Raw genomic sequence first — 57,234 nt, forward strand, 5'->3', positions numbered from 1 at the left:
AGTATTGGTTCTGTTGCTCAATAAAACCGGAGCTTGCGAAATGTTTAATTGCCTGATGTCAAGCAGTTCGTTACGGTCGTTTGCCCTGGAGTTAAAACCTCCTGATAAACTGATTACACTTTTTGGTGCCACATAATAATCAATACCGGCTTTGGCATTGTGACCTTTATCTAACGATTTTGAAACGGTATTTTGACTTGCAAAACGCGTTGTAGCCGCTTCTGATTTGTAGGTAATATCCTGAAATCCACCGCCGACACGGTTGCCATAACGGTAGCTGTAGTTACCATAAATGTTTACTTTACTGTTTTGGAAACTTAAATTGGTATTGGCATTGTAGTTATCGCGGTTACCGGCAGTTGCTGCAACCGAACCATTAAAGCCCAACCTGGTATTTTTCTTTAATACAATGTTAATAATGCCCGATTGACCCTCTGCATCGTATTTGGCCGATGGATTGGTAATTACCTCAACACTTTCAATTGAACTTGCCGGAATAGAAGCTAAAATTTGCGCCACATTTCCGCCGGCAATTAAAGAAGGCTTGCCATCAATTAAAACTTTAACACCAGTCGATCCGCGTAAGCTCACGTTGCCGTCCATATCGGTTGAAACTGAAGGTACGTTTTGCAATAAATCGCCGGCCGAACCACCCTCACTTACCAAACTCTGGTCTACTGAAAATATTTTCTTATCAATCCCCATTTGCATGGCAGCTTTTTGACCGGTTACGGTAATCTCGCTCAGCACATTGCCTTTGGCTGCGTTCATTTTAATTTCGCCGAAATTTAAGGCACCTGTAGTGGCTGTAATGGCTACGTTATCGCGAACCATGGTTTGGTAGCCTACATAGCTGATTTTAAAGGTGAAGTTTCCTTTCGGGATATCGGCCATTACAAATGCACCATTTACATCTGTTTGGGCTATTTTGGCATTTTTACCTGTCGATTTATCAATTAGAACTGCTGTAGCAAATGGAATGGTTTCTTGTGTTTTGGCATCTTTAAGCACACCCGTAATTTTTGATTTTCCACCGGTTTGGGCAAAAACATTAAAAGTTAGGGTTAAAAGTAATAGGGTAATTTGTATTGTTCTCGAATGTAAGAGTCTCATTAAAAGTTAGTGTTTGTCGTGTATTTTTATAAAGGGAGACAAAGTAACGGCAAGGAAGTTTAATTAAGGAGCCGTAACCATTTTATTACAGGCATTTTACGGTAATATTTTTGTTGGTTATAATTCGGTTTACAGTTAGCAATTGGCAGTTTTCAGTTTCGTTGAAAACAATGATGGAATATTACAATTGAACGATCTTCAAAATGTTACTTTTGTTTATCACATTGAGGATACAATAACAGATGAAAAAAATATTAATTGTTGATGATTTGCACCCTGCATTTAAAGAGCAGGCTATTGCTTTGGGATATGAGGTTGATGATGAACCACAGATTACACGTCAACAAACACTGGAGAAAATAAAGGATTATACAGGTATTGCGGTTAGAACGAAATTCAGGATCGATGCCGAAATTTTTGCTGCTGCACCCAATTTGAAATTTGTTGCCAGGGCAGGGGCCGGTTTGGATAATATCGATGATAAAATCGCTTTCGAAAGAAATATCGAACTGATTAATGCGCCTGAAGGCAATTGCGATGCAGTTGGCGAACACGCTACAGGTTTGCTGCTCTCGCTGATGAATAATTTCCGCAGGGCTGATATCGAAATCAGAAACGGTTTGTGGGACCGCGAAGGTAACCGTGGTTACGAACTGAAAGGCAAGAAGGTTGGCATTATTGGTTATGGCTTTATGGGGCAGAGCTTTGCTAAAAAACTTGCCGGTTTTGAGGTCGATGTAATGGCTTACGATAAATATAAAACAGGCTTTAGCGATGCCTTTGCCCGCGAGGTAAGCATGGAAGAAATTGTAAAACACAGTGATGTTTTGAGCTTGCATATCCCGTTAACTGCCGAAACTAAACTGATGGTGGATGATGAATATTTCTTCCACTTTAAAAAGCCGATATTCTTCATTAATACTGCCCGTGGCGAAATTGTAAAAATAGATGCTGTTTTAAATGCCATTAAAGCTGGTAAAATATTAGGCGCTGGACTGGATGTATTGCAAACAGAAAAATTTCCGGCACTGGGCGAACAGCCCTGGTATAATGAGTTAAAGCAGAATGATCAGGTGATTTTAACACCACATGTAGGCGGCTGGACATTCGATTCTTACCGTAAAATATCTGAAGTTCTGGCTGAGAAGTTAAGCGGACTTACTTTTTAAAAGCTGTAAGGTCTGTAACCCAATAACTGGAAGCATTATAAATTAACCATGTAGGAAAAAAACAGATGATATTTTTTGCCTCATTTCAATCATAATGTTTAAATTGAGTTACAAAATCTAACTAAATTTATCATGCCGAAAGATCACTTATATTCAACTACAGTAACCTGGACGGGCAATAAAGGCTCCGGTACAATGGATTATCGCTCATACGATCGCGATTATGTTATTTCAATAAAAGGTAAAGCTGATATTTCAGGTTCGTCAGACTCGGCCTTTTTAGGCGATAAATCTAAATACAATCCCGAAGACTTATTACTGGCTTCTATATCGAGCTGCCACATGTTGTGGTATTTGCACCTTTGCTCAAAGAACGAAATTGTGGTAATCGATTATAAGGATGAAGCGGTAGGTACAATGGAAGAATCAGCAGATGGAAGCGGCAGGTTTAGGGAAGTTACGTTGCACCCACAGGTTCTGATTGCCGATAAGGCACATTACGACCTGGCAGAAGCACTGCATAAAGAAGCCAATAAAATGTGTTTTATAGCCAATTCACTTAATTTTCCGGTGAAACACGAGGCTAGCTGTAAAGCAGAAAACGCTTAGAAGTTTTCAGTTGGCAGTTTACAGTTCGCTTTATGTTGAATAATCGTCCTCATTTGTAACGAGGATGGGATGAGGATTTTATCGCCTTTTATCAGACATAACACGCATTAAAAATACGAATCTCGACAATCCCCGTTACAAACGGGGATTATTTTTTGATAAGTTTTTCAGTTGGCAGTTATCAATAACCGCCAACTGAAAACTGTTAACTATTTCGCTGACCAGGTATTATCAGCTGGAGTAGCATCTACATAAATGCCATTATCCAATGTAATCGATTTTATCTTTTTGCTTGCATTAACCGTTACTGTAACTTCTTTCTGGTTGGCTTTCCAAACGGCAGGCGTTTTATGAATGGTATCTGTTTTGCCATCGGTGTACGTAACTACAACATCAAATGGAATGGCAAAACCACCTACATTTTTAACTGTTACCGTTGCTTTGCCGGCAGCCGGGCTAACTTTGGTAATTGCTAAATCAAGGTAGTTATTGGTGAAGAACCAGTTTTGGAAAAACCAGTTTAAGTTTTGCCTCGAGCCTGCATTCATCGAGTTGAAATAATCCCATGGAATAGGATGCTTGCCATTCCAGTTGCTCATATAAGTGTGCAACGCTTTTTTAAACAACTCATCGCCCAGCATATCTTTTAGCGCCAGATAAGATAAAGAGGCTTTACCGTAAGAGTTATTGCCATAACCTGCACCCGAAACCTGGTCAGACATCGAAATTACCGGCTGATCTTCTTCGGTTGATTTATCGTTAATGTATTTATCTACCCTGAAATTTTTGTAAAACTTATCGGCAGCTTCTTTGCCATGTTCTGCAATGCCAATCAGGTATTCGAAAGTGGTCGCCCAGCCCTCGTCCATATAGGCGTAACGGGTTTCGTTAATGCCCATGTAAAACGGAAAGTAGGTGTGTGCCACTTCATGATCTTGTACCAGTTGCGCAAAAACCGGATCGCCAAATTGAGAATCATTAACCATCATCGGGTATTCCATATCGGCAAAGCCTTGAAAAGCAATGGTTTTTACATAAGGATAAGGAATGCCCGGCCAGTTATTCGAAAACCAATCTAAAGCATTGAGGTTGTATTTAACTGAATTTACAAAATCGGTACCGGTAGTTGGGTTATACGCGGCTTGTGCACTTGCCCTGCGGTTGGTCTTTTTATCTACAATTACACTGGCGCCATCCCATACGTAATGGTTGCTTAGGGCAAAAGTAACATCGGTAATGTGTTTTACGGCAAATTTCCAGGTATTCCAATCCTTTTGTACGGTAACCTTACCGTCTTTCATTTCCTGTTCGTTTGCAATGTGGATCACTTCATCGCCATTGTACGATTTTTTTAAACGTGCCGAAATTTCAGGTTGTAGTACCTCATCAGGGTTTAAGAAATCGCCGGTGGCATAAACCACATAGTTTTTAGGAGCTTTGATCGAGAATTCGTAATCGTTAAAATCGTTGTAAAACTCGGCCCTGTCGGTATGCGGAATACGGTCCCAGCCGTTATAATCGTCGAAAACCGAAATGCGGGGATAACTATAGGCTACAAAAAAAGAATTGGGATCGATCTGACCTTCTCTGCCGCTTTCTTTCGAGAGTGGATAATCCCAGTTTATCTTAACCGTAATTTTCGATTTGGGAAGCAAAGGCTTGTTTAGTTTTACATTGCCAACCGTTCCCCAATCTTTACTATTCACTTTATAGGTTTCGCCATCAACCGAAAAAGCTGTAATATTTAAGCCCGAGCTTAAAAAATCAGGGCTTACTGCACCGCCTCTTGGCGAAGTTGGTTTATGCAGGTTATTAACAAAGCGGATAGCCAGGTTTCTTAAAGTATCAGTACTGTTGTTGCTGTACAAAATCTCTTCCTCGCCCCTAACCACTTTCGTTTCGGCATCTACCTTAATATCCATATTGTACTTGCCATGGTTTTGCCAGTAATTAGGTCCGGGTTTACCGCTGGCTGAGCGCGTACCTTTTGCATAGGCCGCTTTAATATTCCGTGGCATATAAAGCTCTTGTGCAGACGCTGCATAGCCGCCCAGGCCTATAAGCAGGGCTATAGAAAATAACTTTTTCATTTTTTACGAATAATTTTAAGCTAAAAATAAGACTAATGATTGAATTTTGAAGGAGTGTAGGATTGAATTTCGAATGAATGTTACGATTTGGCGAACTTCGCATATTAACAAAATGATTGAATTTGTTGAGTTTTGAATGATTGATATAAGGGGTTAATCTTAAAATAGAAGAATTTCATATTCTCGCTCAAACCTGGGTAAACTGAAAAATCATGGTAATTTATTTGCTTTTGTAATTTCCACATTTTATCTTCGTTATAATTGAAGCAAGACTATGTAGCAAACCAACTATGTAGTCTTGTTTGTTTTTTATAGCGTTTGAATAAAAATTAATAGAGCAATGACAGAGGTAACATATTATACCCAAGAGGGGTTGGATAAATTGAAAGAAGAAGTACATTATCTAACTACAACCGGTCGTCAGCTTATATCTAAAGCAATTGCAGAAGCAAGGGATAAAGGTGATTTATCGGAGAATGCAGAGTACGATGCGGCCAAAGAGGCGCAGGGATTGCATGAAGCAAAAATATCGAAATTAAAGAATACGCTGGCAAATGCACGCTTAATTGATGAGTCGAAACTGGATTTATCAAAAGTACTTGCATTGTCTATCGTTAAAATAAAAAATGTTAAAAACGGTGCAACCATGACTTATCAGTTGGTGGCCGAAAGCGAGGCAGATTTAAAAACTGGAAAAATTTCTGTTAAATCGCCTATTGCACAGGGTTTATTAGGTAAATCGGTTGGCGAATTTGCCGAAATTGAAGTACCTGCAGGTAAAATGCAGTTCGAAGTTCTAGAAATTTCGAGATAAGGTATAAGGCGGAGGGTATAAGGCTTAAGGGCTTTTCTCCGCTATAAAAACCCTAAACCTTTACACCTTAAACCCTTTACCTCAAATGACCATATTTTCAAAAATTGTTGCAGGCGAAATCAGCGCACATGTTGTGGCCGAAACTGCAGAGTATTTAGCCTTTTTAGATGTTTCGCCATTAACCGCAGGCCATGTACTGGTTATCCCGAAAATTGAAGTAGATTATATTTTCGATATGGAAGAAGACCACTATGTGGGGCTTTGGATGTTTGCTAAAATTGTAGCTAAAGGTGTAAAAACTGCCTTCCCATGCAAAAAGGTTGGTGTTTCGGTAATTGGATTAGAAGTGCCACACGCTCATATTCACTTAATTCCGATGAACAATGTTAGCGACATGAACTTTAGCAAAGAAAAACTGAAACCAACAACAGAAGAACTTGCCGAAGCTGCTGCAAAAATTAAACAAGCTTTGTTACAAGCATAAAAATAAAAAAGGTCGGCTGCGACAACGCCAGCCGACCATTCTACCCGTCTAACCCCCAAATATTTTAAGGTGCCGGAGCAACTGCAGTTGTAGTGTATACATATGGCCAAACAGAGCCGGGAGCAGCCGTACCAGGTACCGTAATGCCTTTATTGTCGCCTCTTTTTGCATCAGATGCAAAATAATACAATGGCCAGCCTTTATAGGTAAGTTGTTTTTTGCCGATTGCAGCCACTGTAATTACACCAAGATCGGTTTTTGCAATAACAGAAGGTGCAATAAGCACTTCAGATTGATAAACAGGCCATATTCCTTCCTGCGTAGTACCCTTGGTATAATTGTTAACGCCGTTTTTATCAGGAGCAAAGGCATAAAGTGTTCTGCCAAATGCATCTGTAAAATATTTAGTGTTACCTGTTCCTTCTACATAAGCACTGGTGTAGCTTTTAGTATTTGCGCCAATCAGTTGTGCATTGGCTATCATTAACGAATAGTCGGGCTTGGCTACAAACCAGATTCCGCCAACACCATCACCTTTTATTTCTCCTGCAGCTGCATCGCTGGCGTAGTAATACAACGGATATCCGCGGTAAGTGCTTTGCTTGCGGCCATCAGCACGGGTAACTTCGCCAACGTCGGCCTTATTTAAGTTTAGGTCGGTGCTTGCATCAGCCGAGTAGTACAAGGGCCATATTGCTTCGCAACCACCACTGCAGGTTGGGGTGCCCGCTACATCAGAAGCAAAGAAGTAGAGTGTTTTGCCGTCTTTATCCGTTAGTACCGTTCCGAATGTGGTACTGCTTGCCAGCTGAATACCTTTTTTCTGTGGAACAGGTTCGGGTTTCGGTTCTTCGGCGCTGTTCTTTTTGCAGGCCGTAAATACCAGGGCCATACAGGCCAGGGCCAAAAGGTTTCTTTTTAAGTAGATTAGCATAAGATTTCGTTTTTAGTTTTAACTTTAATAAAATAATATGCTGCTATTACGCCGTGCCTTTGTAAATAGTTGCTTCCAACAAGAAGATTTTTTGCTAAAACAGAAGAAATAAGAATAATTTCAAAAAAAAATATTTTTCAGGCAACCTTTTGTAAACTTATACCGTAATGTGTTTTGAAAGGAGAACATGTGACCGCTAGTAGCGATACCGAACATACTATACAAAAGCATATTCAGGGCTGTATTAGAAATGATAGAGATAGTCAGAAAGCACTATACAAACATTTCTATAGCTTTGCTATGGGCATTTGTTTGCGATACACAAACGACCGGCTGGATGCTGCAGGGATACTGAACGATGGCTTTTTTAAAGCATTTAAAAATATTTCAAAATACGAAACGTCGAAAGCGTTTATGCCTTGGCTTGGGCGGATTATAACTAATACCGCTATAGATTTTTACCGTGCCAATTTAAAATTTGCCGATCATGTAGATATTCAGGAACACGAAAATATTGTGCAGGTAAGCTCTGTGTACGATAAACTGGCTTACCACGATTTGCTGGCTTTGGTGCAGAATTTAAGTCCGGCTTACCGTACCGTTTTTAATCTTTTTGCTATAGATGGGTACAGCCACGAAGAAATTGCCGAAATGTTAAATATATCGGTAGGAACATCGAAGTCGAACCTGTTTAAGGCGCGGCAAAAATTACAGGAAATGTTAAAAGTTACTGAAACGAAAACTTACCAGGTAAGAAATTCGGAAGTAGATAGAAACCTTTTACAGGTTAGGTTAAATACAAATATGCAATGAAAGAGGGAAAAGACATAGATAAATTATTTAAAGATGGATTGGAAAACCCCGATCTGCCTTTTAATGATTTAGATTGGGATGATCTGGAGGAAAGATTGCATCCAAAACCAAAGCGGAGAATTGTGCCTGTGGTTTGGCTTGCTGCTGCGGCAGGAATTGCAGCCATGTTATTGATTGTATTTTTGCTGGTGAAACCATCAGGCAATCCAGTTGATACGGATAAAGTGGTAAAAAATGAAAAAGGGAATACAAAGAACGTAAAACCAGAAAATCCAGAAAATAATGCAGGTAAGGTTACCGAAACACCTTTAAAACAAAACGAGCCAAATGCCAATAAAGATGCAGGTCTGTTAACTTCGAATGAGCCTCATGATGGTATAGCGCAAAAACCGGTACAAAAAAATATATTGGTTGAGGGCAACACGTCAAAACAGAATTCGATTGAAGCAAATAATGTAAATCTGCTGGCTAATGTTGAATACAAACCAAAGCTAAGTGCTGAAGCTGATCCGGTAACTTTTAAAGATCAAAATCTGATTGCCAGTGTAGCAACCGGGAAACCTGAGCGGATGAAAGAGCTTGTTTTGAAGAAAAAATCAAGATTGGTGCTGAGTATTTTAGCGGCACCCGATTTAACCAGTGTGCAGAAATCGGGTATGAGCAGTTTAAGTGGCGGTTTTGGGGTAGAGGCTACTTATGTTTTAAGTAAAAAGCTCAGTATAACCACAGGGGCTACCTATGCCAAGAAAATTTACGATTCGGACTTTAGCTTGTATAAACCCAATACCAATTATGTTTTTAAGGTAACACCATCAAATATCCATGCCAATTGTGATGTAATTGATATTCCGTTAAATGTAAATTATAAGGTTTTTGGCAACAACCGCAATGCCATATCGGTAAGCACAGGACTTTCTAGTTACCTCATGTTAAAAGAGAAATACAGTTATAGCTACGATGGTGCTTATCAGGGGCCGCAACAATATGAAGTGAGGGGCAGTAATCAGCATTATTTAGGAATTGCCAACATTGGTGTAGAGTTTCAACACAAAATCAACAACAATTTAAGCATCAGTGCCAAACCGTTCATGAAAATCCCATTAACCGATATTGGTTACGGCAATTCTAGGTTATCGTCAACTGGCGTAGCCGTTTCGGTAAATATGAATCTATTCAGAAAAGGAAATTAGCACTTGCTATTGTTTTTGCTGCGGTAAGGGTACAAAACCAGTTTCTCCAGGTACAGGTTTAAAACTTTGCTCCAGCCATTTTTGCTTTGCCTTTTCAATCAGTTCCTTATCCGATGCCACGAAATTCCAGTAAATAAAACGTTCTTCGGGGAAGGGCTCGCCACCAAAAATGTAAACCGTTGTGTTCTCGTGCATGGTAAACGCGCAAAGTTTGGCATCGTTGGCAATTAGAATCTGTCTCGGCTCAAAAATATGGCCGTCGCTTTCTATGGCACCTTCCAAAATGTAAAGGGCACTTTCGCCAAAAAGGTAATCACCAATGTTTACTTGTGTACGCGTGGTACTTTTCAACTCTAAGAAATACAGCGGACTGTAAACCGGAACAGGCGATTTACGGCCAAAAGCCTCTCCTGCAATTAATTTAACCGAAACACCATCTTGTTCCCAGGCTGGGATATCGTTCTCTTCCACGTGGAAAAACTCCGGATCCATCTGTTCCAGATCCTTTGGCAATGCCACCCAAATTTGTAAGCCATGCAACATTTTATCGGTATGGCGTAAATATTCCGGTGTCCGTTCTGAGTGTACAATGCCACTTCCCGAAGTCATCCAGTTTACCTGACCAGGTTTAATTACCACATCAGAACCCAGACTATCTTTATGGGTAATTTCGCCTTCGAACAGAAATGTGAGAGTAGAAAGGCCGATATGTGGGTGCGGAGGAACATCCAGATTTTCATGATCGCTCATTGCCGCAGGGCCCATGTGGTCGATAAAAGAGAAGGGTCCAACCATTCTTTTCTCTCTGAAAGGCAATAACCTGCCAACCATAAAATTGCCAATATTGGCCGGGCGTTCTTCGATAATGAGTTTAATGTTCGACATGATATGCTGGTTTTTGAAGAGGTGAATTTACGGAAAAATATCGTCAATGGAGTCAAAGCCTCTCCGAGGTCGTCATTTCGAGCGGAGTGCAACGAAGTCGAGAACCATGCAGTGCTCAGCGAAGCTAAATCTGTCTTTATAGATTTCTCCGTTCCGCCACCGGTGAAAAACCGGCCGGCTCCAGTCGAAATGACGATTTTTCTATTGGCTCTGGCAATGGTAGGGGCAATTCAGATTTCATCAATAAGAGATAACAGCCGACACCGCAGCCTTTAAACAAAAAAAACACCCCTTTCGAGGTGCTTTTTAAACTTAAAAAGAAAAAATAAAGATTGTTATACCAATTGCATCAAGGCATCTTTGTTAAAGCCTTTCAGTTCTTCGGTGCGATTGTTTTTAATTTTTTCAACCCAATTTGGGTCGGCTAAAAGCGGACGGCCAACGGCTACCAGGTCAAAATCGCCACGGTCCATTCTGCGTACCAATTCATCTAAAGAGCTCGGTTGTGAGCTTTGGCCTGCAAACGCGCCAAAGAAATCGCCGTCTAAACCAACCGAACCAACTGAAATCGTTGCTTTACCGGTTAATTTTTTAGCCCAGCCCGCAAAGTTAAGGTCAGAACCTTCAAATTCTGGCTCCCAGAAACGGCGTTGTGAACAGTGAAAAATATCGATGCCGGCATCAGCCAATGGCGTTAACCATTGCTCCATTTCCTGTTCGTTTTTGGCCAGTTTAAAATCGTAGGCAGCAGGTTTAAATTGCGATAAACGAATAATTACAGCAAAATCTTCACCTACTCTTTTGCGCACCTCTTTAATTACCTCTACACCAAAACGGGTACGTTCTGCTAGGGTTTTACCGCCATAAATGTCGGTACGGTTGTTAGTGGCATCCCAAAAAAACTGGTCGATTAAATATTGGTGCGCACCATGTATTTCAACGGTATCAAAACCAAGGGCTTTCGCATCAGCAGCAGCTTGTCCGAAAGCAGCAATGGTATCGGCAATGGCAGCGTCTGTCATTGGAACTCCGTTTTCAAATCCCGGACTGTTAAATGATGAAGGGCCTTCAAATGGAGTACTTGGCACCCAACCCGAAGCATGATTTGCATGAATACCCTGGTGCCATATTTGTGGCCCCATTTGCCCGCCGGCACTGTGTACGCCTTTAATTACATTTTCCCAGCCTGCAAGTGCTTCGGTTCCATAAAAATGTGGAATATTCGGGTCTGCAGACGAAGATGGCCTGTTAATTACCGTTCCTTCTGATAGGATTAAACCTACCTCGCCAGCCGCTCTTTTGGTATAATAGCTGGCTACATCAGGTGTTGGTACTCCGTTCGGAGAAAATGAACGGGTCATAGGAGCCATTACGATCCTGTTTTTAGTATTTAATGTTTTAAGGCTAAATGGCCTGAATAAACTATCTGTGTTCATGTATTGTAGATTATAATTCTGAATTGATGATTTGACTTAACTTCTCGATGCCTTCTTTATTGCGTTTGTAATATGTCCATTGCCCAACGCGGGTGGCACATACCAAATCGGCACGTTGTAAAATAGATAGGTATTCGGAAATGGTACTTTGAGATAAGCCTGCCTTATATTGAATTTGCCCTACACAAACGCCAACGTTATCGAAATCAGCGTTAGGCTGTTCGGGGAAATTTTTCTCGGGCTCTTTTAGCCAGTTTAAAATTTGTAAACGGGTTTTATTAGAAAGTGCTTTAAATATCTCTACCTGATCCATGATGCAAATGTATATCGACTTTTCCCGATATGCCAATTAAAAGAATGAAATTTACAATTGTATGTTTGATTCAGGGTTTTTAACCGCAAAGGGCGCAAAGCTGTTACGCCGTCATTCTGGCGCTGGCCAGAATCTCTTTTTTTTAACCACTGAAAATACTAAAAACAGACTTTGTGTTCCTGGTGCATTTGTAGTAAAAAATAAACCACTAAGCCACGAAGGGCACAAAGAAATATTAAACCCTTTCCGTGGGCTCCGTGCATCCGTGGCAAAAAATAAACCACTAAGACATGAGGGACACCTGACCTCCGACTACACCAGTCGAAATTGCGGTAAAAAAAGAACGGGGATAAATCATACCGACCTATCCCCGTCATCTAAATTAACGCTCTCATATATATAAACAACCAAAAAGGCGATTTATTATATAACGCTTAAAATATTTTTATTTTTTTGCTGCTGGCTTTTTTGCTGCGGCTTTTGGTTTCTTTGTTTCTTCCTCGATTTCTTTTGCGGGAGCAGCTTTTTTCGCGGCTGGTGCTTTGGCTTTTTTAGGTGCTGCTTTTTCTGTTTCTGTAGCAGTTTCTTTCTTTTTAGCTGGGGCTTTAGCTTTTTTAACCTCAGCAACCGGCTCGGCAACAACTTCTTCCTTTACTTCAGCTGCCGCTGTGTTTTGTAAATAAATTGCCAGTAATTGTTTTAGATAAACATCTGGTTTAGGCATGTTAATTACGGTACCCGGCTCTTTATCCTGTGCTTGTTTGGTATAGGCCGATCTAATTTTGCCCCAATCTTTTGAATAAAGTTTGATGAACATCTCTAAAAACTGTTCTTCTGTATATTTTTTAGGCAACCTCCCCAGCACCGCCTGAATTTTTTCTTCTTTTCTATGTAATATCGCCATCGATTTTATTTTCTGCAAAGATAGCCGAATTTTATCATATTCAGGTTTTTGCTTTTTTAGACCCAAAATAGAATATCTGAATGATGAAGCTAGGCGCTTTTCTCCTCCACGCTTGTTTCTTTCCTTCGGTTTTTTACCAAACGTTCGCGATGCTGCATTCCCCATTCCCTCAGCTCATTAATTACACTGTCGAGGGTTCCGCTGTACTCGGTTAACTCGTAGGTTACCGTTACAGGTGTAGTGTGGAACACTTTCCTGATCACAAACTCATTCAATTCGAGTTCTTTTAATTCCTTGGAAAGGATTTTTGGAGTAATTTCTCCCAGCGATTTCTGAATTTCGTTAAAACGCAGCGGCCGGTCCTGTAAACTCAAAATCAAAGGGAGTTTCCATTTACCGTTCAACACATACAGTGCATCCTTAATGGCATTCATGCTGGCGGTGCAGGCAGATTTATCGTGGTGTTTATCTTTTGGTCCCATGAGGCAAAGTTACGTGCTTTCCTAAACGATACCACTATCCTTTGGGAAAGTAGTATCTTTTGGATAGTAAAAGTACCTAAGTTTGCCTCAAAAAAATTATGAATACAAAAGCAATTCAGATTACGTATTGGATATCAACAGCATTGGTTTCGTTGATGATGGTTTTTTCGGCCTATTCCTATTTTGCCAACCCGGAGGTTAAACAGGGTTTTCAGCATGTGGGTTTTCCCGATTATTTTAGGGTAGAATTGGGGATTGCCAAATTATTGGGTGCAATTGTTTTGCTGGTACCCATTAAAGGTTTGATCAAAGAGTGGGCTTATGCCGGTTTTACAATTGTATTCGTTTCGGCAAGTATTGCACACCTGGCCTCGGGCGATACCATTGGACATGCCAGTGCGCCCCTGATATTTCTGGCAGTTTTGACCTTATCGTACTTTGCTTACCATCAAAGTAAAAAAGCGGGTTAGTTGCATTTATGGAGCTTAAGCAGTTTCATTTGTACTTTACAGTGAAACGGCTTAAGTCCATTTATTAAAACGATTTAGATTGCATTGCAACAAATTAATGATGAAATATAAACTCTCGGGTTTTTATTTTATTTTGGGTTTGATATGAAAATCTATACCAAATATTCGGCCCTCGCTTTATTTGCCTCGATGGCTTTTTTTAACGCATTTAAGGATGGCGGTAAACCTCAAAAGAAGCCAGCTAAAGCTGACGAACGGCCTAACATCATTATAATTCTGGCCGATGATTTAGGATTCTCGGATATTGGCTGTTATGGTGGCGAAATTAAAACACCTAATATCGATTATCTGGCTGCTCAGGGCGTTCGTTTTAGAAATTTCTATAATACTTCGCGTTGTTGTCCTACACGGGCTGCCTTATTAACCGGGCTTTACAACCACAATGCAGGTATAGGCGAAATGACCCAGGACCGCAATATTGAAGGCTATCGCGGTGCCATAACCAAAAATGCCGTTACCCTGGCCGAGGTATTAAAAGATGCAGGTTACCGCACGGCTATGTCGGGCAAATGGCACGTTTCCAACACCGTTGAGCAACCCACGCCGCAAGCACAACAAGATTGGTTGAACCATAAAACAAGTTTTCCGCTGTTTTCGCCAATTGATCAATATCCCACCAACCGGGGTTTCGAAAAGTTTTTTGGTACACTTTGGGGGGTAGTCGATTTTTTTGACCCTTTTAGCCTGGTAAGTGGTACCACGCCGATAACAGAAGTACCAAAAGATTATTACCATACCGATGCCATTAACGATACCGCATCGACCTACATCCGCGAATTTAGTAAAGGAGATAAGCCGTTTTTCCTGTATGTAGCAGAAAATGCACCGCATTGGCCCTTACAGGCAAAACCCGAAGATATTGCCAAATATAAAGATACCTATAAAGCAGGTTGGGATGCAATCCGCGAAGCCCGTTATAAAAGAATGGTAACCATGGGACTAATTGATCCTAAAACGGCTCCGCTTTCCCCAAGAAAGGGGAGCGATAACTGGGAAAATAATCCCACAAAACAATTCGACGAAATGGCCATGGCCGTCCATGCAGCTATGATCGACCGCATGGATCAGGGGATTGGAAGGATTATTAAAGCCTTAAAGGAAACCAACCAGCTAGACAATACGCTGATTGTATTCTTAAGTGATAATGGGGCAAGTCCGGAAGATGCCATGCGTTATGGCCCCGGTTTCGATCGCCCCAGCCAAACCCGTACCGGCGAAAAAATTGCTTATCCCATTTATAAAAAAGTAATGCCGGGTCCGCAAATCAGTTATACCTCCATCGGGCCTATTTGGGCTAATGTGGCCAATACACCTTATCAGCTGGCGAAGGCACAATCTTACGAAGGCGGTGTACATACCCCGATGATTGCTTTCTGGCCAAAAGGCATTACGGCAAAGAAAGGTAGTTACAGTGATCAGGTTGGTCATGTAATGGATTTTATGCGCACTTTTGCAGAGCTTGGAAAGGCAAAATACCCAGTCAATTATAAAGGGAATATCATCAAACCTATGCAAGGCGAAAGTTTGATGCCGGCATTAAAAGGAAAGCAGGCGGTGGGGCACGATATGTTGTTTAATGAGCACTTTAACGCGCGTTATGTGCGCGCTGGCGATTGGAAACTGGTTAATCTTGCGGGCGATTCGACCTGGCGTTTATACAACATTAAAAATGATAAAACCGAATTAAAAGATCTGGCAGCGCAAAACCCCGGCCGCGTAAAAGCATTAAATGCCAAATGGCAGGCCTGGGCAAAAGCAAATCACGTGTTGCCAAAAAAATAGCTTTAAGCATTAATTGTAATGATTGCCAGGCTGGAAAGATTTACGGGGTTAATCTTTCCAGCCTTTTTGCATTTTCTTATAGGCTTTTTTACTGATTTTAGATTTCTTCTTTGATCTCGATTTCCCTTTCTTTTTCCGCGCATTAATGTTGTTTACCAGCGAATTTTTAACGCCGAGTTTGTTTTTCTTGCCCTTCTTTTTTCCCTTTTTCTTTGCTTTTACCATCACGTATTTCAATTGCTGTGCTTGTTTAACATCCAATCAGGGAGAAAAGTTCCGATAAAATGCATTGAGCTTTTTAACAAAGCAAGTTGAGCTGTACAGCAAAACGCTGCGGTTATAATCGCTATACCTTTGAGTTAAATAAAAACAGAAAGAATATGAAAATTTGGTTTATAACAGGTAGCGCCCGCGGTTTGGGCCGTAACCTAACAGAAACAGTTTTGGCCCATGGAGATAAAGTTGCTGCAACTGCGCGAAATACAGATGCTTTACAAGATCTGGCAGCTCAATATCCGGATCAGCTTTTTCCGATCCAGCTGGATGTAACAGATTATGATCAGGTGCATTTGGCAGTAGAATCGGCGGTGGCACATTTTGGCCGGATCGATGTACTGGTAAACAATGCTGGGTTCGGGATTGTAGGGGCCGCCGAAGCATTTACAGATGAGCAGGTGAGGAGCCAGTTGGAAACCAATCTGTACGCGCCTATTGAAATTACCAGGGCTGTTTTACCTTTTATGCGCAAGCAACGTTCCGGACGGATTTTACAAATCAGCTCGATAGGTGGTCGTGTGGGTAATGCCGGTATCGGTATTTATCAGGCTGCAAAATTTGGATTGAGTGGCTTTAGCGAAGTGTTGGCAAAAGAAGTGGTCGATTTCGGGATTTATGTAACCAGTGTAGAACCCGGAGGTTTCAGAACAGATTGGGCAGGCGATTCGATGACCTATGCGCCGCATATTGAAGGTTATGAAAAAGTAGAACAACGTGCCGAATATTTTAAAAACGGCGGGTTTGTACCCATGGGCGATCCGGCCAAGGCAGCCAAAGTAATGCTCGATTTGGTAGATAGTACTGAACCACCTGTGCATTTGGTTTTAGGCAGCGAAGCCATTGGTATGTTAAAAAATGCAGATGAAGCACGTACCGCCGAAATGGAGAAATGGATGGCTGTGAGTGTTTCAACAGATCATGATGAAGCCGATAATTTCCTAACTTCAGATTTGGGCAAAACCTTTTTGAAAAAGTAAATGCAGCTGTATTGAACATGGCTATGGTGCAATAGCTGTGTTCTTGCTGCTTTATAATAGCTGCTAAGCTGCAATTGCTTTTTTTATTTTATAAATTTGATTACATGCAAGAAAATAAAAAGCCCAATATTCTTTATTCCTGTTATTCGCAAAAAAACAGCGAAGGCGAGCAGTTTATTGCCCAGCATAACTTTGGTTACATGATTTCGGGTAGTTCGGAGCATTTTATTGGTGGCGAACAATTTGTTTTCAAACCGGGTGATTTCCGTTTTTTTAAAAGAAACCAGCTTACCCGGTGGACTAAATTTCCACCGCCGGGTGGAGAATACCGGTCTATTTCGATTTCGATAGATCAGGATACCCTGCATAGCATTAGCGAAGAGTATAACCTTAAAGCTACCGGTCCTGATAACGGGCGGGGAGCGATGCTTTTGGAGCCAAATAACCTGCTGAAGAACTATATCGATTCTTTAGGGCCATACCTGGATGGCAATAATGAATTTAATAAAGGTTTAACCAATTTGAAGGTTAAGGAAGCAGTAATGGTTCTGCTCGAAACCAATCCGGGCTTAAAAAATGTGCTGTTCGATTTTTCTGAACCCGGGAAACTTGACCTGGAGGCTTACATGAACGAACACTATAAATTTAACGTAGATATTAACCGGTTTGCTTATTTAACCGGCAGGAGTCTGGCTGCTTTCAAGCGCGATTTCCAGAAAATTTTTAATACCTCGCCAAACCGCTGGCTACAGCAAAAGCGCCTGGCCGATGCCCATTACCTGATCAGGGAAAAAGGTTGGAAGTCATCAGATGTATACCTGGAAGTTGGCTTTAAAGATTTGTCGCATTTTTCTTTTGCTTTTAAAAAGGCTTATGGTGTTGCACCATCGAGGATTGGAGCAATAGCTTGAAAATGATGACCTGATTTCAGATTTATGCTTTTTTACAGATTAGCAATAAAAAAAGCATCATTTTTATGATGCTTTAAAATAAGTTAAACTTTTTTAGGAGGAAGATCGAAGGCAATAGCCTCATGCTCAAAATGATCTTTGTGTGAGCCGTCGCAAAAAGGTTTATTTTTAGATAGGCCGCAACGACAGATCGATACTACTTCTCTGCCCTGTAAGCCATAAGTATTTCCGTTTCTATCTACAATTTCGAAATCGCCTTCTATTTTAACGGATCCATTATTGTTAATGGTAAGTTTTGTTTTAGACATGTGTTTTGTTAGTTTCCTGCAAAGCTAAAACATACTTACCGCAATCTCAGATCTGATTTTAATTTAGAAACATTCTCTGGTTCGCTGCTTTGTTCCTTTTTTATCACATAGGCAGTCATCTCTGTCCTGATTTTAAAACCGAGTTTTTGGTATAATTTGATGGCACCCAGATTGTCGTTTTTAACATGTAAAAAGGGTATTTCAGCACGGTTAAGAATTCTTTTAAGCTGCTCCTGTAAAATCTTAAACGCATAACCCTTTCCCAAATGATCGGGATGGGTACAAACAGCACTTACTTCCCGGTAAGGGCTGGGGAAGAACCGGTGACCTGCCATGGCAATCAATTGGTTTTCGGCAAATATGCCTGTGTAGTTACCCAGTTCTATTGTTTTGGCTAAGAACGGCCCCGGTTTAGTAAGCTCAACCAAAGCCGACATTTCGTTAACATGGCTTTGATCAAGGTCGGTCAGCCCTTCGTTTGTACTTTCGGGTACGTTTGGCCCCTCATAAACCAGCTGAAACATATCAATTTGCATGTGTAAAGTCCAAAAGGCTGGTATGTTTAACGGCACTTTGGAAAAGATTACAAACAAACTGTCGGGTTCGCTGATCTCGTGAAGTGTCTTCAGATTTTCTGCCGAATTATCTTTTAAGCCTGCAAACGCAGCAATATCTTTACGGTAGTATTTAACCTCATCCGCGCCTTTTGCAAAATGCCGATGCGCAGATGTTAAGGCATGGTAGATGGGGTTATCTAACAGGTGTTCCATGCCACAAAGATATTCAATAGCTGATTAATATCCGGCTTTGCAGCGGCAAGTTACGATGGCGCCGTGTATTATGAATGTAAAAATGATTCGATTAAACCCGCAGTAAATTCGAGTGTTTTAGGGTTGATATCAGGTGCACATATCTCCCCAATCATACTACCATGTATGCCCGGTAAAATTGTTAAACGCGAATTTTCAATCAATCTCGACATTTTAACCAGATGTTCCGGCGTAATTACGTCGCGGTCGGCCAGCATTAATAAAGTATCAGCTTTAATTCCCGCAATTTCATCATCACTCAGGTCAATGTAATTCAGCATGCGCTGCTTATCTTTCTCAAACATATTTTGCAGGCCTGCAGGATCGGGGTTCAATTCGAGATATGATTTTTTAAGTCCTTCGGGCATGTGTTCCAAAGTAAAGGCTCCAAAGCCATCATAAAAACCGTCTATTAGCCCTGTTTTCTGGTAATTGGCAGAAATAACAACAATTTTATTTACCACAATTGGGTAGCGTACAGCAATGTGAAGGGTAGTGGTACCACCATTGCTAAACCCCAGAAAATTGGCTTTAGCAATATTAAGCTGTTCGAGCAGTGTAACTACATCATTTGCATCCTGCTCAAAAGATTCAGGGGCATCGCGATCGCTGGTACGGCCATGGGCCTGCAGTTCAACAGCGATAAGTTTGTTGTTTTGGGCCAGATGGGGGATAAAATTGCCAAAGTTGGAGGGGATAGTAGAGCCGCCACCGTGGATCAATACCAGGGGAATTTCGCCCTTGCCATAAATCTCGTAATACATATTAATCCCGTTAACGGACATTGTTTCAGCTATTTTTTCAATTTCCATATCTTTATTATTTGTATTAGCCTTTTTTAGCCCTTGCCAGTGGCCATTTATTTTATAAATTTAGCATAAGTAAGCCATTAAATTATAGAACTGTTCTGGATATTTTTAAGTATATCGCACGTAATGTAGCTGTTTATCTACTGCTATCTCTTAGCACTTACCTGATGCTGATAGGAATTATCCGCTATTATCCGCTGCGCGATGATATTGGCTTTTTGCAGTTTAAAAAAGAATACCTGGATATTTTACCCTGGAAGATTGCTTTTTATACCCATGTGTTCACGATCATTTTTGCATTGCTGGCAGGCTTTACTCAGTTTTCTGCATCGATACTCGCTAAATATAAAGGGTTGCACCGTTTGGTTGGGAAGATTTATGTTTACGATATCTTTCTGAATTTCCCGGTAGCTTTTGTGATGGGCATTTATGCCAATGGCCTTTTACCTACTAAAATAGCTTTTATTCTGTTAGATTGTTTGTGGTTTTGGTTCACTTATAAAGCGGTAACCGAAATTAGAAAAGGGAATGTTTTAGCGCATAAAGAATTCATGATTCGCAGTTATGCGCTTACCTTATCGGCAGTTTCGTTACGGTTTTGGAAAATCATTATTTTAAGTTTTATGCATGTAGATCCTTTACCGCTTTATATGATCAATGCCTGGCTGGGTTTTGTACCTAATTTGTTGTTCGCTGAGTGGCTGATTAGAAAAAGGCGACCAAAACTAGCGTTCAAAGCGCACATTGTACAGAATTAAGGCTGCAATAGAACCGAAAATAATAATGCTGCTAAAGATAAAAACGGCAATAGAAATGGCTGTTACATGTTGATTATTTCGTGCTATCAGCTTTTTTCTGGTAAGTGCCGATATAAAGAAAGCTGCCAGTAAGGATATGAGTGCAGGAATGACAATAAAAATGAAGATAAATTCCATGAGCGTAATTTTTTACACTAAAGTAGCGATTAATTTGACAGGTGCTGATGGACTAAAAACAAAAAGCATTAACGGGTTAGATTAATGCTTTAAAAAATATTTAGATCACATGGAACAAATTATGTCGTAAACTGGATTTGCTGCACCAGGTAAGCTTTGCCGAATTTTTGCAGATCGTGGGTAACTGTAACTTTAATGGCTTTCCATTTGGGCTGTAAGGTATGGTTTGTTCGCATTTCCTTTACGTTTTGCCAAATTTCTTCAAGCTGGCCTGCAACAGTGTTATTTGCGGCTGTGAACTGGAGTTTATCGGGGATGAAGTAATAATCGTTTCCTGTTTTGCTTAACCTGATCGTTGGCCCGCCAACAGCGTAATACACCAACATTTGGATTTCGAAAGATTCGGTTCCTTTATATTTTTCCTGGTTAATAACCTTTACAAATTCGAAATAGTTGGAAGAAGCATCTTGAGGTGGATTATCGAGGTGGCGAAACCTTGCCTTTACCCGGTAATTCGTGCCCGCTTCCCTCTGGTCAAAACCTGATAAATAAGAACCTGCATCAAGATTTTCGGGCATCTTAATTAAAATATCCTTTTCGGCACCATAACGGTGATCAACAAGTAGCTCTACTTCTTGCCCGTTTTTTAAGTTGAGCTGGCCGTAGCGGGAGTCTTTTTTGCACGATAGAAAAGAAATGGTTAATAAAAACAGGACTAGTTTTCTCATAATGCTTTGATGTGGTTTTGGTTAATTTAGTTTTTTAGGAAACGATTGGATAGTTGAAAACGCTACAGTTTATTATTTTGAAATTAAGCCTTTTTCTTCTCCCCATTATATTTTTAAATATTACCTCAAAAAATGCACACAAAGAATAGTCTGATCTTTTTTTACCCGATTTAGACTATTTCTGATTAATTTGGGGTTTGATCCTTTAAGCAATAAATTATTTGAACAATGAAATTGAAAATCATACCCATACTCATGCTGATATTAATTGCAGGATGTAAAAAAACAAAGGTTTCCTATGATAAAAACACTGCAGCTTGTGGAATAAAAAATCCTTTGGAGAATCTGGCCTGGCTCAAAACCGAATTTCAGGATATAGCGGGGTTCCCTGAAATAAACGGGATCGTTCTTTATGAATTCAAAGGAAAGGAAGTGATTGATATTTACAAATCGTATTACAGCAGTTTAGATGGTCGTCAGTTTTATTGTGATGGCAAACGGGTGCAGTTTGATACTGAGCAAGATCTTAAGGATTACACTCAGAACAGAAAAAAAGTCTCCATATTATTCGGGCAGAAGTTTGCGCTATCAAAATAGAAAGCTGAATAAAGCACGTAAGCTAAGCAATATGGATACCTTTGTTTATCATTTTAGATCATTTGGCATGCGAAAATTTAATTCCTGACTTACGAAAGGACATAAAAAAAGCGCTGATTCAGTTTTATTAACTGTGTATCAGCGCTTTCGTAGCCCGTAGGGGAATCGAACCCCTGTTTCCAGAATGAAAATCTGGCGTCCTAACCCCTAGACGAACGGGCCATTAAATTAAAGAGTGTCTTTCAACTCCTTTGGTAGCGGGGACACGACTCGAACGTGCGACCTTCGGGTTATGAGCCCGACGAGCTACCAACTGCTCCACCCCGCACTCTATGTATTCGCTTCAAATATCGCGTTTGAAGGAGTGCAAAAGTAGGTTTTATTTTTTAATTTCCAAATCCTTTCCTGAAATATTTCCATCATAAAGTGTTTTTTTACCTCATTTAATTTTTGTTTGAGCTGTAAACAATTTAAAATGAAAGGCTTAATGCGTATTGCCTCCAGTAAATTATTTTTCATTTTTTTATGTCAATCTATTTTTTCTAAAAACATTTGGATAATTCGCTATTGCTTCGTTTATTTGTTTAAAATTAGTCTAAATAAGAATAATTATTTTCTCTCTTGTTCTTCGACTGTAAATTTTGCATTTCGATATAATTTTTGGTTAGTTATGTTGATTAAAAGTCCTGTTTACCCGCATCGTTATCGGATGCGGGTAAATCAGGCGCTATTTTTATTAAAGGTATGAATAAGAAGTTTTACCTCTAAAAAATCTTTATATCTTTAAGAGGTGTAGATAGTGTAATGTTTGGAAGTTCTCTCCCGTTTGAGGCCAACCTGAATGTTTCGGAAATTACATAGGACAGTCTGATAATTATAAGGCAACTTTCAGCTTTGATCTTAATAAGGTATTAACTGGAATCTAGATCAGGGTGCTGGAACTCGGTGCCAGAAGTTACATTGGTAAAGATGGTAAAAAGCTTTACGTAATTTGGAAAGGTGGTTCAGTTGATGAACATTTTATGATCGGGTTATTTAAAACTCGCAAACGGTGGCCGGTGTTGTTCTTGGCAAAGGATCAGAATAAATCATTTTAGGATAACGATCAATTAAAGCGCTTTTTAGTTAGTGAGATTTTAAAAGCCGTATAAACAACAAAAGCGATCATTTCTGATCGCTTTTTGTAGCCCGTAGGGGAATCGAACCCCTGTTTCCAGAATGAAAATCTGGCGTCCTCACCCCTAGACGAACGGGCCATTAAATTAAAGTGTCTTTCAACTTCTTTGGTAGCGGGGACACGACTCGAACGTGCGACCTTCGGGTTATGAGCCCGACGAGCTACCAACTGCTCCACCCCGCACTCTATACAATTCGTTTTTTCTTGTTGAATTAAATCCTTAACCCTGTTTCCGAATTGGAATGCAAAGATATAATTCGTTTCTTTGTACTGCAAATTTTTTTTAAAAAATATTTCAATGGCGCATAAAGCAGGTTTTGTTAGTATAATAGGTAAACCCAATGTAGGTAAATCTACCTTAATGAATGTGCTTGTAGGCGAACGACTTAGTATTATTACCCCTAAGGCTCAGACTACAAGGCACCGCATTTTAGGAATTGTAAATGAAGAAGAATATCAGATCGTTTTTTCTGATACCCCAGGTATAATTAAGCCAAAATACAGCTTGCAAGAGAGTATGATGAGCTTCGTTAATGGATCTTTAACAGATGCGGATGTACTTTTATTTGTAACCGATATTAACGAAGTGCATGATGAAGATGATGTGCTGGAGAAAATCCTGAACAAGGATATTCCAACCATTGTGTTGATTAATAAAATAGACCAGGCCACACAGGAACTGGTAGATGAAAAAATTGCTTACTGGAACGAAAAATTAAAACCAGTTGCCATTTATGCCATTTCTGCGCTGCACAAGCACAATGTGGATGGCTTACTGGATCGCGTTTTGGAAATGTTGCCTGAACACCCGGCCTATTACGATAAGGAAGATTTAACAGATCGTTCAGAGCGTTTCTTCGTTTCTGAAATTGTGCGCGAAAAGATCTTTTTAAATTATCAGAAAGAAATTCCTTACAGTACCGAAGTAATTGTAAAGAGCTTTAAAGAAGAACCACTTAAAAATGGCAAAGGTGAAATGATTAGGATTAGTGCCGAGATTGTGGTAGAACGCGATTCGCAAAAGAATATCCTGATTGGTACCGGCGGCAGCATGTTAAAGAAAGTTGGTACAGAAGCCCGTATTGAAATCGAGAAATTTTTAGATGCCAAGGTTTTTCTTGAGCTGTTTGTTAAGGTTATTCCTGATTGGAGGAGTAAAAAGAACTACCTGAAAAGTTTCGGTTACGAAAATTAATTTCGATTTTTAAGGATGAAGAAAAACATAACGATCTTGTTGTTGTTCGTAAGCGCGGTGGTTGCCGCCCAGGAATCGAACAATGGTAAAAAACTATGGGCCAAATCAATCCTGAACGAAAAAGCACCTGAGCTGGTTGTAGAAAAATGGATTTCGAAACAACCCGATACCAAAGGTAAATTTGTATTGATTGACTTTTGGGCAACCTGGTGTGGACCGTGCAGGGCATACATTCCTTCGTTAAACGATATTCAGAAAAAGTACGCAGATAAAGTAGTTATTATTGGCGTTTCTGATGAGCCAGCCGAAAAAGTAGAAGCTTTTAATAATCCGAAAATTAATTACTTCGAGGCGATCGATACCAAAGGTGCTGTGAAAAACCAGCTGGAGGTTAAGGGTATTCCGCATGCCATTTTAATCGATCCGAAAGGCATTGTGCGTTGGGAAGGTTTTCCTTTATTGAAGGATAATGAACTCACCGAGGAAGTGTTTAAAGGACTTTTGGAGAAGTATAAAAATTAATATTAACTGAGGTTACGAAAAATAACCGTACCTTTGCAGCCCGAAATAAATCGGTTAGTAGTTGATAGTCAATGGCTGATAGCCAAATAGTTTAAGCAGCTTGCCTAAACACCACGACCATTAACTATAAGCCATTAACTATCAAAAGAACACCCATGAGTAATATTATAGCCATCGTAGGCAGGCCAAACGTAGGCAAGAGCACCCTTTTTAACCGATTAACCGAAAGCCGTAAAGCCATTGTTGATGATATGAGCGGTGTAACCCGCGACAGACATTATGGAGTGGGAGAGTGGACCGATAAGCAATTTACCGTAATCGATACTGGTGGTTATGTAGCCAATTCAGAAGATGTTTATGAAGCTGCAATCCGCGAGCAGGTATTAATCGCCATTGAAGAGGCCAGCGTGTTAATTTTCATGGTAGATGTAACTACCGGAATTACTGATTTGGACGATGACATCGCCCAGGTTTTGCGCAGAAGCGATAAGCCTGTTTTTGTTGCAGCAAATAAAGTAGATAACACTGCGCTTTATAACGAAATTCATACTTTTTATGGTTTTGGCTTAGGTGAGGTTTATCCGCTATCTTCTATGACGGGTTCAGGAACCGGAGAATTACTGGATGAAATTGTCAAAAAATTCGATGATATCCCTGAGGAAGAAAACCAATTGCCAAAAATTACCATTGCTGGTCGCCCGAATGTGGGTAAATCTTCATTGGTTAATGCTTTAATTGGTAAAGAAAGAAATATTGTTACGGCTAATGCAGGTACTACCCGCGATTCGATTAAAATTCACTACAACCAGTTTGGACATGAGTTTATGTTAATTGATACTGCCGGACTGCGTAAAAAAACAAAGGTTAAAGAAAACCTTGAATTTTATTCGGTAATGCGTACCATCAAAGCTTTGGAAGAAGCTGACGTGGTGGTATTGATGATCGATGCACAGGAAGGAATCGAAAGCCAGGATATCAATATCTTCCATTTGGCTGAGAAGAACAAAAAAGGTATCGTAATTTTGGTAAACAAATGGGATTTGATTGAAAAGAATACCCAAACGATGAAAGCTTTCGAAGATCAGATTAAAGAACGCATTCGTCCGTTTACCGATGTGCCGATTATTTTTACTTCGGTATTAAACAAACAACGTATTTTTAAGGCTATCGAAGCTGCTTTGGATGTATATAAAAACCGTGGAAAGAAAATCCCTACATCAAAGCTAAACGACGTAATGTTGCCTTTGATTGAGAGCTTCCCGCCACCGGCATTAAAAGGTAAGCACATCAAAATCAAATACATTACGCAGATTAACGGAACATCACCAATGTTTGCTTTCTTCTGTAATTTACCGCAATACATTAAAGATCCTTATAAACGTTTTATCGAGAATAAACTGAGAGAGAATTTTGATTTCGCAGGTTCGCCGATCCAGATTTTCTTTAGACAGAAATAAGCTTAAAGGCTAAAGCTGAAAGCAAAAAGCAGTGCAGGTATTCCGCAAGGAAAGCAGCACTGCTTTTTTTATGGGTTATGTTTAATACAATGAAACAGTTGTTTTCACCAATATCATTCATAACAGAGCATTAAGCTTATGGCCTTACATTTTTGATATGGTTAAAGATTTGAGGTGTTTAAATCTGTGTTCATCCTTTTTATCTGTGGTAAAAAACTAACTTTGTTGTATGCAAATCGAAGTATTAAATAGCCAGGCAGCTGATATCGACATCATTTTCGATTTTTATGATATGGCTATTGCGCACCAAAAGAAAGTTTTTAACAAGCACTGGCAAGGTTTCAGTCGCGAGCTGGTGCAAACAGAAATTGCTGAAAACCGTCAGTATAAAATTCTGGTTGGTGGCGAAATAGCCTGTGTTTTTGCCGTAACCTTTAACGATAAACTGATTTGGGGCGACCGCGATCAGGATGCCATTTATATCCACCGGATTGTAACCCATCCAAGTTTTAGGGGCTATGCTTTTGTTAAGGAAATTATTAAGTGGGCCAGGGAATACAGTTTGGATAATGAGCTAAAATATATCCGGATGGATACTTGGGCTGATAACGAAAAGCTTTTGGAGTATTATACAGGTTGTGGTTTCGAATATGTTGGCGTGGTAACCATGCAAAAAACAGATGGATTACCCAAGCATTACGAGGGGATTAGCCTGAGCTTATTTGAAATTGTAGTGTAAGCCCTACTTCAATTCAATTTTCCAGCTTAACATATCATCAACTTCTCCAATGTGTATAAAGCCGTTTTTTTCTAATATCGAGTAAGAAGCTACATTATCTTTGGTGGTTGCAGCAAAAACCGATCTTACTTTTGGCTGCTCTTTCGCCCATTGCAATATCCGGCCTACAGCCTCAGTCATAAAGCCTTTGCCTCTAAATTCTTCGTAAGTGCCGTATCCGATTTCGATTTCTCCGTTTGGGTCAGGTTCGCCAACAAAACAAATATCACCTACCATTCGGTTATCGGGTTTCGAAATAATTGTCCAGAGGGTGTGGTAAAGGTAATCCTTGTCTTTATCAAAAACGTTAGGCAAAATGGTTTGTTGTAATGCTTCCTGTAGTTCTGGTGCAATGTTTTTTTTCGTAGGCAGCAAGTGAAATTCTTTTTCTAAAGAATGGTCGTCTTTAATGTATTTTAATAATTGGTTGTGTGTTAGCGGCTTTAAAATGAGGCGTGGTGTTTCTATCATTTTTGATGATGATTAATCGGGCTCAATATAATGCTTTCGACGTTAAAATCAGGCTTTTTCAGAACAAGCTTATGTTAATAAACTTTTATCACCTGCCCGGTAACAATGCCAAGCACACTCTTTTCAAAGGCTTTAATCACTTTCTCCATGGTTACGGGTATTTCACCAGGAAAAGCATCAAAATAAGCTGGCGAATCCTCAACTACATTCGGGCTAACCGCATTAAGGCGTACGCCGTTTTCGAGCTCGGGCGCTGCTGCAATTACAAATGAGTTTAAGCCTCCGTTTACTGCACTTAGTGCTGCGCCTGCCGCCACCGGATGATCGGCCAGGATGCCCGATGTTAGGGTAAACGAACCACCTTTGTTAATGTAGTGCTGGCCAATAAGTACCAGATTAACCTGACCCAATAGTTTATCCAGTAAACCTTTTTTAAAAGTCTCGCCTGTCATTTCTTTAATTGGTGCAAAAGGTCCTTTGCCACTGGTGCTAATTAAGGCATCAAAAGGCCCTGTTTTTTCGAACATTGCTTTAATCGATGCTTCGCTGGTAATATCAACCTGAACATCGCCTTTGGTATTGCCCACACGTATTACCTCATGTTTTTGAGCAAACGCATCGCTAACTTTTTTGCCTAAAGTTCCGGTTGCACCTACAACTATTATTTTCATGCTTTTATGTTTAAAGGTTTTGTAATACTAAGTTAACGTTGCTATTAAACATTAAGGTCATTTAAAAGTTTGTATCGTGTTAATTTTGCAAAATTATTTCTGCTTTTAAATCGGTTATAAACAGATCGATATGTGCTTTGGTTACATTGGGCATACAGATGATATGCGAATTTCCCTGTTCGGCAGCCAACTGCCATTTTTTACAGATTATGCCCGATGGTGCAGGGAAGTTTACGGTAATGGCGTTGGTATTGCGCCAGGCATCGATTCCCATTTCTTTGAGTTTTAATTCGGTATATGCTGCAGTTTCCAAACTATGCATGGCGCGTTCTTTTAAGCCTTCAAGGCCCAGGCGCTTAATGGTGTGCCACAAAAACAGTGGACTGTGCCCATTTCTTGATCCCGTAATGGTGGTATCAACACTGCCAATATAAGCTACAGAACGCGCAATTCGATCGCGGTTCGATTTTTTAGCAACTACCACACCACACGGCATGGGCGAACCAAAAAATTTATGGCCACTAATGGCAATGCTATCCGCTCCGTCTTCGAAATCAAATGCAGGGCGTGGCTCGATCAGGGCGCTGTACGTGCCTGAAAGGGCTGCATCGGCATGGATATAATAATGCTGGATGGCCAATTTTTTTAAAATCGCTTTAATTTTAGCTACATCGTCGCGGGCTTCGGTCATGGTGGTGCCAATGTTGGCCATAATAATAACGGGCATGTGGCGGTTCATTCTGATGGTGTATTCCAGGTCATCGTAATCGATTTCGCCACTTTCCTGCGTACGGATTACGATATTTGACATGTTGAGTAAATGCAGGTTTTTTTGAACGCTATAATGAGTGGCTTCAGAGTAATAAACCATGCCTTTTGGATGAAGCTCGCGGGCAAGGTATAATCCATATAAGTTACCTTCCGAACCTCCGTTGGTTACATAGCCCCACCAGTTATCCTCGGGTGCGCGGAAAAGGTTAGCAAAGAACTGCACCACTTCTTTCTCCAGTTCACGCGATCCTACGCCATAGGTAGAAGTAACAAAAGGGTCGCCGAGGTTATTCATCGGGTATTTTAAAAACTCAGCCAGTTCCTGATAATCGAAATCTTTTGCAACTGGATAACCCAGAAATAAATCGGTTTTACTTTTTACTTTTTCTAATAAATCACTTAATAGATGTTGATCTGTTGCTGATAATTTGCCTGCTGCCATAACATATTGAATATGCGGACAAAATTAGGTAAATCGAAATATAGTATTATTGTTTTGGCTTAAATAAGAATATTATATTGATTTTGGCTTGTTTTTTGAAATTGTATTTTTGGCTCTGTGATTGAAATGCACCTCAATACAAATAAAATACGGCTATTGGAGATTAACCAATGCCTGTTTAACCGCATTATCTGTCTGATTTGCGGCTTTATAGTAGCCCACATCTCCTAAATAATAGCGGCAAAGTAATGCTTTAAGATCATTTTGAATTACTGTTTTTGCATTGTACAGTTGAAAACGATCTATCGGAACATTTTTACGCTGGATAAAACCAATAAAATCTCTGAAATCGTTATCGGTAATAGTAAAGATATTAATATTCTGTTCTACAAAGCTTGCGCTATATCTGCTGGTTAGTACATTAAATACATAATCTGAAAGCACTTTTTTGCTCACCAGATTGCTGTAAAATTTATTGTATCCGGTAGTATCCAGTTTTACGAAAACATCAGGCTGTATACCGCCAATTGGTTTAATTTTTTTTACGGGTTGTGTATTTACGCCTTCTGCTTTTTCAATCGAATCCTGAAAGGAGGTGCGGTCGCCGGTTAACTCGCCGTCCATCATACGCTCATCCAGTTCGTGTTTATAGGCATCGTAACCTTTTTTGTACGATTTTTGGATGCTGCGACCAGATGGTGTGTAATAGCGGGCAATGGTTAGATTCAGCGCAGAACCATCGCCAAAAGCAAATTGCTCCTGTACCAGGCCTTTACCAAAAGAACGGCGGCCAACAATTATGCCTCTACCTAAATCCTGAATTGCGCCGGCTACAATCTCGCTTGCCGAGGCAGTATTCTCGTTAATCAGCACAGCCAGCTTACCATTTTGAAAAGCACCTGTTCCGGTCGAAAAATAATCGGTACGCGGCTCATGTTTGCCCTGGGTATAAACAATTAATTTATTTTCGGCCAAAAACTGATCGGCAAGGCCGGTAGCTGCAGTAAAATAACCACCGCCATTATCGCGCAGATCGAGGATTAGCTTTTTCATACCTTTAGCCTTTAAGCTGTTGGCTGCTGCAGCAAAATCGTTATCGGTATTGGCACCAAACTTACTGATGCGTACATAACCTGTTTCGCTGTTGATCATATAAGCTGCATCAATACTGCTGATGTTTACCTTACCACGGGTAACCATAATCCGACTGCTTTGTGCAATGCCCGGGTGTAACAAAACTACGCTTACCCCAGTGCCTGCCCGGCCTTTAAATCGACCGGTAAGCTGATCTTTGGGTAAATTTCTTCCGCTAACTACTGCGGTATCGATACTCAGGATCTTATCGCCCAGTTTTATGCCCGCCTGTGAAGCAGGACCATCTTTAACAACACCCGTAACCATCATGGTATCGTTAAGCATGTAATATTCTATACCAACACCTTCAAAGTTCCCTTCCAGGTTATCGCTCATATCCTGCGCATCGGTTGGTGGCAGGTAAACGCTATGCGGATCCAGTTGATGTAAAACGCTATCGATAGGTAAGTTTTGAAGCGAATCGGTATTGATATCATCAACGTAGTTGCCGTTAATGATGTGGAGGATTTCGTTTAATTTCTCGTCGCTGTTGCTGGCCAGCTGCGGACTTTTTTTAACGCCAAAGCCCTGGTCTTTGATAAATTTTATGCCCAAAAACATACCAGCTATTAAGATTACAGAATAGCTTATAGCGATCAGTATATTGTTACGGGTATTTTTTTTCATCAGCGTTACTGCAAATTTATGAAAATTAGCGGGTTGATATATTTTTTAACTGCATTTTCTTGTCTTTTGTTTATAATTTTTAACATTAATTAACCTGAGTAAAGTGCCAATTGAATTTTGTGGTACATATTTTTGAATTTTTAAGGTAGTATTTAGAAAGAATTTACCGAATTTTATCAAAATTAAATTTATGAACAGAGTAACCGAGCAAGAATCTAACTATAACCACATCGATCAGATGTCGGTGTTGGAAGTCTTGCAGGGCATTAATAACGAAGATAAAACTGTAGCGTTTGCTGTAGAAAAATCTTTGCCTCAGATCGAAAAATTAACTTCGGCAGTTGCCGAAAGAATGAAAAAAGGTGGCCGTCTTTTTTATATCGGAGCGGGTACGAGTGGGCGTTTAGGTGTGGTAGATGCATCAGAATGTCCGCCTACTTATGGCGTGCCTTTTGATTGGGTTGTCGGTATTATTGCAGGTGGCGATACGGCCATCAGAAGAGCTGTAGAATTTGCCGAAGATGATGCCGAACAAGCTTGGAAAGATTTACAGGAGTTTAATATTAACGAAAAAGATTGCCTGGTTGGCCTGGCCGCATCGGGTACTACCCCTTACGTTATTGGGGGACTAAATACAGCGCGTAAGTATGGGGTTTTAACAGGTTGCATTGTTTGCAATACCGGTGGGCCAATTGCTGCTGAATCTGATTTCCCGGTTGAAGTGGTGGTGGGACCCGAGTTTATCACCGGTTCTACACGCATGAAATCGGGAACAGCACAGAAAATGGTTTTGAACATGTTAAGTACCACGGTTATGGTTCAACTCGGCCGTGTGGTAGGCAATAAGATGGTTGATATGCAATTAACCAATCATAAACTGGTAGACCGCGGAACACAGATGGTTGCCGACGAGCTGCATATTGGCTACGAAGAAGCTGCTAAGTTGCTAAACCGCTACGGAAGTGTGCGTAAAGCAGTAGAAGCAGGGCAGCACTAAAAAATGATTGAAGGATGGAATGACCGAATTAAAGATTGACTTTAAACATTCACTCATTCAAAATTCTTTCATTCAAAATTCGTTTAATCAAAATTAAATAATGATTGAAGGATAGGATGATTGAATTGGAGATGGGCTTAAACATTCACTCATTCAAAATCCACACATTCAATAATGAAAAACTATGCACGAGATTGAGCCTTATTACCAGTGGAGAGATGATTATATCTCGGCAGAGGATGAGCGTTCCCCGTTTTACAATACAGAATATTCAGAGCTTTACTTCGATAAGCAGATTTATAATTTTTTGCTGCATCCGCAATGGGATGATTTTGGATCGAGTACACTATACCTGAAAATACTTTACGCTGATTACGATCGTAGTTATGCCATTATCGAGCTGATTGGCGAGTGGAACGATGCCATTAACAACGATATTATGTTGCTAAAACGCGATGTGATAGAGCTGATGATGGACGAAGGCATTAATAAATTTATCCTCATTGGAGAAAATGTGCTTAATTTCCATACTTCGGACGATAGTTATTACGAAGAGTGGTTTCAGGAAGTGGAAGACGGCTGGATTGTTGGTGTGAACTTTCAGCAGCATGTGATTTCCGAGTTTCGCGATAACAACATCGATTATTACATTAACTTTGGCGGCGATTTCGATAATCTGCCCTGGCGTACATTAAAGCCACTGCAATTCTTTAAAAAAGTTGAAGAACTGCTGACAAAAAGATTGAACTAAATGTTTATTTTTATATAATTTAATACACAAAAAATTAAAATGGAACAACAAAATTATCAATATCAGGACAACAGTGTTTTTGTACAGGAAAAATCTGTTTCCAAAAAATTCTTCGCCAACGTTTTCTTATGGATGTTCGTTGCGTTGAGTTTATCCACTGTGGCTGCTTATCTTTTTGGTACCAACGAACAGTTGATGCAGTATCTTTTAAATATTAACCCAGCAACAGGCAAAGTTAGTATGTCGATATTTGGTTATATAGCCATGTTCGCTCCACTAGGCCTGGTTTTATTAATGGGCTTTGGCTTAAGTCGTTTATCATTGCCTGCTTTAATTGGCGTATTTGTACTTTACTCTGTATTAACCGGAATTAGCTTAAGTTTTATCTTGTTAACCTATACTTCTGGTTCGGTAGTAAGCTGTTTTGCAGGTGCAGCCGGAATATTCGGAATTATGGCGTTTATGGGTTACACAACAAATATCGATCTGAGCAAATTTGGCCCGATTCTGATGGTTGGAGTAATTGGTTTAGTAATTGCCAGTGTAATTAACATGTTTATTCAGAGCGAACAATTTAGCTTGTTTATGGCTTTTATTGGTATTGCAATATTTACTGCATTAACAGCTTATGATGTGCAAAAGATTAAAAGAATTGGAGAAGGTATTGAGGCCAGCGGAGAGCAGGTTCTTCAGATTGAATCTAAGAAAATGGCAATAGTTGCTGCCTTATCATTATACCTTGATTTCTTAAACATCTTTCTCTTCTTATTACGCATTTTCGGAAGCAGAAAATAAACGTTTTAAACAGAACAATATTCTTAAGGCTGTGCAGTTTTGCATGGCCTTTGTAATTTTATTTGGCCGCAAAGCGATAATTTTTGGAAATGATGCCGCTTTGTTGCATTTTTGTATGCTTATTAAGAAAGACGGAGGGATTAGACCCAACGAAGTCTTAGCAACCTGTGCCACACAAGGTGCTAAATTCTATTCTGCAAATAGCGGAAACAGATAAGTTTAGGATTACGATTCTCGTACCAACTTTTTAGATAAGCCATTAATTTAGGAAACAAATATGAAGTATTAAGACAATTTTGCCTTTACTTTTTGCTGCCACCTAATAACAAGTGAGTTATCAATATTTCAACGCTTGATACTCGCTGCTTGCTACTACAACAACAATGAGCATTAGAGAAGAATTAGAAAAACGTATTTTGGTGATTGATGGTGCGATGGGTACCATGATTCAGCGATATACCCTAACTGAAGAGGATTTTAGAGGGGAACGCTTTAAAGATCATCCCTGCGATGTAAAAGGCAATAACGATTTGCTTAACATTACGCGCCCCGATATTATCAAAACCATACACCTCGAGTACATGGCTGCCGGCGCCGATATTATCGAAACCAATACCTTTAGTACGCAGCGCATTTCGATGGCCGATTACCAGATGGAAGACCTTTCTTACGAAATGAGTTTCGAAGGAGCCAGGGTAGCCAAAGAAGCGGCCAACGAGTTTATGGCGGCTAATCCCGATCGCAAGTGCTTTGTTGCCGGTGCCATTGGCCCAACCAACCGTACCCTTTCAATGTCGCCGAATGTTAACGACCCTGGTTTTAGGGCGGTTTATTTCGATGAACTCGAAGAAGCTTATTACGAGCAGGTTCGCGGGTTAGTAGATGGTGGTTCGGATGTGTTGTTGATTGAAACTATTTTCGATACTTTAAATGCAAAAGTGGCCATTGTTGCCATTAAAAAATACGAAGAAGTAATTGGCCGTAAGCTGGAGATTATGATCTCGGGTACCATTACCGATGCTTCGGGAAGAACATTGTCGGGCCAAACGGCCGAGGCTTTCTTAAACTCTGTAATGCATGCCAAACCATTGAGTATTGGCTTTAACTGTGCATTGGGAGCTAAAGAAATGCGTCCGCATATTGAAGAGCTGGCTGCAAAAGCAGGTTGCTATGTTTCGGCCTATCCAAATGCAGGTTTACCCAACGAGTTTGGAGCTTATGATGAACAGCCACACGAAACGGCACACCTGGTTGATGATTTTATTGCATCGGGCTTTGTGAATATTGTTGGTGGCTGTTGCGGTACCACCCCCGATCACATTGGTTGCATTGCTAAAAATGCCCGGAAAGCTGAGCCTAGAAAATTACCTGTGCTCGAGCCTTATATGCGTTTAAGCGGACTTGAGCCGGTAACCATTACACCTGAAAGTATTTTTGTAAACATAGGTGAAAGAACCAATATTACCGGATCGCCAAAATTCTCGAAACTGATTTTAGGTGGCGATTACGAAGCCGCTTTAGCCGTTGCCTTACAGCAGGTAGAAGGTGGTGCGCAGGTTATTGACGTGAATATGGACGAGGGGATGCTCGATTCGGAAGCAGCCATGACCAAATTTCTGAACCTGATTGCTTCTGAACCTGATATTGCCAAACTGCCCATCATGGTCGATTCGTCAAAATGGTCGGTGATTGAGAATGGCTTAAAGTGCTTGCAAGGGAAAGGGATTGTGAACTCGATTTCCTTAAAAGAAGGTGAAGAAAAATTCCGTGAAAGCGCCCGCAAAATTATGCAGTATGGTGCTGCTGTTGTGGTAATGGCTTTTGATGAGCAGGGACAGGCCGATAATTACGAACGCAGAAAAGAAATTTGTAAAAGAAGTTACGATATCCTGGTAAACGAAATCGGCTTCCCGGCAGAAGATATTATTTTCGACCCGAATATTTTAACCGTGGCCACCGGACTGGAGGAACACAACAATTACGCGGTCGACTTTATTAATGCTACGCGGTGGATTAAAGAAAACCTGCCTCACGCCAAGGTAAGCGGTGGGGTTTCGAATATTTCGTTCTCTTTCAGGGGTAACAATGTGGTTCGCGAAGCCATGCACTCTGCATTTCTTTATCACGCCATTCAGGCAGGTTTAGACATGGGGATTGTAAATGCCGGTATGCTGGAGGTTTATCAGGAAATTCCACCCGAATTATTAGAAAGGGTAGAAGATGTACTGTTAAACCGCAGAGAAGATGCTACTGAGCGTCTGGTAGAATATGCCGATACTGTAAAATCCAAAGGGAAAGAGATTGTTAAAGATGAAGAATGGAGAAAAGGATCTGTTGAAGAAAGATTATCACACTCATTGGTAAAAGGTATTGTAGAATATCTGGATGACGATGTAGAAGAAGCCCGCCAGAAGTATGCCCGTCCGATTCAGGTAATTGAGGGGCCATTGATGGATGGGATGAACATTGTGGGCGATTTATTTGGTGCCGGTAAAATGTTCCTGCCCCAGGTAGTAAAATCAGCCAGGGTAATGAAAAAAGCCGTTGCATACCTCTTGCCTTTTATTGAACAGGAAAAACTCGACAATCCTGATCAGGATCAAAACTCATCGGCAGGGAAGGTTTTAATGGCTACTGTAAAAGGCGATGTACACGATATCGGTAAAAACATTGTGGGTGTAGTACTGGCTTGTAACAACTTCGAAATTGTAGATATGGGTGTGATGGTTCCTGCACAGGATATCATCAAAAAAGCCAAAGAAATAAATGCCGATATTATTGGTTTAAGCGGATTAATCACTCCTTCATTGGATGAAATGGTTCATTTTGCTAAAGAAATGGAGCGCGAAGGTTTTACCATACCTTTAATTATTGGTGGTGCAACTACCTCGCGTATTCATGCTGCGGTAAAAGTGGCACCAAATTATTCGGGTCCGGCCATTCACGTATTGGATGCATCGAGAAGTGTTACAGTGTGCAGCACTTTGATGAACCCCGATACCAAAGACGAATACGTAGCCGGTATAAAAGCCGAATACGATAAAGCGCGTGAAGCACATTTAAACAAACGTTCGGATAAGCGTTTTAAAACATTGCAAGAAGCCCGCGAAAATAAATTTAAGATAGATTTTCAACCCAACCTGCCCGTTCCTGAATTTACCGGAACAAAGGTTTTTGATAATTACCCATTAGAAGAACTGGTACCTTACATCGACTGGACACCGTTTTTCCATACCTGGGAGCTTCGTGGAAGTTATCCGAAAATTTTTGACGATAAAAACGTAGGCGATGAAGCCAAAAAGCTTTTCGATGATGCACAAACCTTGTTAAAAAGAATTCTCGACGAGAAATTGCTAACGGCAAGAGGCGTAATCGGTTTCTGGCCGGCAAATGCAGATGGAGACGATATTCAGTTAACAGTTGACAGTAATCAGTTGGTAAATAACTCCGAACTGAAAACTGAAAACTCCCAACTGGTAACCATACATACCCTTCGCCAGCAGGCCGAGAAAGTAGACGGACAGCCTTATTATGCCTTGTCTGATTTTATTGCGCCGAAAGAAAGCGGTATTCAGGATTATTTTGGTGGCTTTGCTGTAACAACGGGTATTGGTATTGATGAACTGGTGAACGAATTTGAAGCCAACCACGACGATTACAACAGTATTATGGCTAAAGCACTTGCCGATCGTTTAGCTGAAGCTTTTGCTGAGCGCATGCACGAGCGTGTACGTAAAGAATACTGGGGTTATGCCAAAGATGAAAATCTAAGCAATCAGGAACTGATTAAAGAAGAATATGCAGGTATCCGTCCGGCACCGGGTTATCCGGCCTGCCCGGAGCATACCGAAAAAGGAACTTTATTTGCGTTGCTTGATGCAGAAAATAAAATTGGTTTACGCCTCACGGAAAGTTACGCCATGTATCCAACAGCAGCCGTAAGCGGTTTTTATTTCGCACATCCCGATTCGAAATATTTTGGTTTAGGTAAAATTACCAAAGATCAGATTGAAGATTATGCCATCAGAAAAGATATGCCGGTTGAAGAAGTAGAACGGTGGTTAAGTCCGAATTTAGCTTATTAACTCACTTTGTCATCCTGATCCGATAGCTATCAGATCAGGATGACAAAGTGAAGAACATATAATTTTGATATAGCAGTCATCAAAAATAAAAACTGATATTGTGTTTGAGATGCTTCATTGGCATTCAGCATGACAACTAAACCAGGTTATGAAGATTACAGACCATATAAAAAACGCAAAGGGTAAAACCTTATTCTCTTTCGAATTATTGCCGCCAATGAAGGGGCAGAGCATCCAGTGGGTTTACGATGCCATTGATCCTTTGCTGGAGTTTAATCCACCTTTTATCGATGTAACTTCCCTACGCGAAGACTACATTTATAAAGAGCAGGAGAACGGTTTATTGCAAAAGGTTTCGTACCGCAAACGCCCTGGAACCATTGCCATTTGTGCAGCTATTATCCATAAATATAAAATTGATGCCGTACCGCACTTAATTTGTGGTGGTTTTACCAAAGAAGAAACTGAAAATGCACTGATTGATCTGCAGTTTTTGGGGATTGATAATGTGCTGGCGCTACGTGGCGATGCCCGTCAGGCCGAAGCCTCATTTATTCCCACCAAAGGCGGTCACCATTATGCCACCGATTTGATTCAGCACATTAAAGATCATAACAATGGTAAGTTTTTGCATGAGGATATCGATACCTACAAAAGTGATTTCTGTATTGGTGTAGCGGGCTATCCGGAGAAACATTTCGAAGCACCTAATTTAAATGCCGACTTTAAATACCTGAAAAAGAAAGTAGATATGGGTGCTGAGTTTATTGTTACCCAAATGTTTTTTGATAATCAGAAGTATTTTGATTTTGTTAAAAAATGCAGGGAGAACGACATCAATGTACCGATTATTCCGGGGTTAAAACCAATCAGCACCTTAAAACAGTTAACGGTTTTACCTAAAATTTTCCACCTCGATTTGCCAAATGAGTTAACCGAAGCATTATCATATGCTAAGAATAATGCAGAGGCTAAAGAAATCGGTACCGAAGCCATGATTAAACAATGTAAAGAACTGATGGATTTCGGCGCGCCTGTATTGCATTTTTATACCATGGGCAGACCGGAGCAAACCAAAGAAATTGCCAGGGCAATTTTTTAACAGACTTTAAAAGACCTGTCGGCTATTTAATCCCTACAGGTCTGAATGTTTCCCGAACAACCTAAACTGTATTTGACCATGAATCATTTAAATAAAGACCAGCAAAACCTCAATACCATCTTAACAGACGTAAAACAACAGGGGATGGCTTATTTAAATCAAATTCATGATCGCGCTATAGCCAATAACGGTGTTGTAGAACTGATAAATAGTTTAAATGAGGAAGGCCTTGGTGCTGCGGGTTCTTTAAAGCAATTTAACGAGCGGTTCGAACCTATTATCGTGGCATCGTCAGGTCCGCGTTATTGGGGTTTTGTAACTGGTGGCACAACGCCTGCTGCTATTGCCGGCGATTGGCTGGCTACCGTTTACGATCAAAATACCCAGTCGGCAAAAGGCAATGGCGATATTTCCGCTTTGATTGAGCTCGAAACGATACAGCTTTTATTGTCGCTTTTTAATTTACCTCCTCAGTTCTTTGGAGGTTTTGTTACCGGAGCAACCCTTTCTAATTTTACTTGCTTAGCAGTTGCACGACAATGGGTAGGTAAACAACAGGGTAAAGATTTTGCACGTGAAGGGATTACGGGTAAGGTAAATGTTTTATCGGCAACTCCGCATTCATCGGCTGTTAAATCGCTGGCCATGCTGGGTTTGGGCAGTAACAATATTACGGCCGTTAAGGTAATGCAAGGTAATCGCGAGGCTCTTGATGTTGCCGATTTGGAATTGAAAATACAGGCTTTAAATGGCGAGCCTTTTATTTTAATCTCCAGTGCCGGCACGGTTAATACGGTCGATTTTGATGATTTTGAAGCCATTAGCCAGTTAAAGCAAAAATATAATTTCTGGTGGCATATCGATGCGGCTTTTGGTGGTTTTGCAGCTTGTTCGCCCCAATACAGCCATTTGGTAAAAGGTTGGGAAAATGCAGATAGCATTACGGTCGATTGCCACAAATGGTTAAATGTTCCTTACGAAAGTGCTGTCTTTCTGGTTAAGGAAGTCCACCAGTTGTTGCAGGTCGAATCGTTTCAGAATTCAAACGCAGCTTACCTGGGCAATCCAATGGAAAATTTTAGTTATTTAAATTTCCTACCCGAAAACTCACGCAGGTTAAAAGCTTTGCCAGCCTGGTTTACGCTAACAAGTTATGGAAAACAGGGCTATCAGGAAATTGTAGAAAGCAACGTGGAAATGGCACTACGATTTGCCGATTTTATTAACCAAAATCAAGCTTTCGAATTGCTTGCTCCTGTACGCTTAAATACGGTATGCTTTACTTTAACCGATGAAAACCGCGTTCCGGATTTTCTAGATAAATTGAATGCTGGCGGAAAGGTATTTATGACACCAACTTTCTACAATGGAAAGAAAGGAATCCGTGCAGCCTTTGTAAACTGGCGAACAACAGTAGCAGATATTGAGCTTGCTACATCAGCCATGTGCGAAATTCTTACAGAACTTTAACCATAAATTTATTGTTTTAAAAGCATAGCACTTATATTTGCAACAATGAAGTTTTATGCTTTTAAATACGTACTGATTACCTGCATTGCGCTAACTTTTTTTATAAAGGTAAGCCATGTGGTTTCGTATTTAAGCTATTCTGCCGATAACATTGAGGCTTTATCAACGCATGATGATGCAACCGAAAAAGAAGAAAAAAAGGTAGAAACCGAATATGCAATTGAACAAGTTGCCTTTCATGGCCAAACTTATTTTCCGGTGTTAGCGGCTAAAAAACTAATTATTCCCAATCCTCCTTTTTCTCTGGTATACTTCCCCGAGGTTTTAACGCCGCCCCCTTCCGTTTAACTGCATTTTTGCATTTACCAGGTTTTACATTCTTGTGAAATCTCTTAGTCTATTTTAAAAAATACAAAACCATTATATATGAAACGAGCAATTTCATTTGCAGTGTTTTTAATCGCTGCATCCCTAAAAATCAGTGCACAGGAAGTTGTGCAGAACAACATTAAGCCGATCGAAAATGCATTAAGCCAGGTTACAAAACTGCAACCTGTAAGTTTTAATTACGATAAGGCCTGGGCCGAAAAACTACGCTTATCGGCCAATCCTCAAATCGGCTTTGTAGGTGCCGAGGCTAAAAAAGCTGTTCCGGATCTTGTTTCGGTACAGGCAAAGGATTACTCTTCGGGTAAAAATGCCTTTAAAACTGCAACGATAACCAAGGTAGATTACGAAAGTTTAGTGCCGCTTCTGGTTGGCAGTATTAAAGAGCAACAACAGCAGATTGAAGAATTAAAGCGCGAAATTAAAGCTTTAAGGGCGCAACGTTCTAAATAGCTATACAGATAGGCATTATGATCCTGTTAACGAGATCGTCACCCTGAATTTATTTCAGGGTCTCTCTGTAATGAATTAATGTAAAAAAGGGATTCTGGCTTAAAACCACAATCCCTTTATATGTTTATTATCTGTAATAATTTTATCCTTTCAGCAAATAAGCCTTAAAGCCTTCAAAATCTACTCCTAACTGATCAGCCTGTTTAGGTTTGCTTTCTAAATCGGTAACCTGCTCCGGAATTTCGATTTTCGCGGCAATCTCTTCAGGGAAGATATCCGGAAACTTGCAGGCGTGCGCTGTAGATAAAAATACTGCTGCGCTTTCATCTGCCGGATTTTCGTTCCTGTATTTTTCTACTGCTAAATAGGCAATTGCCGTATGCGGACAAGCTACATAGTTAAATTTATGATCAATCGCTTTAATTCCCGCAAGCGTCTCTTCATCAGTAAAACGATAAGCAGTAACCACTTTCTTCAAAGCATCTACATCCTGGTTAAACAAGTCCATAATCCGAACCCAGTTGCTTGGTGCACCAACATCCATTGCGTTCGAATAGGTTTGTGTCGATGGCTTAGTTTCGTAATTACCTGTTTCTAAAAAGCGTGGAACGGTATCATTCACATTCGTAGCCGCAATAAACTGTTTTACAGGTAAGCCCAGTTTGTAAGCCAGTAAACCTGCGCCAATATTACCAAAGTTTCCGCTAGGTACTGAGAAAACTACATCGCTAAGTCCTTGTTTTTTTAACTGGGCATAAGTATTGAAGTAGTAAAATGTTTGCGGAATTAACCTCGAAATATTGATCGAGTTAGCTGAAGTAAGGCGGAATTTATTGTTCAGATCAGCATCTGCAAAAGCCTGTTTAACCAGCGCCTGGCAATCATCAAAAGTACCTTTTACCTCAATAGCACGAATATTTTGCCCATTGGTAGTTAATTGTAACTCTTGTATCGGACTAACCTTGCCCTCAGGGTATAAAATTGTAACACGCGTATTCGGTACACCTAAAAAGCCAAGGGCCACTGCGCCGCCGGTATCGCCTGAGGTAGCTACCAGTACATCTAAAAGCTGCTCTCCGTCTTTTAAGAAATAAGCCATTACGCGACTCATAAAACGAGCGCCAAAATCTTTAAAAGCCAAAGATGGTCCGTGGAACAGCTCCAGCACAAAGGTTTTGTCATCCAGTTTCACTGCAGGTGCCTCAAAATTAATGGCATCCTCAATCAGAGCTTTTAAGTCATCAGCCGGAATTTCATCTTTCAACAGGGCAGAAGCTACCTGATAAGCAATTTCTGGTAAGCTGTATTGCTCAATATTTTCTACGAATGCAGCATCCAGCTGTGGAATTTCTACGGGCATGTACAATCCTTTATCCTGTGGCATGCTGTTAAAAACGGCTTCTTTAAAAGAAACACGTAAATCTTTATTGTTGGTTGAGTATAGTTTCATTGTTTTTAATGGAAAAGGTAAGATGGATGATGGAAAATGTGATTTACATCATCCATCTCCCATTTTACATATTTACATAACCTTCGGCCCTTCGGCGTTAACCGGAGAAACGAAAGCTTTGCTGTTAATATTAATTTTATGTAAATGTTGCTGCTGCGATTTGGTTATTTTTCGCGCAGTTTCTTCGTCTCTGGTTAAGGCGAAAACTGATGGACCTGATCCTGAGATGCCGAAACCGATAGCGCCATTTTCCATAGCCAGGGATCTCATTTCTTCAAAACCGGGAATTAAAATTGAACGTGTTGGCTCTACCAGCACATCTTTCATGCTTCTTCCAATCAAATCAAAATCATTCATAAACAAACCGCTCACTAATCCGGCCACATTTCCCCATTGGGTAACTGCATCTTTAAGGGATACCTTACTGCGGATCATTTGGCGCGCGTCTTTAGTCGGCACATCTACCTCGGGGTAAACGATAGCCGCATACATGCCTGCGGGGGTGGGCAAAGAAATTACATCCAGTGGTTCGTAGCTTCTTACTAAAACAAATCCGCCAAGTAGGGCAGGGGCAACATTATCGGCATGACCGTAACCGCAGGCCAGTTCTTCACCTTTCATGGCAAAAGGAACCAATTCTTTGGTAGTAAGCAAATCGCCCATTAATTTGTTAATCGCAAATAAACCGGCAACAGTACTTGCCGAACTCGATCCTAGACCACTTCCAATGGGCATCTTTTTGTGCAATTCAATCTCTACGCCTACATCTAAGCGGTTTATATGTTTAAGATAGTGCTGTACGCTTGCGCTAACGGTATTTTTTGCAGCGTCTAAAGGTAAGCGACCATCGTCGCCGGTAATCTTTTTAATTACCACCCCTGGTGTATCGGTTAAGCGCATTTCAACTTCATCGCCAGGTTCATTAACGGCAAATCCCAGAACATCGAAACCACAAACTACATTGGCAACAGTGGCGGGGGCGAAAACTTTTATACTTTTTTCCATTATTAATAGGCTTAGCTTGGCTAAGCAGTTATTTGATTTAAATGATATTTTAAATGCACTAGGTAATCTTCAATAAAAAAAGAAAGCGTGTGCAGCTCGGTCTTTCCTTTTCCGGTATCGCAGGTATTTTGAAATTTTTCTTCTGGAATATTTTCAATAACCCGGATAATCTGGTAATTCAAAAGTTGCCAAAGACTTTTAACCTCAGCTATAGCTACCGCCTGATAATTTTGATAGGCTACCCATTCATCCTGATGATAAATGATTTTAACCCCCTGCTCATATTGGCCAACAATTAAACGACGGATGTTATTAGATGCGCTATCGATCAAATGGCCCAACAATTCCTTTTTCGACCACTTGTGTGGCTGTGGCTTATCATTCCAGGTGGCTTCGATAATGTTTTCAAAATCGATCATCGCCTGGTTAACCAGAAGAAGGATCTCATCTTTTATGGCTAAAACTGAATTCATACTGCTAATTGCTTAAGGTGCCCACGTTAATAATGTCGGCAAAAACCCCCGCTGCTGTAACTTCTGCTCCTGCACCAGGGCCTTTTACCACTAAAGGACGCGATTTGTAACGATCAGTTGTGAAAGAGATGATGTTGTCACTTCCCGAAAGCATAAAGAAAGGATGGCTGTCATCAACCATTTGCAGGCTGATTTCTACATTTCCGTCCTCCAGTTTACCAATGTAGCGTAAAACCTTACCGTCTTTGGCTGCGGTATTTTTCAAATCTTCAAAATAGGCCGCGTTGGCTTGTAATTCTGCATAGAAATCTTCAACCGATGTTGCATTTAAACAAGCTTCGGGTAAAATATTATCGATTTTTACATCACTGGCCTCTAATGGATAACCGGCATCTCGCGCCAGGATCAGCATTTTACGCATAAAATCTTTTCCATTTAAATCATCACGCGGATCGGGTTCTGTATAGCCAAGTTCCTGCGCTTCTTTTACTGTTTCGTAAAAACCAGCCTCACCTTTAAAATTATTGAAGATATAAGAAATGGTTCCCGATAAAATGGCCTCGATGCGTGCTACTTTATCGCCGCTCATCATCAGTTCTTTTAAGGTACGGATAATTGGCAGGCCTGCTCCCACATTGGTTTCGTAGTAGAAATCAACTCCAAATTTGCGCGCAGTATCTTTAAAAGATTTGTATTGTGCAAAATCGGCCGAGTTACCTTTTTTATTACAGGTTACTACCGAGATGCTGCTTTCGAATATACCCTGGTAAAATTCAATTGGCGATTCAGCTGCGGTATTATCAACAAAAACACAGTTAGGTAGGTTCATGGCTTTCATTTTTGCCACAAATTCGGCCAGATTGGCTTGCTCACCTTTGCCATCCAATTCAGCTTCCCAGTTATCGAGTGATAAACCATCAGCATTAAATGTCATTTTCCGGGTATTGCTTATTCCGGTTACTTTCACTTGCAAATCGTTATTGGCGGCAAGGAAAGGCATTTGCTCTTTTAACTGATTAAATAAAGTTTTGCCGATATTTCCGGTTCCCAGGCAAAAAATGTTTAAAGTTCTTTTCAGGTCGGTAAAGAAAGCATCGTGCACTGCATTTACGGCTTTTGATAAATCGGCTGCACTGATAATTACCGAAATATTGTATTCTGATGAACCTTGTGCAATTGCCCTTACGTTGATACCGTTACGGCCCAGCGCACTGAATAAACGCCCGCTCATGCCTGGAGTACGTTTCATGTTTTCGCCTACAATGGCCAAAACTGCCAGGTTATTTTCAACTTCTGGTAATTCAAGCTTTCTGGCATCCAGCTCCAGTTCAAATTCTTTTTTAATTAAGGTAATTGCATGTGCCGCATCAGTTGGCTTAACCGCAAAGGTGATGCTGTGCTCTGACGATGACTGTGTAATTAACACCACATTAATCTGCTCGCGCGATAGTAAAGAGAACAAGCGGCCGCTAAAACCAGCTTTTCCCACCATGCCACTACCACTGAGATTGATGATGCTGATGTGATCGATAGAAGAAATTCCTTTTATGGGTAAGTTAGATGATTTAACATCGCTTTTAATATAGGTGCCTGCAAAATCCGGTTCGAATGTGTTTTTGATCACAATCGGGATTTTTTTCATGAATGCCGGGATCATGGTTGGCGGATAAATTACTTTAGCCCCAAAATAACTTAACTCCATGGCTTCGGTATAGCTCAGCTCAGGCAAAGAGAAGGCTTTTTTTACAATCCGTGGGTCGGCGGTCATCATGCCGTTTACATCAGTCCAGATTTCTATTTCTTCGGCATTTAAGGCAGCGCCCCAAACGGCGGCAGTATAATCAGAACCGCCACGGCCGAGGGTAGTTACCCGTCCTGCAGCATTACTGGCAATAAAGCCGGTAACAAAAAGTACCTTGTTTTTATTTTCCTGGTAAAAATTGTTAATCAGCATTTCGGTTAGTTCGGTATCTACTTTCGCCTGACCGAAATTGCTGTCAGTTTTAATAAAATCAGCACCGTTAACATAAAGGGCATCAGTAAAATGCTGTGAAGCAATGTGGCTGATCATGAAAGTAGAGCAACGTTCGCCATAACTCAAAATCTGATCTTTAGTTTGTAAGCTCAGCTCTTTTAGATTACTAACTGCCTGCAATAAATCTTCCAGTTCGTTAAAAAAGATTTTTAAACGGGTAAATACGGGGTTTTGTGCAGCAGCTGGTAAAAGCGAGCGAATTACAGCAAAGTGTTTTGCTTCAATTGCTTTTAAATGAGTATCGTAATCTTCGCCACGTTCAGCCATTTCGGCCATCTCGGTAAGCAAATTGGTTACACCACTCATTGCCGATAATACAACTACCGGGCTGTTCTTCTGTTTTTCTTCGCCCACAAGGCGTAAGAGGGTTTTAATGTTCTCGGCCGAACCTACGGATGTGCCGCCGAATTTAAGTACTTTCATTAGTATGGGGGTTTATGGTAATGAAACCTGCACAATGGCTTATTAAGTTGTTATTTGGGCTTGTTGTTGCAGTTTTCAATGGTTTTAGCTTAAAAAAAAAGCGTCCCGACTGGTGTCGGGACGCTCTCTGTGTTTTATGTTTTTTCAATTTACAACAAATTAGCCCCGCTGGTTTATACCGGTGGTAATAATAATTGTTGTAATAATTGAAGAGTTAAAAATCATGTTGTCTTGGTGTACTTTTTACACCGTAAAGTAGAAGATAATTTTTTTAAAATGCAAATGTTTTGTAATTTTTATTTCGAAATTTTTATTAAAACGTTTAAGTAGGTGCGATAGCCATATTTTTCTAACATAAAATTTTTGCAAATAGAATTCCTGGTTTTTTCTGATTAGGCTAATCATAGATGCTGAAAGTAGCCAGAAGCAATACAATATTTTTTACATTTAGGTTGGCCCTAGTTATTACTGTTGTAACAAGAGAGGATAAGAATCGGAATATTTCAATAAAAACAACCAGAATATACAGGTTTTAAATTATTGTTTAACGTTTTACTTAGTGTAATTTGTATCTTTTTTTATTCTTGTAAAAAGGCTTGTAAATAACTGTAAATAAAATATTTACATAATAGTGTATTTGCTACAATATGTAAAAAATTAGTTATGAAAACTAGTTTTTCTGCTTGATAAGTATTTACCTTTGCTGTACTAACTTACTTATTGTTATGAGCAAAGAGAAACTGCAAAGGCCAGATTTAAGCTATTTAAATCTAGGCGAAAACGTTGCTGTAAAGTACCAATTATCTCCAACGGAATTAATTGAAGATGCGTTATTGAATAAAGAAGGTACGCTGGCCTCATCAGGAGCGCTGGCGGTTGATACCGGAAAGTTTACCGGACGTTCTCCTAAAGACCGGTTTATTGTTTGCGACAGCGTTACCGAAGACCAGGTATGGTGGGGCGATGTAAACATTAAATTCAGCCCCGAGAAGTTCGATCAGTTATTTTATAAGCTAACCGCTTATTTGGCTGACAAAACCATCTATGTTCGCGATTCATCAGCATGCGCCAACCCGGATTACGATATTTCTATCCGGGTAATTACCGAAACTGCCTACCAGAATCTTTTTGCTCACCATTTATTTATCCGCCCTGAAGCGCATCAGCTGGGAATGACACCCGAGTGGACTATTATTGCTGCACCGGGTTTTCATGCCGATCCTTCTATTGATGGAACGCGGCAGGAAAATTTCGCTATCCTGAATTTTACCAGGAAAATGATCCTGATCGGAGGAACCGGATACACGGGCGAAATTAAAAAAGGTATTTTCTCAGTACTGAATTTTATCCTGCCAGTATATAAGAATACACTTTCTATGCACTGCTCGGCCAATGTGGGTAAAAATGGCGATACAGCTATATTCTTTGGTTTATCAGGAACTGGCAAAACAACACTTTCTGCCGATCCGGAAAGAGGCCTGATAGGTGATGATGAACATGGATGGGGAGCAAGTTCTGTATTTAACTTCGAAGGAGGTTGTTATGCTAAGTGCGTAGATTTAACCCAGGAAAAAGAACCTCAGATATATAATGCTATCAGAACAGGGGCTTTATTAGAGAATACCAACTTTTTTCAGGGTACAAAGGATGTAGACTATGCAAACATCGACAAAACTGAAAATACCCGTGTAGCTTATCCTATTAATTACATTGATAATGCGATACTGCCATCAATAGCTGAGGTGCCCAAAAATATTTTCTTTTTAACCGCCGATGCATTTGGTGTATTGCCACCAATATCAAAATTAAATGTGGAGCAGGCCATGTTCCACTTTATGAGTGGCTATACCGCCAAAGTTGCCGGTACCGAAACCGGGGTAACCGAGCCTCAGTTAACATTTTCTGCATGTTTTGGCAAGGCTTTTCTTCCCCTGCACCCATCCAGGTATGCTGCATTACTGGGCGAAAAGATGGAAAAACACCAGGTAAATGTATGGCTGGTAAATACCGGCTGGACTGGTGGTGCTTATGGAATTGGTAAAAGAATGAAACTAAGCTATACCCGTGCCATGATTACGGCTGCCTTGAACGGAGATTTAGACCACAATAAATATAAGCAACATCATGTATTTAAATTAATGATGCCTTTAAGTTGTCCGGGTGTACCAAACGAAATTTTAGATCCGTCTAAAACGTGGGACGACCAGGAAGAATACTTTTTAAAGGCCTACGAACTGGCCAATGCCTTCACCGAGAATTTTAAACAGTTTGAGGTGCCCAAAGCATCAAAAAAGTATGACGAAGCGTTAAAATTATGTTAAAAGTGCTTTAAAATGCATTTTTTGAGCAAAAAATTTGCAATTCGATTTTTTTTTAGTTTTTATTGTGAAAGAATTGCCTCCGGCTGAGGCAATTTTTTTGTTATATGCCCAGGTGAGTTACCGTAAACTAAATGTTAAGTAACGATTTGATTGTTTATTGATTTATTAATTTGTAATTTAAAATCAATTTATAAATTTGTTTTTCGCAACAAAATCAGATAAGACACGTTGTGTGTAATACAAAAGAAATAACAGCTAAAAATTAAAAACAAGAACTAAAACTAAAATTCAAAAAAAAATGGCAAACGCACCAAAACCAACAACTGTTAAAAAAGAGAGCTCTTCAAGTGCATCTAACGTTTTCGCAACATTGGTAATTCCTATCTGTATTGTAATTGGCTTCATTATTTGGAGATACGTATTAGGAGATCCTTCTAACTTTATCGATAACAACAACGAAAACTTACCTTTGCCAAATAACTACCCTGGTACTGCATACAAAGGAGGTCCAATCGTAGCGGTATTAATCGGTTTATTATTAACTACAATCGTTTTCTCTATCGAGCGTTTAATCGTAATTAGCAAAGCAAGCGGTAAATCTAGCTTAGATACATTCATCATTAAAGTTAAAGGTTTATTAAACGCTGGTAACATCGATGCAGCTAAAGCTGAGTGCGATAAACAACAAGGATCAGTTGCAAACGTAATTAAATCAGGTTTAAAAAAATATAGCGAGGTTGAAGCTGACACTAACTTAGATGTTGAGCAATCAATCGTTGCCATCCAAAAAGAAGTTGAAGAAGCTACTGCTTTGGAAATGCCTATGTTAGAGCAAAACTTAACGATCATCGCTACTTTGGTATCTATCGGTACGTTAATTGGTCTATTAGGTACAGTAACAGGTATGATCCGTGCATTCGCCGGTTTAGCAAACTCAGGAGCTCCAGATCAGGCTGCACTAGCGGTAGGTATCTCTGAGGCCCTAATCAACACCATGACTGGTATCGCCGTTTCTACTTTAGCAATTATCATGTACAATATTTTAACTTCTAAAATTGACAAGTTAACTTATGCTATTGATGAAGCTGGTTTCAGCATCGTTCAAACTTACGCTAGTTCGCATAAATAATAAATTTTGAAAAAATTTTTACCGGCTTTATGGAAAACCGGGAAAAAGATCATCATTATTAAAAAGTAATTAAAATTATGCCTAGAATTAAAGTTAAAAGAACAAGTACAGTAACAGATATGACCGCCATGTGCGACGTAGCTGCACTGTTACTTACGTTCTTCATATTAACTGCTACGGCAAGACAACCAGAACCACTAGCGGTATCAACACCTTCATCTACGTATGAATTTAAGGTTCCAGCTGAAAACAATGCAATATTAACCATTGGTCAGGGTAAGGTTTTCTTTGAAGTAGCAGGCCAGAAAGTTAGGGCGAGAACCTTAGAATTGATGGGGCAACAATACAAAATCAGTTTTACTCCGGAAGAAATTAAGAAATTCTCTGTAGTAGGAACATTTGGTGTGCCGGTTTCAAGCTTAAAATCGTTTTTAGCAATGTCTGGTGCAGATCGTATGAAACCAGGAGTTCAAACTGGTATTCCTACAGATTCTACTGATAACCAGTTAAACGCATGGGTTTTACATGCACGTACTGCAACTGCAGAGATTAATCAGCAACCAATGCGTGTAAGTATCAAAGGCGATTCTAAAGAGGAGTATCCGGTAGTTAAAAAAATCGTAGATGTTTTGCAGAAGCAAAAAGTGAACAAGTTTTTATTGGTTACTAACGCTGAAGCTAGAAAAAAATAAAAGATGGCAGAATTAAACACAGGTGGGAAGAAAGCCACCCCGAGAGTAGATATGACGCCGATGGTAGATTTGATGTTCCTTTTGGTAACATTCTTTATCTTAACCACATCAATATCTACGCCACAGGCAATGGATATTGTTAAGCCTGATAAAGACGATAACAACAAAGACAACAGGTTGGAACTGAAAGCTTCTAAAACAATGACTATTTTATTAGGTAAAAATGATAAAGTAGCCTGGTACATGGGAGAAGCTGGTGCAACAGCTCCAACATACGAAAGTTTAGCTCAGGTTGACAAGTCGATTATCGAAAACAGAAAAAAAGCAGATGCATCTGGAGTAAAAGGCGAATTTGTGGTTTTGGTTAAACCAACAAGTGGCTCAAACTTCAAGAACTTTGTTGACATCATGGATGAATTGGAAATATTAAAGGTTAAAGTTCGTCAGATTGATGATGACAATATCCTGGATAGTGAAAAAGAATCAATGAAATCTCAAGGTATTTTATAATTCGTTAAATCAGTAATCATGTCAAAATTAGATATATTAAGAAGGGAGTGGATTGATGTAGTTTTTGCTGAAAAAAACAAAAACTATGGCGCTTACCAATTGCGTAAAACCAATGGTACCAATACCACTCGGGCATTAATTATTGGTTCACTAGTATTTCTAGCGCTTTTCTTTGCTCCGAAAATTTACGGATTAATTAAAGGTTCTTTACAAGAGGATCAACAAGTAGAAAAGGCGAAAGAAGTTATTATTGCACCTCCGCCCCCAGTTAACCCAGAAACGCCACCTCCGCCACCGGTAGAGCCACCGCCACCAAAGGTAGATCAGGTAAAAATGCCACCTCCAATCGTAAAGCCAGATGAGCAGGTACGTGATGAGGAGCCACCAACAGTTGAGAAACTGAAAGAGGCTGATCCAGGTCAGAGAGATATTAAAGGTGATCCAACTGCAGATATCGTAATTGCTGCACCAGTTGGTGAAGGCCCAAAAAGAGAAGCAGCGGTTGCTGTTGATGATAACCAGGTTTATGACTTCGTTAGTATCGAGAAACAACCAGAGTTTCCGGGAGGCTTACCTAAGTTCTACAAGTACTTAAGCGGTGCGATTAAATATCCGCCAATGGCTCAGGAAAACAACGTACAAGGTAAAGTGTTTTTATCTTTCGTAGTAGAAAAAGATGGTAAATTAACCGATATTACAGTAACACGTGGATTAGGAAGTGGTACAGATGAAGAAGCAATCCGCGTATTAAAAGCAAGCCCACGTTGGAATCCAGGTATTCAAAATGGTAAACCAGTAAGGGTAAAATACAACATCAACGTTAACTTTACATTGAACTAATTGTAGATGTTAAATTTTGATATCTTTAAGCAAAAATCGCCTAAACAGCGGTTTTTGCTCATTTTAGGGCTAGTGGCCTTCCTGTTGTATCTTGTAATGGGACTTGCCTTCATCTTTTGGCCTCCGCTTGCTTTGCGTTTTAATTTCATCCCAACATGGGGTCGCATCGCAATAGGCATCTTTTTAATTTTTTATGCTTTTGTAAGATTGTTAAGTCTTGGAAGGCGAGACTCAAGCCAATAATGAAAAATATTCTCTTCATTTTTATGGTACTTGCTTTAATCTCTTGTAAACGAAAAGATAAAAGTGCAGGTGTTAAAGAAACCCGAACCAGCGGAACAATGCGGATGCTCGTTGATGAAAGCGTTAGCCCAATTGTTCAGAAGCAAATCGATATCTTTCGCCTCGATTATCCTGATGCAAAGTTTGAAACGACGGTTAAACCCGAAGAAAAGATTATTGCAGCCTTTCTAAATGATAGCGTTCGTGTAATTGTAATGCCAAGATTGCTCACCAAGCAGGAAGAAAAGTATTACAACCAGCGTGGCATCAAAATCAATTCAATTCGTTTTGCTATTGATGGAATTGCATTAATTACAAACAAAGACAATATTGATAGTACTATTACCGTTAAAGAAGTGGTTGATGTATTACAGGGGAGAAATTCAGATAAGAAACTGGTCTTTGATAACGCTTATTCAAGTACCTTTCAATACTTAAAACATTTGGCTAATATCAGCCAATTTCCCGCAAAAAACGTTTATTCAAAAAATTCCAGTAACGAAGTTATCAAACTTGTTGCGCAGGATAAAAATTTTATTGGTATTTTGGGCGTGAATTGGCTTTCTGAACAGAATACCGAAATGGCTCAATACCTGGCTCAGGTTAAAATGCTGGGGGTTAAAAATGAAAAAGGAAAAGTAGGAAGCGATAAGTTTTATAAGCCCACGCAAGAAAATCTTATAAATGGAGTCTATCCGTTTCTAAGAAACGTAAATATAATTGAGTGCGAAGGTAGGGATGGTTTAGGCACAGGATTTGCAACATGGTTAAGAAGCCAGAGAGGACAGTTGATTGTACTTAAAACTGGACTTGGCCCGCACAAGTTAATGCCGAGAGAAATAAATTTAACTAAAGAAAGTAATAAATAAATTATAAATTGAACCACGAAGTATTTAGAGATAATGCTTCATTATTGTTAAAACCAATGTTGGGTAAGTTTGGTTGGAGATTTTGGATAAAATAGAACTCGCTCCGGCCCGATTTGGAAAACATTTAAAAACAAAAAATTGATCCAATGAAAATTTCAAAGAAAGCAATAACCTTAAATGTAGGTTTGGTGTTGATGGGTTCTGCAGTTTTTGCTCAAAGTTTAAGTGATGCGAAAAAAGCCATTGACGCAGAGCAGTATCAAAAAGCTTCATCGATGCTTAAATCGTTGGTAAGCTCTAAAGCCTCTGATGGCGCAAATTATTATAACCTGGGTTTGGTTTACCTAAAAACAGGTTACATCGATTCAGCAAGAGCCGTTTTTACTAAAGGTGTAACTGCTGATCCGAAAAATGCTTTAAACCTGATTGGTTTAGGCGAGGCTGATTTATTGTCGAATAATGCCACTTCAGCAAAAACCAACTTCGATAAAGCGATTGAATTGGGTAAAAAGGATTATCAAACTTACTTGCAAATTGGTAGGGCATATTTAGCTCAGGATAAACCAAGTGATGAAGTTTCTAAACCTGATTTTACCAATGCGATTGCAAATATCACTAAAGCTGATGAGTTAGATTCTAAAGATAAAGATGCCGATGTATTTTTAGCGTTAGGGGATGCTTATGCATTACAAAGAAAAAACTCTGAGGCATTAGGTCCGTACATGCGTGTTAATGATGTTGATCCTAACAACAGAAGAGCAAAAACGCAGATTGGCAAAATGTATAAGGAATCACGCGCGTTTCCTGAAGGCGAAAAAGAATTATTGGATGTAATTGCTGCAGATGCTAACTATGGCCCGGCTTACCGCGAATTAGGTGAGTTATACCTGCAATGGAGTAACTTCGGTACTGATAAAGAGAAAGCTGCAAAAGGAATCGAGAACTATAAAAAGTATCTTGATTTAACGGATAAATCTTTAGAGTCTCAGTTACGCTATATGACGTTCTTATTCTATGCTAAAGATTTTAAAACTTTACAGCAAGTAGCTTCTGCTATTCAGGTTCCGGCAAATAACCCTAAAGCAGCTGTTGTTGCCAGGATGAAAGGTTGGTCTGCCTACGAGAACGCACAGTATCCTCAGGCTTTAACAGATATGACCGATTTCTTTGCTAAAGAGAAAGATCAAGCTCGAATTTTAGCTAATGATTACCTTTATTTAGGTAAATCACAGTTAAAGGCAGGTCAGGATAGTTTAGCTTTAATAAACATCACTAAAGCAGTTGAGAAAGATTCTGTAAATGCTGATGCATTAGCTGAAGTTGCAAAAAGCTATTTTGATGCAAAGAAATATGAGAAATCTGCTCAGATTTACGAAAAAGCAATCAAAGCAAATCCTAATGGTAAAGGTTCGTTATATAACTACTATTACAGTGCACTGGCTTTCTATTTTGATTATGCCGGCAAATACAGCGCTAAACAAAATCCTTCTAAAGATGGTTTAGCAAAAGCTGATGCTGATATTGCAAAAGTAACGGAATTGGCACCTGATACTTATGATGCTTACTTATGGAGAGCACGTATCAATAACCTAATAGATGATGAAAAAGATCCTAAAGGTTTAGCTAACCCGTATTTTGAACAATTTATTCAAAAAGTGACTGAGAAACCTGAAGTAGCTACGGCTAGTGGTAAAAAACTTTCTGAAGCTTACGATTCATTAGGTGGTTTCTATTACTACAAGGATAAAGAAAAAGCGAAAGACTATTTTAACAAGAGTATCGCTGCTAACCCGGCAGGTACATTTGCCCCTGCAAAATTAAAGGAGCTAAATGCACCAGCACCAGCAGCTACAAAAGGCAAAAAATAAGTAAAATTAAATTATTTAGAAAAGGCAGAGTTTGGTTACTCTGCCTTTTTCTTTTACTTTTGCATCACAAAATAAAAGATTATGCAAGCGCAAAGTTCCTCTATAGATTTTTTACCGATTATATTTCAAGTAATTGTTGCTTTAGGTTTCGTAGTAACCACTTTGGTAGCTACACACTTATTGGGTCCTAAACGTAAAACAGCCGATAAATTAGAAACCTTTGAAGCTGGTATTAAAAGTGTGGGTAATGCACGTCAGCCTTTCTCCATTAAATATTTCGTAGTAGCAATACTGTTTGTTTTGTTCGATGTAGAGGTTATTTTCATGTACCCATGGGCCGTAAATTTCCGTGCGTTAAAAATGGATGGTATGATAGAGATGTTCATTTTTATGGGCACTTTACTGTTGGGTTTCATCTACGTAATCAAGAAAAAAGTATTAGACTGGAACTAGTTAGTTAACAGTTTTTAGTTCGCAATTGGTAGTTAATAACCTGCGGTTGTATGAACTGTAAACTGAAAATTGTCAACTACAAACCAGGCGTGTATCACTTACACTAACTGGACTTAATTTCGGTTATTTAGAAAGGTTCTAAATCTGGTGAATCTAGCTCAATTGCCTTTTAAATATTGTAAATTTGCTGCTCATTCTTCAAAGGGATGAGCATTTTTTGTTTATAAACATGAGTGAAATTAATATAGTTGATGCGCCTCCAGGAACCGAAGGGCCTGGCTATTTTGCCACCTCTTTAGATAAAGTGATTGGTTTGGCCCGCTCAAATTCTTTATGGCCGTTGCCGTTCGCAACTTCTTGCTGTGGAATCGAATTTATGGCTACCATGGGTTCTCACTACGATTTAGGTCGTTTCGGTGCAGAGCGTTTAAGTTTTTCTCCCCGTCAGGCCGATGTTTTAATGGTTATGGGTACCATCGCAAAAAAGATGGCTCCGGTATTAAAACAAGTATATATCCAAATGGCAGAGCCACGTTGGGTAATGGCTGTTGGTGCCTGTGCAAGTAGCGGTGGTATTTTTGATACTTATTCTGTTTTGCAGGGTATTGATGAGGTGATTCCGGTTGATGTTTACGTTCCGGGCTGCCCACCAAGACCTGAAGCCATTTTAGATGGTTTCCAGCGTATCCAGGATTTGGTTAAAAACGAATCGGGAAGAAGAAGGAATTCTGATTATTACAAAGAACTTTTAGGTCAATACGGTATTAAATAATGGAAGAAGCGACACTAAATAATACTATCCTGGCAAAACTTAGCGAAAAGTTTGGCGAAAAGGTAACTGCGGTTGCCGAGCCTTATGGTTTGCTTACTTTTGCAACAACAAAAGATGTAATCATCAATGTGTTGTCGTTTCTTAAAAACGATTTAAAATTTAACTTCTTAACCGATATTACAGCGGTTCATTATCCGGGTAAAGATCATGGCATTGCAGTGGTTTATCATTTGCACAACATGGTTGAGCAAGTTAGGATTAGAGTTAAAGTTTTTATTTCAGAGCAAAATCCTACTATTCCTACGGCAACAACGATATGGAAAGGTGCAAACTGGATGGAGCGCGAAACTTACGATTTGTTTGGGGTTAAATTTGAAGGACACCCTGATTTACGCCGTATTTTAAATATGGACGATTTAGGCGTTCACCCAATGTTGAAACAATATCCATTGGAAGATCCGAACAGAGTAGATAAAAAAGACGAATTTTTTGGAAGGTAATTTTATGAATCATAACCATCCGGTATTTACAGATAACGACCCGCAAAGTGAGCTGGTAACCTTAAACTTAGGTCCAACCCACCCTGCAACCCACGGCGTTTTTCAAAACGTTTTGCAATTAGATGGCGAACGTATTGTAAGCGGCGTTTCAACTATTGGGTATATTCACCGTGCTTTCGAAAAGATTGCCGAACACCGCCCATTTTATCAGATTACCCCACTTACCGACCGTTTAAACTATTGTTCTTCGCCTATTAACAATATGGGCTGGCACATGACGGTTGAAAAGTTGTTGAATATCCAGATGCCAAAACGCGTAGATTATCTTCGCGTAATTGTAATGGAGCTTTCGCGTATTGCCGATCACATTATCTGTAACACGATTATTGGTCAGGATACCGGTGCAACAACCACTTTCCTTTACCTTTT

General features: G+C 39.9%; 57 protein-coding genes, 4 tRNA genes, 1 pseudogene and 1 riboswitch (2 of these 63 cut by a window edge). Of the genes and pseudogenes, 35 read left to right on the plus strand and 27 right to left on the minus strand.

Going from position 1 to position 57,234, the window contains the following annotated elements:
* Positions 1-1,113 carry the start of an outer membrane beta-barrel family protein gene (locus HWV58_RS03965; protein ID WP_175632855.1) on the minus strand. Its footprint begins 1,374 nt before the window's first position, so 1,113 of the gene's 2,487 nt are visible here — the first part of the coding sequence; the start codon lies at positions 1,111-1,113; the stop codon falls past the left edge of the window.
* A gap of 242 nt (positions 1,114-1,355) precedes the next feature.
* Between HWV58_RS03965 and HWV58_RS03970 the strand changes: the two genes are divergently transcribed.
* Complete coding sequence (locus HWV58_RS03970) at positions 1,356-2,282, plus strand: NAD(P)-dependent oxidoreductase (RefSeq protein ID WP_175632856.1); 927 nt, start codon at positions 1,356-1,358, stop codon at positions 2,280-2,282.
* Between the two features lie 132 nt (positions 2,283-2,414).
* Positions 2,415-2,891 carry an OsmC family protein gene (locus HWV58_RS03975; protein WP_175632857.1) on the plus strand — a complete coding sequence of 159 codons (477 nt, stop codon included), beginning with the start codon at positions 2,415-2,417 and terminating at the stop codon, positions 2,889-2,891.
* Positions 2,892-3,100: 209 nt separating this feature from the next.
* Here HWV58_RS03975 and HWV58_RS03980 read toward each other — a convergent pair whose 3' ends face one another.
* Complete coding sequence (locus tag HWV58_RS03980) at positions 3,101-4,981, minus strand: M1 family metallopeptidase (protein WP_175632858.1); 1,881 nt, start codon at positions 4,979-4,981, stop codon at positions 3,101-3,103.
* 340 nt (positions 4,982-5,321) lie between these two features.
* Here HWV58_RS03980 and greA point away from each other — a divergent pair, with 340 nt between their 5' ends.
* Entirely contained in the window at positions 5,322-5,795 is a 474-nt protein-coding gene (gene greA, locus HWV58_RS03985; RefSeq protein ID WP_047798983.1) for a transcription elongation factor GreA, read from the plus strand.
* A gap of 85 nt (positions 5,796-5,880) precedes the next feature.
* The gene (locus HWV58_RS03990) at positions 5,881-6,279 is read left to right on the plus strand and encodes an HIT family protein (RefSeq protein ID WP_175632859.1); all 399 of its coding nucleotides are present in this window, start codon (positions 5,881-5,883) and stop codon (positions 6,277-6,279) included.
* 64 nt (positions 6,280-6,343) lie between these two features.
* Here the strand turns inward: HWV58_RS03990 and HWV58_RS03995 are convergent, their stop codons facing one another.
* Positions 6,344-7,213 carry a hypothetical protein gene (locus HWV58_RS03995; protein ID WP_175632860.1) on the minus strand — a complete coding sequence of 290 codons (870 nt, stop codon included), beginning with the start codon at positions 7,211-7,213 and terminating at the stop codon, positions 6,344-6,346.
* Between the two features lie 174 nt (positions 7,214-7,387).
* On the opposite strand from HWV58_RS03995, the gene HWV58_RS04000 reads away from it, so the two are divergent.
* Complete coding sequence (locus HWV58_RS04000) at positions 7,388-8,026, plus strand: RNA polymerase sigma factor (protein WP_235972645.1); 639 nt, start codon at positions 7,388-7,390, stop codon at positions 8,024-8,026.
* Positions 8,023-9,216 (plus strand): porin family protein, encoded by a 1,194-nt coding sequence (locus HWV58_RS04005; protein ID WP_175632861.1) that lies wholly within the window; start codon positions 8,023-8,025, stop codon positions 9,214-9,216. Before HWV58_RS04000 ends, HWV58_RS04005 begins: the two co-directional genes overlap by 4 nt.
* A gap of 6 nt (positions 9,217-9,222) precedes the next feature.
* Here the strand turns inward: HWV58_RS04005 and HWV58_RS04010 are convergent, their stop codons facing one another.
* The 5 genes from HWV58_RS04010 to HWV58_RS04030 all read right to left on the minus strand — a co-directional run bounded on the left by HWV58_RS04010 (position 9,223) and on the right by HWV58_RS04030 (position 13,236).
* Positions 9,223-10,101: a pirin family protein gene (locus HWV58_RS04010; protein WP_175632862.1), complete on the minus strand. Its 879-nt coding sequence runs from the start codon at positions 10,099-10,101 to the stop codon at positions 9,223-9,225.
* Between the two features lie 335 nt (positions 10,102-10,436).
* Positions 10,437-11,537 carry an NADH:flavin oxidoreductase gene (locus HWV58_RS04015; RefSeq protein ID WP_175632863.1) on the minus strand — a complete coding sequence of 367 codons (1,101 nt, stop codon included), beginning with the start codon at positions 11,535-11,537 and terminating at the stop codon, positions 10,437-10,439.
* A gap of 10 nt (positions 11,538-11,547) precedes the next feature.
* Positions 11,548-11,850: an ArsR/SmtB family transcription factor gene (locus tag HWV58_RS04020; protein WP_175632864.1), complete on the minus strand. Its 303-nt coding sequence runs from the start codon at positions 11,848-11,850 to the stop codon at positions 11,548-11,550.
* A 445-nt stretch (positions 11,851-12,295) separates the two neighbouring features.
* Positions 12,296-12,754: a hypothetical protein gene (locus HWV58_RS04025; RefSeq protein WP_175632865.1), complete on the minus strand. Its 459-nt coding sequence runs from the start codon at positions 12,752-12,754 to the stop codon at positions 12,296-12,298.
* Positions 12,755-12,843: 89 nt separating this feature from the next.
* Positions 12,844-13,236: a winged helix-turn-helix transcriptional regulator gene (locus HWV58_RS04030; protein ID WP_175632866.1), complete on the minus strand. Its 393-nt coding sequence runs from the start codon at positions 13,234-13,236 to the stop codon at positions 12,844-12,846.
* A 98-nt stretch (positions 13,237-13,334) separates the two neighbouring features.
* Here HWV58_RS04030 and HWV58_RS04035 point away from each other — a divergent pair, with 98 nt between their 5' ends.
* Together HWV58_RS04035 and HWV58_RS04040 are read left to right on the plus strand one after the other, a co-directional pair.
* Positions 13,335-13,706, plus strand: coding sequence for a DoxX family protein (locus HWV58_RS04035; protein WP_175632867.1), 372 nt, complete (start codon positions 13,335-13,337; stop codon positions 13,704-13,706).
* A gap of 144 nt (positions 13,707-13,850) precedes the next feature.
* Positions 13,851-15,548, plus strand: a complete 1,698-nt coding sequence (locus HWV58_RS04040) for an arylsulfatase (RefSeq protein WP_217706946.1) — start codon at positions 13,851-13,853, stop codon at positions 15,546-15,548.
* Positions 15,549-15,596: 48 nt separating this feature from the next.
* On the opposite strand, the gene HWV58_RS04045 is transcribed toward HWV58_RS04040, so the two are convergent.
* Positions 15,597-15,809: a hypothetical protein gene (locus HWV58_RS04045; protein WP_175632716.1), complete on the minus strand. Its 213-nt coding sequence runs from the start codon at positions 15,807-15,809 to the stop codon at positions 15,597-15,599.
* A gap of 119 nt (positions 15,810-15,928) precedes the next feature.
* On the opposite strand from HWV58_RS04045, the gene HWV58_RS04050 reads away from it, so the two are divergent.
* Both HWV58_RS04050 and HWV58_RS04055 read left to right on the plus strand, forming a co-directional pair.
* On the plus strand, positions 15,929-16,801 hold the full coding sequence (locus tag HWV58_RS04050; RefSeq protein WP_175632868.1) for an oxidoreductase: 873 nt from the start codon (positions 15,929-15,931) through the stop codon (positions 16,799-16,801).
* Positions 16,802-16,905: 104 nt separating this feature from the next.
* A complete protein-coding gene (locus HWV58_RS04055) occupies positions 16,906-17,712 on the plus strand; it encodes a helix-turn-helix domain-containing protein (RefSeq protein ID WP_175632869.1) in 807 nt (268 codons plus the stop codon).
* 83 nt (positions 17,713-17,795) lie between these two features.
* Here the strand turns inward: HWV58_RS04055 and HWV58_RS04060 are convergent, their stop codons facing one another.
* The 3 genes from HWV58_RS04060 to HWV58_RS04070 all read right to left on the minus strand — a co-directional run bounded on the left by HWV58_RS04060 (position 17,796) and on the right by HWV58_RS04070 (position 19,641).
* On the minus strand, positions 17,796-18,020 hold the full coding sequence (locus tag HWV58_RS04060) for a CDGSH iron-sulfur domain-containing protein (RefSeq protein ID WP_039472820.1): 225 nt from the start codon (positions 18,018-18,020) through the stop codon (positions 17,796-17,798).
* 35 nt (positions 18,021-18,055) lie between these two features.
* Positions 18,056-18,790: a GNAT family N-acetyltransferase gene (locus HWV58_RS04065; RefSeq protein WP_175632870.1), complete on the minus strand. Its 735-nt coding sequence runs from the start codon at positions 18,788-18,790 to the stop codon at positions 18,056-18,058.
* A 68-nt stretch (positions 18,791-18,858) separates the two neighbouring features.
* Positions 18,859-19,641: an alpha/beta fold hydrolase gene (locus HWV58_RS04070; protein WP_175632871.1), complete on the minus strand. Its 783-nt coding sequence runs from the start codon at positions 19,639-19,641 to the stop codon at positions 18,859-18,861.
* A gap of 164 nt (positions 19,642-19,805) precedes the next feature.
* Between HWV58_RS04070 and HWV58_RS04075 the strand changes: the two genes are divergently transcribed.
* On the plus strand, positions 19,806-20,396 hold the full coding sequence (locus HWV58_RS04075) for a DUF2306 domain-containing protein (RefSeq protein ID WP_175632872.1): 591 nt from the start codon (positions 19,806-19,808) through the stop codon (positions 20,394-20,396).
* Here HWV58_RS04075 and HWV58_RS04080 read toward each other — a convergent pair.
* Positions 20,364-20,573: a hypothetical protein gene (locus HWV58_RS04080; protein ID WP_175632873.1), complete on the minus strand. Its 210-nt coding sequence runs from the start codon at positions 20,571-20,573 to the stop codon at positions 20,364-20,366. The genes HWV58_RS04075 and HWV58_RS04080 overlap by 33 nt on opposite strands.
* Positions 20,574-20,692: 119 nt before the next feature.
* Complete coding sequence (locus tag HWV58_RS04085; RefSeq protein ID WP_175632874.1) at positions 20,693-21,301, minus strand: hypothetical protein; 609 nt, start codon at positions 21,299-21,301, stop codon at positions 20,693-20,695.
* Between the two features lie 228 nt (positions 21,302-21,529).
* Between HWV58_RS04085 and HWV58_RS04090 the strand changes: the two genes are divergently transcribed.
* Positions 21,530-21,898 carry a hypothetical protein gene (locus tag HWV58_RS04090; protein ID WP_175632875.1) on the plus strand — a complete coding sequence of 123 codons (369 nt, stop codon included), beginning with the start codon at positions 21,530-21,532 and terminating at the stop codon, positions 21,896-21,898.
* Positions 21,899-22,048: 150 nt separating this feature from the next.
* On the opposite strand, the gene HWV58_RS04095 is transcribed toward HWV58_RS04090, so the two are convergent.
* From HWV58_RS04095 to HWV58_RS04115, 5 genes are all read right to left on the minus strand, one after another.
* Positions 22,049-22,120, minus strand: a tRNA-Glu gene (locus HWV58_RS04095).
* A gap of 30 nt (positions 22,121-22,150) precedes the next feature.
* A tRNA-Met gene (locus HWV58_RS04100) sits at positions 22,151-22,226 on the minus strand.
* Positions 22,227-22,228: 2 nt separating this feature from the next.
* On the minus strand, positions 22,229-22,417 hold the full coding sequence (locus tag HWV58_RS04105) for a hypothetical protein (RefSeq protein WP_175632876.1): 189 nt from the start codon (positions 22,415-22,417) through the stop codon (positions 22,229-22,231).
* A 665-nt stretch (positions 22,418-23,082) separates the two neighbouring features.
* Positions 23,083-23,154 (minus strand) — tRNA-Glu (locus tag HWV58_RS04110).
* A gap of 28 nt (positions 23,155-23,182) precedes the next feature.
* A tRNA-Met gene (locus tag HWV58_RS04115) sits at positions 23,183-23,258 on the minus strand.
* Positions 23,259-23,373: 115 nt separating this feature from the next.
* On the opposite strand from HWV58_RS04115, the gene era reads away from it, so the two are divergent.
* The 4 genes from era (at position 23,374) to HWV58_RS04135 (ending at position 26,988) form a co-directional block, all read left to right on the plus strand.
* Positions 23,374-24,270, plus strand: a complete 897-nt coding sequence (gene era / locus HWV58_RS04120) for a GTPase Era (protein WP_175632877.1) — start codon at positions 23,374-23,376, stop codon at positions 24,268-24,270.
* 15 nt (positions 24,271-24,285) lie between these two features.
* Positions 24,286-24,792, plus strand: a complete 507-nt coding sequence (locus tag HWV58_RS04125) for a TlpA family protein disulfide reductase (RefSeq protein WP_175632878.1) — start codon at positions 24,286-24,288, stop codon at positions 24,790-24,792.
* Between the two features lie 155 nt (positions 24,793-24,947).
* Positions 24,948-26,249 (plus strand): ribosome biogenesis GTPase Der, encoded by a 1,302-nt coding sequence (gene der, locus HWV58_RS04130; RefSeq protein WP_124558055.1) that lies wholly within the window; start codon positions 24,948-24,950, stop codon positions 26,247-26,249.
* Positions 26,250-26,478: 229 nt separating this feature from the next.
* Entirely contained in the window at positions 26,479-26,988 is a 510-nt protein-coding gene (locus HWV58_RS04135) for a GNAT family N-acetyltransferase (RefSeq protein ID WP_175632879.1), read from the plus strand.
* A 3-nt stretch (positions 26,989-26,991) separates the two neighbouring features.
* Here HWV58_RS04135 and HWV58_RS04140 read toward each other — a convergent pair whose 3' ends face one another.
* The 4 genes and pseudogenes from HWV58_RS04140 to HWV58_RS04155 all read right to left on the minus strand — a co-directional run bounded on the left by HWV58_RS04140 (position 26,992) and on the right by HWV58_RS04155 (position 31,143).
* Positions 26,992-27,498 (minus strand): GNAT family N-acetyltransferase, encoded by a 507-nt coding sequence (locus HWV58_RS04140; protein ID WP_175632880.1) that lies wholly within the window; start codon positions 27,496-27,498, stop codon positions 26,992-26,994.
* 74 nt (positions 27,499-27,572) lie between these two features.
* Positions 27,573-28,172 (minus strand): annotated as a pseudogene (locus tag HWV58_RS04145) (short chain dehydrogenase); the annotation flags it as partial.
* A 76-nt stretch (positions 28,173-28,248) separates the two neighbouring features.
* Entirely contained in the window at positions 28,249-29,382 is a 1,134-nt protein-coding gene (locus HWV58_RS04150; protein ID WP_175632882.1) for a histidine decarboxylase, read from the minus strand.
* Between the two features lie 153 nt (positions 29,383-29,535).
* Positions 29,536-31,143 (minus strand): S41 family peptidase, encoded by a 1,608-nt coding sequence (locus HWV58_RS04155; protein ID WP_175632883.1) that lies wholly within the window; start codon positions 31,141-31,143, stop codon positions 29,536-29,538.
* 190 nt (positions 31,144-31,333) lie between these two features.
* Here HWV58_RS04155 and murQ point away from each other — a divergent pair, with 190 nt between their 5' ends.
* The 8 genes from murQ to HWV58_RS04195 all read left to right on the plus strand — a co-directional run bounded on the left by murQ (position 31,334) and on the right by HWV58_RS04195 (position 41,183).
* Positions 31,334-32,140, plus strand: a complete 807-nt coding sequence (murQ, locus tag HWV58_RS04160) for an N-acetylmuramic acid 6-phosphate etherase (protein WP_175632884.1) — start codon at positions 31,334-31,336, stop codon at positions 32,138-32,140.
* 184 nt (positions 32,141-32,324) lie between these two features.
* Positions 32,325-32,891: a hypothetical protein gene (locus tag HWV58_RS04165; RefSeq protein WP_175632885.1), complete on the plus strand. Its 567-nt coding sequence runs from the start codon at positions 32,325-32,327 to the stop codon at positions 32,889-32,891.
* 39 nt (positions 32,892-32,930) lie between these two features.
* Positions 32,931-33,686: a Bax inhibitor-1/YccA family protein gene (locus HWV58_RS04170; protein WP_166208491.1), complete on the plus strand. Its 756-nt coding sequence runs from the start codon at positions 32,931-32,933 to the stop codon at positions 33,684-33,686.
* Between the two features lie 116 nt (positions 33,687-33,802).
* Positions 33,803-33,906, plus strand: a riboswitch (SAM riboswitch).
* Positions 33,907-34,069: 163 nt separating this feature from the next.
* Entirely contained in the window at positions 34,070-37,771 is a 3,702-nt protein-coding gene (gene metH / locus HWV58_RS04175) for a methionine synthase (RefSeq protein WP_175632886.1), read from the plus strand.
* 148 nt (positions 37,772-37,919) lie between these two features.
* Positions 37,920-38,873, plus strand: a complete 954-nt coding sequence (gene metF / locus HWV58_RS04180; protein ID WP_124558045.1) for a methylenetetrahydrofolate reductase [NAD(P)H] — start codon at positions 37,920-37,922, stop codon at positions 38,871-38,873.
* A 78-nt stretch (positions 38,874-38,951) separates the two neighbouring features.
* Positions 38,952-40,343, plus strand: coding sequence for a pyridoxal phosphate-dependent decarboxylase family protein (locus HWV58_RS04185; RefSeq protein ID WP_175632887.1), 1,392 nt, complete (start codon positions 38,952-38,954; stop codon positions 40,341-40,343).
* Between the two features lie 45 nt (positions 40,344-40,388).
* Entirely contained in the window at positions 40,389-40,691 is a 303-nt protein-coding gene (locus HWV58_RS04190; RefSeq protein ID WP_175632888.1) for a hypothetical protein, read from the plus strand.
* Positions 40,692-40,769: 78 nt separating this feature from the next.
* Positions 40,770-41,183 carry a tail fiber domain-containing protein gene (locus tag HWV58_RS04195; protein WP_175632889.1) on the plus strand — a complete coding sequence of 138 codons (414 nt, stop codon included), beginning with the start codon at positions 40,770-40,772 and terminating at the stop codon, positions 41,181-41,183.
* Between the two features lie 142 nt (positions 41,184-41,325).
* On the opposite strand, the gene thrC is transcribed toward HWV58_RS04195, so the two are convergent.
* The 4 genes from thrC to thrA form a co-directional block, all read right to left on the minus strand.
* Positions 41,326-42,633, minus strand: a complete 1,308-nt coding sequence (gene thrC / locus HWV58_RS04200; RefSeq protein WP_175632890.1) for a threonine synthase — start codon at positions 42,631-42,633, stop codon at positions 41,326-41,328.
* Between the two features lie 72 nt (positions 42,634-42,705).
* Positions 42,706-43,638: a homoserine kinase gene (locus HWV58_RS04205; protein ID WP_175632891.1), complete on the minus strand. Its 933-nt coding sequence runs from the start codon at positions 43,636-43,638 to the stop codon at positions 42,706-42,708.
* Positions 43,639-43,658: 20 nt separating this feature from the next.
* Positions 43,659-44,111, minus strand: coding sequence for a DinB family protein (locus HWV58_RS04210; protein WP_175632892.1), 453 nt, complete (start codon positions 44,109-44,111; stop codon positions 43,659-43,661).
* A gap of 4 nt (positions 44,112-44,115) precedes the next feature.
* Positions 44,116-46,569: a bifunctional aspartate kinase/homoserine dehydrogenase I gene (thrA, locus tag HWV58_RS04215; RefSeq protein WP_175632893.1), complete on the minus strand. Its 2,454-nt coding sequence runs from the start codon at positions 46,567-46,569 to the stop codon at positions 44,116-44,118.
* A gap of 725 nt (positions 46,570-47,294) precedes the next feature.
* Between thrA and pckA the strand changes: the two genes are divergently transcribed.
* From pckA to HWV58_RS04270, 11 genes are all read left to right on the plus strand, one after another.
* A complete protein-coding gene (gene pckA, locus HWV58_RS04220; RefSeq protein ID WP_175632894.1) occupies positions 47,295-48,890 on the plus strand; it encodes a phosphoenolpyruvate carboxykinase (ATP) in 1,596 nt (531 codons plus the stop codon).
* Positions 48,891-49,188: 298 nt separating this feature from the next.
* Positions 49,189-50,019 carry a MotA/TolQ/ExbB proton channel family protein gene (locus HWV58_RS04225; protein WP_175632895.1) on the plus strand — a complete coding sequence of 277 codons (831 nt, stop codon included), beginning with the start codon at positions 49,189-49,191 and terminating at the stop codon, positions 50,017-50,019.
* A 77-nt stretch (positions 50,020-50,096) separates the two neighbouring features.
* Positions 50,097-50,711: a biopolymer transporter ExbD gene (locus HWV58_RS04230; protein ID WP_175632896.1), complete on the plus strand. Its 615-nt coding sequence runs from the start codon at positions 50,097-50,099 to the stop codon at positions 50,709-50,711.
* A 3-nt stretch (positions 50,712-50,714) separates the two neighbouring features.
* On the plus strand, positions 50,715-51,221 hold the full coding sequence (locus HWV58_RS04235; protein ID WP_175632897.1) for an ExbD/TolR family protein: 507 nt from the start codon (positions 50,715-50,717) through the stop codon (positions 51,219-51,221).
* Between the two features lie 18 nt (positions 51,222-51,239).
* Positions 51,240-52,061, plus strand: coding sequence for an energy transducer TonB (locus HWV58_RS04240; RefSeq protein ID WP_175632898.1), 822 nt, complete (start codon positions 51,240-51,242; stop codon positions 52,059-52,061).
* Between the two features lie 242 nt (positions 52,062-52,303).
* Positions 52,304-53,212: a PstS family phosphate ABC transporter substrate-binding protein gene (locus HWV58_RS04245; protein ID WP_175632899.1), complete on the plus strand. Its 909-nt coding sequence runs from the start codon at positions 52,304-52,306 to the stop codon at positions 53,210-53,212.
* 146 nt (positions 53,213-53,358) lie between these two features.
* Positions 53,359-55,080: a tetratricopeptide repeat protein gene (locus HWV58_RS04250; protein WP_175632900.1), complete on the plus strand. Its 1,722-nt coding sequence runs from the start codon at positions 53,359-53,361 to the stop codon at positions 55,078-55,080.
* Positions 55,081-55,161: 81 nt separating this feature from the next.
* Complete coding sequence (locus HWV58_RS04255; protein WP_113949920.1) at positions 55,162-55,533, plus strand: NADH-quinone oxidoreductase subunit A; 372 nt, start codon at positions 55,162-55,164, stop codon at positions 55,531-55,533.
* Positions 55,534-55,762: 229 nt separating this feature from the next.
* On the plus strand, positions 55,763-56,305 hold the full coding sequence (locus HWV58_RS04260) for an NADH-quinone oxidoreductase subunit B (RefSeq protein WP_039472971.1): 543 nt from the start codon (positions 55,763-55,765) through the stop codon (positions 56,303-56,305).
* Positions 56,305-56,805 (plus strand): NADH-quinone oxidoreductase subunit C, encoded by a 501-nt coding sequence (locus HWV58_RS04265; RefSeq protein ID WP_175632901.1) that lies wholly within the window; start codon positions 56,305-56,307, stop codon positions 56,803-56,805. The genes HWV58_RS04260 and HWV58_RS04265 overlap by 1 nt, the downstream gene beginning before the upstream one ends.
* Positions 56,806-56,809: 4 nt before the next feature.
* Positions 56,810-57,234 carry the beginning of an NADH-quinone oxidoreductase subunit D gene (locus HWV58_RS04270; protein ID WP_175632902.1) on the plus strand. It continues 790 nt past the right edge of the window, so the window shows 425 of its 1,215 coding nt (coding positions 1-425); the start codon lies at positions 56,810-56,812; its stop codon lies off the right edge, out of view.

Origin of the sequence: Pedobacter ghigonis (assembly GCF_903166585.1) — a bacterium.
GTDB classification, from domain to species: domain Bacteria; phylum Bacteroidota; class Bacteroidia; order Sphingobacteriales; family Sphingobacteriaceae; genus Pedobacter; species Pedobacter ghigonis.

Bases quoted from the DNA above. Each gene is read 5' to 3' on its own strand.
- HWV58_RS04080 (WP_175632873.1), bottom strand. From the start codon at position 20,573: ATGGAATTTATCTTCATTTTTATTGTCATTCCTGCACTCATATCCTTA.
- HWV58_RS04235 (WP_175632897.1), top strand. From the start codon at position 50,715: ATGGCAGAATTAAACACAGGTGGGAAGAAAGCCACCCCGAGAGTAGAT.
- HWV58_RS04060 (WP_039472820.1), bottom strand. From the start codon at position 18,020: ATGTCTAAAACAAAACTTACCATTAACAATAATGGATCCGTTAAAATA.
- HWV58_RS04165 (WP_175632885.1), top strand. From the start codon at position 32,325: ATGCACGAGATTGAGCCTTATTACCAGTGGAGAGATGATTATATCTCG.
- HWV58_RS04150 (WP_175632882.1), bottom strand. From the start codon at position 29,382: ATGGCAGCAGGCAAATTATCAGCAACAGATCAACATCTATTAAGTGAT.
- HWV58_RS04035 (WP_175632867.1), top strand. From the start codon at position 13,335: ATGAATACAAAAGCAATTCAGATTACGTATTGGATATCAACAGCATTG.
- metF (WP_124558045.1), top strand. From the start codon at position 37,920: ATGAAGATTACAGACCATATAAAAAACGCAAAGGGTAAAACCTTATTC.
- HWV58_RS04075 (WP_175632872.1), top strand. From the start codon at position 19,806: ATGCTGATAGGAATTATCCGCTATTATCCGCTGCGCGATGATATTGGC.
- greA (WP_047798983.1), top strand. From the start codon at position 5,322: ATGACAGAGGTAACATATTATACCCAAGAGGGGTTGGATAAATTGAAA.
- der (WP_124558055.1), top strand. From the start codon at position 24,948: ATGAGTAATATTATAGCCATCGTAGGCAGGCCAAACGTAGGCAAGAGC.
- HWV58_RS03980 (WP_175632858.1), bottom strand. From the start codon at position 4,981: ATGAAAAAGTTATTTTCTATAGCCCTGCTTATAGGCCTGGGCGGCTAT.
- thrA (WP_175632893.1), bottom strand. From the start codon at position 46,569: ATGAAAGTACTTAAATTCGGCGGCACATCCGTAGGTTCGGCCGAGAAC.
- HWV58_RS04190 (WP_175632888.1), top strand. From the start codon at position 40,389: ATGAAGTTTTATGCTTTTAAATACGTACTGATTACCTGCATTGCGCTA.
- HWV58_RS03970 (WP_175632856.1), top strand. From the start codon at position 1,356: ATGAAAAAAATATTAATTGTTGATGATTTGCACCCTGCATTTAAAGAG.
- HWV58_RS04205 (WP_175632891.1), bottom strand. From the start codon at position 43,638: ATGGAAAAAAGTATAAAAGTTTTCGCCCCCGCCACTGTTGCCAATGTA.
- HWV58_RS04170 (WP_166208491.1), top strand. From the start codon at position 32,931: ATGGAACAACAAAATTATCAATATCAGGACAACAGTGTTTTTGTACAG.
- HWV58_RS04135 (WP_175632879.1), top strand. From the start codon at position 26,479: ATGCAAATCGAAGTATTAAATAGCCAGGCAGCTGATATCGACATCATT.
- HWV58_RS03975 (WP_175632857.1), top strand. From the start codon at position 2,415: ATGCCGAAAGATCACTTATATTCAACTACAGTAACCTGGACGGGCAAT.
- HWV58_RS04090 (WP_175632875.1), top strand. From the start codon at position 21,530: ATGAAATTGAAAATCATACCCATACTCATGCTGATATTAATTGCAGGA.
- HWV58_RS04260 (WP_039472971.1), top strand. From the start codon at position 55,763: ATGAGTGAAATTAATATAGTTGATGCGCCTCCAGGAACCGAAGGGCCT.
- HWV58_RS04050 (WP_175632868.1), top strand. From the start codon at position 15,929: ATGAAAATTTGGTTTATAACAGGTAGCGCCCGCGGTTTGGGCCGTAAC.
- pckA (WP_175632894.1), top strand. From the start codon at position 47,295: ATGAGCAAAGAGAAACTGCAAAGGCCAGATTTAAGCTATTTAAATCTA.
- HWV58_RS04265 (WP_175632901.1), top strand. From the start codon at position 56,305: ATGGAAGAAGCGACACTAAATAATACTATCCTGGCAAAACTTAGCGAA.
- HWV58_RS04015 (WP_175632863.1), bottom strand. From the start codon at position 11,537: ATGAACACAGATAGTTTATTCAGGCCATTTAGCCTTAAAACATTAAAT.
- HWV58_RS04240 (WP_175632898.1), top strand. From the start codon at position 51,240: ATGTCAAAATTAGATATATTAAGAAGGGAGTGGATTGATGTAGTTTTT.
- HWV58_RS04195 (WP_175632889.1), top strand. From the start codon at position 40,770: ATGAAACGAGCAATTTCATTTGCAGTGTTTTTAATCGCTGCATCCCTA.
- HWV58_RS04065 (WP_175632870.1), bottom strand. From the start codon at position 18,790: ATGGAACACCTGTTAGATAACCCCATCTACCATGCCTTAACATCTGCG.
- HWV58_RS03995 (WP_175632860.1), bottom strand. From the start codon at position 7,213: ATGCTAATCTACTTAAAAAGAAACCTTTTGGCCCTGGCCTGTATGGCC.
- thrC (WP_175632890.1), bottom strand. From the start codon at position 42,633: ATGAAACTATACTCAACCAACAATAAAGATTTACGTGTTTCTTTTAAA.
- HWV58_RS04025 (WP_175632865.1), bottom strand. From the start codon at position 12,754: ATGGCGATATTACATAGAAAAGAAGAAAAAATTCAGGCGGTGCTGGGG.
- HWV58_RS04225 (WP_175632895.1), top strand. From the start codon at position 49,189: ATGGCAAACGCACCAAAACCAACAACTGTTAAAAAAGAGAGCTCTTCA.
- HWV58_RS03990 (WP_175632859.1), top strand. From the start codon at position 5,881: ATGACCATATTTTCAAAAATTGTTGCAGGCGAAATCAGCGCACATGTT.
- metH (WP_175632886.1), top strand. From the start codon at position 34,070: ATGAGCATTAGAGAAGAATTAGAAAAACGTATTTTGGTGATTGATGGT.
- HWV58_RS04020 (WP_175632864.1), bottom strand. From the start codon at position 11,850: ATGGATCAGGTAGAGATATTTAAAGCACTTTCTAATAAAACCCGTTTA.
- HWV58_RS04070 (WP_175632871.1), bottom strand. From the start codon at position 19,641: ATGGAAATTGAAAAAATAGCTGAAACAATGTCCGTTAACGGGATTAAT.
- HWV58_RS04105 (WP_175632876.1), bottom strand. From the start codon at position 22,417: ATGAAAAATAATTTACTGGAGGCAATACGCATTAAGCCTTTCATTTTA.
- era (WP_175632877.1), top strand. From the start codon at position 23,374: ATGGCGCATAAAGCAGGTTTTGTTAGTATAATAGGTAAACCCAATGTA.
- HWV58_RS04210 (WP_175632892.1), bottom strand. From the start codon at position 44,111: ATGAATTCAGTTTTAGCCATAAAAGATGAGATCCTTCTTCTGGTTAAC.
- HWV58_RS04010 (WP_175632862.1), bottom strand. From the start codon at position 10,101: ATGTCGAACATTAAACTCATTATCGAAGAACGCCCGGCCAATATTGGC.
- HWV58_RS04185 (WP_175632887.1), top strand. From the start codon at position 38,952: ATGAATCATTTAAATAAAGACCAGCAAAACCTCAATACCATCTTAACA.
- murQ (WP_175632884.1), top strand. From the start codon at position 31,334: ATGAACAGAGTAACCGAGCAAGAATCTAACTATAACCACATCGATCAG.
- HWV58_RS04250 (WP_175632900.1), top strand. From the start codon at position 53,359: ATGAAAATTTCAAAGAAAGCAATAACCTTAAATGTAGGTTTGGTGTTG.
- HWV58_RS04230 (WP_175632896.1), top strand. From the start codon at position 50,097: ATGCCTAGAATTAAAGTTAAAAGAACAAGTACAGTAACAGATATGACC.
- HWV58_RS04055 (WP_175632869.1), top strand. From the start codon at position 16,906: ATGCAAGAAAATAAAAAGCCCAATATTCTTTATTCCTGTTATTCGCAA.
- HWV58_RS04030 (WP_175632866.1), bottom strand. From the start codon at position 13,236: ATGGGACCAAAAGATAAACACCACGATAAATCTGCCTGCACCGCCAGC.
- HWV58_RS04155 (WP_175632883.1), bottom strand. From the start codon at position 31,143: ATGAAAAAAAATACCCGTAACAATATACTGATCGCTATAAGCTATTCT.
- HWV58_RS04085 (WP_175632874.1), bottom strand. From the start codon at position 21,301: ATGAGAAAACTAGTCCTGTTTTTATTAACCATTTCTTTTCTATCGTGC.
- HWV58_RS04040 (WP_217706946.1), top strand. From the start codon at position 13,851: ATGAAAATCTATACCAAATATTCGGCCCTCGCTTTATTTGCCTCGATG.
- HWV58_RS04255 (WP_113949920.1), top strand. From the start codon at position 55,162: ATGCAAGCGCAAAGTTCCTCTATAGATTTTTTACCGATTATATTTCAA.
- HWV58_RS04245 (WP_175632899.1), top strand. From the start codon at position 52,304: ATGAAAAATATTCTCTTCATTTTTATGGTACTTGCTTTAATCTCTTGT.
- HWV58_RS04140 (WP_175632880.1), bottom strand. From the start codon at position 27,498: ATGATAGAAACACCACGCCTCATTTTAAAGCCGCTAACACACAACCAA.
- HWV58_RS04125 (WP_175632878.1), top strand. From the start codon at position 24,286: ATGAAGAAAAACATAACGATCTTGTTGTTGTTCGTAAGCGCGGTGGTT.
- HWV58_RS04005 (WP_175632861.1), top strand. From the start codon at position 8,023: ATGAAAGAGGGAAAAGACATAGATAAATTATTTAAAGATGGATTGGAA.